This window comes from Mycolicibacterium obuense (assembly GCF_055397605.1).
This window is the reverse complement of record NZ_LC872746.1, coordinates 57328-114998: the sequence shown is the minus strand read 5'-3', so window position 1 is coordinate 114998 and position 57671 is coordinate 57328. Positions and strand designations below refer to the sequence as shown.

The following is a 57671-nucleotide window of genomic DNA, read 5'->3' as shown; positions in this document are numbered from 1 at the left end:
TCTGTTTGATCCGGTTGATCACCTGATGGGCCGGTAGATCGGGGTACTTCGCTCTGATCAGGGCTGCCAGTCCGGAGACGTAGGCCGCCGAAAAGCTGGTGCCACTCATGGGTTTGAGCGAATTGGTTTCCGCATCGTGAGTACCGTTAATCAGGTTGCCTTCTTGGTTGACACCCTCCACGAACAGCCCAGGTGCACCCACACCCACCCACGGCCCGCCCACGCTGATGTCAGTGCCCTGGTCATCGACGGCGGGCTGACCCTCATTGTTGGTGGCGCTGACTGACAGCACGTAGTCGGAGAACCAGGCCGGGGTGCTGATGGTCACTACCGAGTTCCAGTTGCGTGGGTCTTCCACGCTGGTGGCATCAATGTTGGGGTTTTGTGCGCACCCGGGAGTGGACGTATTGCCTGCTGCGGCAATCAGTACGGCATCCTTTTCTACGGCGGCGTAGCGCAGCGCGGCGCCAAGAGTGGTCTGGTCGACGGGCTTGAGCACGGGGATGCACGCCACGATCGACATGTTGATTACGCGAGCGCCGGTGTTGGCCGCGGCGACTACCGCTCTGGCCAAGCTGCTCACCGTGCCCGCCCGGCGGTCCTCCTCCGAGGTCGCAGACGGTGCCACAGGGGTGAACATTTGCGACGACTGCCGGATCGATATGAGCTCGACTTCCGGTGCTACGCCGACTAATCCGTCAGATTCGGACGGGCTGCTGGCGATGATGGCCGCGACCGTCGTACCGTGTGCGTCGCAGTCTTGTAGACCGTCACCGCCATCCATGATGAAGTCGCCGCCGCCGCGCAGTCTGGGCAGCCGAGGATTCGGCCAGACTCCAGTGTCAATGAGCGCTACCGATACTCCTGCTCCCCGGCCGGCGGATTCCCACAGGCGGGGCAGATTCATGAAGGCCTGCGAGCCGGGCACCGCCGCCGGGTCGGTACCGGCTATCAGCCCGGTGGCGATGCAGTCGTACTTGTGCTTCATGGGCTCGTCGGGTCGTGGTGTGCCGTCCGGAACCGCGAGCGGATCAACAACCGGCGGTGTGATGGCTGTTGCCGACGGGGCGCCGACCAGTGGCCAGGCCGCCGCCAACACGGCCACCGTGGCCAGTACCCCCGCGCGTTGGCCGATCATCACATGTTCCTCGCCAGGTAGATCAGGTTCAGAAGCCAGATCGCCATCGGTGGGATGACCACGATCAGCAGGTACTCGATCCATTCGATGACCTTGCGGAAGACAGGTGAGAACACCTTCGCTGGCACGACCGCTGCGGCGATCAAGCCGGCCACACCGAGGCCGAGCACTACTGCCGCCGCGATGTAGACAGTGACTGTGTTTTCGCCGGCGAGAGCGTAGTTCGCGGCCGTGATGAGCACCATCAGTAACCCGGTGGCCACCACAATGATGGATTGCTCTCGGCTGGCGAATGCCCGGCCTCGCATCACCAGAATCGCGGCCAGCACGCCGATGTACACCGTGGCCAGCCACCAGCGTCCCTGCCCGGGTATCACCGCCCAGATCGAGCCGCCCACAAAGAAGACTCCGACCGTTACCAGCAGGGCCGTCAGGTAGATGTTCGCGGCCTCAGCCGAGCGCCGAAGTTGCTCCACGGTCGGTGTGCCCTGATGCTCCGCAGCGACCAACGCCTCGGCGGCAATAGCATCGGCATCGGCGAAGGTGTCTTTGCCGGTGACGGTCGGAAACGGCGGGATCGGGATACCCGCCATCCGTGCCGCCAGCTTGGGCGCGCCGGTGAGGACGAAAAGGTTGACCGCCAGCACCGCGACCGAGAGGTTCTGCAGCGAGACTCCAGTCAGCGCGTAGATCAACGCCAATACCGCTGTGGCGGTGCTGATGAGAACGGTGGCCGATACCACGATCCGTGGGGCAGGACTCAACCGCCATAAGGCCGCCGCCACCGCTGCTGTGACGACCGCCGCCAGCATCAGATGCCACGCCCCGGGATAGCCAGGAGTCACCATCACCGCTGCTGCCGGGCTGGCGATAAGCACACCGGAGAGCCACATTGCCGTCGCGGTCACCGAGTCTTTAGCTCGCCACCACACCAACGATCCGACAACCAGGAGCACCACTGCCAGACCCGCGGCCGCGACACCGGGAATCAGGTTCCAGTCTTGACCGCTGTCCAGGTTGCGCCACCAGGCCAACCCCAACAGGGCGGTCACTGCCGCGACAGCCGCCGCCACCACCACCCCGGCCACGCGGCGTGCAGTCTCAGCGGTCACCACCGAATGCTGCTGCTGATTGAGTACCGCCACTGCGGAGGAGGGCGACTCGAAGATCGGGGTGAACTCGACTTCGGCATCGATGATGTCGAGCACCAGCAGTTCGCCATCACGCACACCTTGCTGCGTCAGGCTCTGGGTACGGTCCAAGGGCTGCCCACTGATCAGCGTCATCCGCACCACACCTGGGCTGATCATGCGCTCGTCATCGGGCCTGCGCATTCCGTCTTCGTTACCCTCACGGGTCAGTAGAACGCGCACCAACGAATCCGCGACAGCGGCTACTGGCGAGCTTGCAGGCAACGTGAGATCGTGCTGACGGCCTTCAAAGAGCACCGCCACCCGTACCTGTTCAGCCAGCCGCACTCGTTCGGCAGCGACCGTTCCGACTGGGTAATTGTCTGTCGCCGCAACGTCAGTTGATGTCATCGCCGCTCCTGCCCATGCTCATGGCCAGGTGTCGGCCACTGGGGCCGATACCCCGGATCTTTATCTGCCGCGCCTGCGAATCCGTCGACAATCGAGGCCGCTGTTTCAATGAAAGCCCGCTGGGTCTGCGGTGCGAGCCGATCGAAGTTGATGGCCGTGGCATCGCTGAGATGCGGGTCGTAGGGAATGTCATGGACTGCCCGCACCGCTCGCTCGAATCCTTCATGCAGATTGCGTACAGCCTTGGTGGGAGTGACCTTATTGACGTTGCTGACGACCATTACCGCCGACCGCACCAGGTGCGGATAACCATGCTGCATAAGCCAATCCAACGTCTCACGGGCGGCTTCGGCCCCGTCGTAGCGCGTGGTGGTGGGAACCACCACAACGTCTGCCATCGACAGCACAGCGGCAATCACATCGTCACGCATCTGATTTCCGCAGTCGAGCAACGCGATCGGGTACTGCCGAGACAGGCGTTGCCATGTCATCGCCAACGCGTGACCGGTGATCACCTCGTCGCCAGGATCACCGGCAAGAACCTCCAAACCGGAGGAACTGTCCTTGCCCAGGTAGTGCCGAAAATCGCTGTAAGAGTGCAGATTCTGATCCATCAACAACCCGCGCCACGTTCCCGTGCTCGGCTCATTGATCCGTTTGGCGAGGTTACCGCTGGCTGGATTGGCATCGATGGCCACTACCTTGTCGTCGCGGTAACGCGCCAGCGCCGCACCGATGCCGACGGTGGTGGTGGTCTTGGACACCCCACCTTTCTGTTGCAGTACCGCGATCGTGTACGTGCCCCGCAGATTGACCGTCAGGCGTCGCCGCAGATCATTCCATTCACGCTCAGCAGGACTGAGCCCCAAGTTGATCCGCGTCGTCTGATACACCTTGCGCCGCCACCCGCGCTCGGGAACCTGCTTGTATGGGGTGACGAAATCGGCTTCTCGGACCTGAGACTGCATGGCGCCCACCGACTCATGGCGCTGTCCGGGCCCACTGAGTGGACCAGGGCGGGCGGCGGGCGGGGGCGGGGGCTGCGGAGCCGGTCCGCCCGGATAACCGGCGGGAGGTCCCGACTGCCAGTCCGGCCGTTCGGTCGGCCCTGGACGCGGCGAACCACCGTGTGGCTCGTAGGGTCCCGGGGGCGGCGGGGTGGGCATGTGCCGCGGAGCTGGGTCCGTGTACCCGCGCTGGGAGCCGCTGTAGGCGCCTGCATGACCGACGTGCTGATAGCTGGGTCCTGGTGGCTGAGCGTGCCGCGCTGTCGACTGGTCACCGGGTTGCCGCGGCGTCGGGTACCCGGCCGGCGGTGGCGCTGCGTGAGGGTCGGGTGGTCGGTGGGTGCTGTTGTATCCGGGGTCGGCTCCCCAGGGCGGCGGGGCGCCCGCCGCCGGGGGCGCGGGGTGTGCGGCTGCCGGGTATCCATTGTCGTATTCAGCGCCAGCTGTCCACGGTGGGGTGCTTGCCTGCGGGTACGCGGCGTGGACACCATCGATTCCGCCCGTTGGCGGTAGCGGTGGTGCTGTGTAGGGGTCCGGTGGTCGGTGGGTGCTGGCGTACCCGAGGTCAGCGGTCTGCGGTGAGGTGCTCGTCGCCGGGGGCGCGGGGTACGCGGCTGCTGGGTTTCCACCATCGAATCCAGCGTCGGGCACGCGCGGTCCCGCAGTGGGCGGTGTGGCCTCTGCCCCGAAGGGATCAGCTTGCGGCACAGCGCTTCCCCCGTTGAGGGGCGGATCGCCGCCGTCACGTGCATCGTCGTTGGACGGCAGCGGAGTCGCCGGGTCGTCCCCGGTGGCGGGCGTACCCGTCGGCTGTAGATACTGGCTGAAAAAGTCCTGATCGCTCACGGGCTCTCGATTCTCCTGCGCCACAAGTGGCCTACCTCCTGGAACTGCTTCATAACAGTACATGATTAATCACTTTTGGTCACCACGTAAACATATGATTTGACTGATTTATGTGGTGACGTTTCGGTGGCACGGCCAGGGCTGAAGGATGGCGCCCTTAACGCCCCGGCTTAGGCGTAGCTGACCAGTCCGCCAGGCCAACCGTAGACATCACCGACTTGAGCGCTGAGAGGATCGCCGCGTCTGACCCCGGCGCGATCAACGTCCACCAGGAGCCACTCTCGCTACGAACAGGCCCGCTGACGACCCTGCCAGCACTGGTATCAGTCACCGTTGCTGCTGTCTTACTGACCTGCATTTGATGGTTACTGCCGTGGGTCACGACAACCATCGACAACTCCATGACCGGATGATCGGCTGCTAGCGTGACGATGCGATGTTGGTTGGCATCCATGCCCAGCCGGCCCAACGCCACCATCGGACTGTGCTCGCCGCGCAACACCTGCGCCAAGCTGCTCAGCAAGTCCGCGGTCGGGACGGTAACCGCGTCGAAGGACGCCGGCGCCACGGCCGGACCGCACAGCGGGAGCACGCGTTGCACCAAGCCCGCGAGCGTCATGCCCGGGCCCAAGCTCTCCACCGTGACGTTCTCCCCGTGCCGCGCGGCGGCGACCGTTACATCACCGCGGCGGGCAATAGCCACCCGTAGATGCTCGCCGCCGCGGTGGATCAGACACGACAGCACCACATCCGGATTGCCGAGTGTTTCCATCCACAACTTCACCTGCGGGTGCACGGCATCGCCATCGAACAGGACGCCTGCCTCGTGGAGCACCGCATAGCCCGGGTGACTCTCCGGCACGCCGCATTCACTCACAAATGGCCGACACACGAGCACTGCGGGCAACGTCTCGACCGCACACAATGCCTGCACCAGCCAGAGCCCCTCGGCGGTGATCTCCAAGCTTGTCGCCGGCTGTGGTCCCGCCGCACGCGGACCCGGACGTCCCACAAATGCTGTCCCGCCCATGGTTCTTCTCCCCGTCGTGAACGATCTTGTTGCACTACTGCTGTCAAGCAGTCGGCCCGGCCTGCCGACAGAATCGCCAGACCGGGCCGAATACCCGTCACAGAAGGTGGGTGGCCACCTACACGTACTGCGCCTTGATCGACGCGTCTTTGGCGACCATTCCGTCCGCACCGGTCAGCAGCGCGGTCTCAGCCTCGTTGAGCTTGCCGCTCAAGGCATCGACCATGGTGATGGCTCGGGTGTAGTTCTCACGGAAGCCGTCGCCGCCGCCGCCCTGGAACGACGTCTCGGTCAGGGCCTTCAACTTGTTCGCCTCGGCGGCGACCTCGGCCGTCAGCGTCTTGCAGGCCGCGATCTGCTGAGCGCAGTCCTGAATCATCGGGACGTTGTATTCGATCAAGCTCATGATGGTGCTCCTCTACGTTAGTTCCTAGATTCGGGGTGTAATGCCCTGGTCAGAGGCTCAGGGCGTCGATGGCACTGAGGCCGGCAGCGGCGTCCTCATCGCCTTCCTGCAGGCTCGTCTTCGACACGCCCATCTTCTGACCGTGCTCTTCCTGCATGAGGGCCTGCTGGTTGCCCATGGTCTGCAGGTCTTCACCGACCCGCATCAACGCAGCCTGGCCAGCACCTTTGAAACCCGGTGCGACGGCTTCGAGTGCCGAGCCGAGCTGCTGCACCATCGACTGCAACCGGTCCTGCTTCTCAAAGAGACCCTGCTGGGTGGTCTCCATGAGCTCCATATCGCCGGCAATCGTCATGTCCTGATAATCCTTTCATTAACGGCGACAGCCGTTTTCGGGTGTGTCGCCTGTATGTATGTCGAGAATGTGTTGTGCCCGCAACTCGCTCAGGGCACCCCCTTGCCCCCGGCGCTGGCAGTCAGCAGACCACCACCTCCGGTAATCACCGGTATCGAGTCGGTGCCGGTGTAGAGGTTCGACGCCGCCGCCATCACAGTGGCGCCGTCGACCTGCTTCTTCTCCGAATCCTGCTGATTGGCGGCCCCTGCCGCGGCGGCCCCGTGGGCCATCGGTCCCATCATTCCGCCGCCGCCCATGCTGGCCGGCATCGTTGTCCCGGATCGCACCTGCTCGATGCGCGAGCCCGTGTCAGCGCTGACTGGGGTCGCCGCGCTTACCGAGGACGCCCAAGAGCCGGGACTGCGCAGCGCTGAGGCGGCCGACATGGCCCCTCCCATCCCGCCGCCCCCGCCAGCGCCGCCGAGCGAGGCCGCGACTGCGCCCCCGGCCTGCGGCGTCTGGGTCACCCAGTCCGCGCCGCCTGCGGAGAAATCGGCTCCCAGATCGTCCGGTGACACATTCAACGATGACGCAAGCGAACTGAGCTGACCGAAGGCTTGCTGCGGCAGCTCCGTGATGCTCTTGAACGGACCGCCGCCACTGAACGCCGACAGTGCCTGCGTCGGCATACTCAGAAGCTGCGGAAACAAGCCAGTCGCGGTCTCCATCATCTGACTGGGGTCGGCGGACTGCGCGGCTGGCTGAGAGCCGCCCCCCGCCGCACCAACGGTGCTCGGCGGTGGTGGCGGGATCGGCGGTATCGCCTGCACCCCGGCCAGTGATGCTGCCTCGTAGGCAGACTTGTTGGCCGCGCCCCGCATCCACATCTCGGTGTACTGGCCACGATTGGCGACGATCAGCGGAGTCAGCATCCCTAGAAAGTTCGCCCCCACCAAGGCCATGTGCTCGCTCTGATTGCCGACGACCTCACCCGGATTGGGGGTCGCTGCCCGCAGCGTCTCGAACGCGTCCCCGGTGGCCATGATGCTGGCCGAGGCGTGGTTGAGCATGGTCGCCACCGTCCCCAGCCACACAAGATGCGGGACATGGGCCAACCTGGCGATCTCGCCTGTGGCGGACGGCCAACTCACGGACATCGCGGCTTCCACGGCCGCATGCCCGCCCAACATGCCGATGATGGCACCGGCCAGCGCTTCGAGTTGCGCAGCCGACGCGAAGAACGAGGCAGCTGACGGTCCAAGCCAAAAGCCTGCCGACGTAGTTTCCGGCGGTTCGGCTTGGTAAGCCCCCGGTGGCATAGTCGCGCTCCCCGTCTTCCCTGCCTGGGTCCTACAGGACCGCGTTCATCAACACGGCGTTGGCGGCATCCTCGAGCGAAGTCACCGTGCCCGCCACCGAGTTCGCCACGCCGTAGAGCGCCTGCATCGCCGACGCCCCGGACAGAACCGCTGACACCTCCGCGCTGTACGCGGCGATCTTCGCCGCGTTGGTCGCCGAAATCTCCTCCAGCCCCGGCGGCACGACCGCCGCGGCGGCGGCCGCCTGCGCCGTATGCCCCGCGGCTTGGGCTGAAAGCCCTGCGGTGGCCGCGGCGGCGGCGGCAAGTCCGACCGGATTGACAACTACTGACGTCATGGACGCCTCCCCTAACTAATCAGGACTCCTGCACGATAACACAGCAATAGTCACTGCGTACACATGAAGTGAACAGTACCCGTGTCTGTTTACTTGTTTGCCAGCCATACATGCGACTGGCCTGCCTCTTTGATACCACCACGATTTGACGACGTTGTCATGTGCGAATTTCCAGCGCTCACCATTCATCGCGATGAGCGATCGGGCTGTAGCCCTCAGGTAGCGGCGGGGTAGCTACCTGGATCACTTGGCGGCCGCTCTTCGGGTAGACCAACTCCCCACGCCCCGGTACGCGGGGAGTCGCACGGATGCCGGCAACAATCGGCCCATCGTCTCGGGCGCCATCAAGGATCAGCACACCAGCCCCGGCAGCGCTCATCCCAGAGATGATCTTGTTGCCGCCCGTGGTGGACATCCAATTCTTCACCGATGAGGCCACCAGGAAGTGGACACCCATCTGGCGGCCGCGGGACACGACGGGCTCTAAAGGGGCCACCACCGACATCGAGCTGTACCCAGGAACATTGAGCAGGGTGAAGTCGTCAATGACAATGAAAAGGCGCGGCCCAGTAAAACGCCACCGAGCCTTCTCCTCGGGACTAGCATCCGCCGGCGGGGTGCGCTTGGCCATGGACTCCTTGGACGCCAGCTTCTTGGCCGCCTCACCGATCTCCTGAGCATCCGAGCTGTAGAACATCAAGTAGGCCGGATCGATGAACGCCCCCAATTCCAGGCCGACGTCGAAGGCAATGATCTTCGCGGCCTCGGGGGTGAAACTCTGCTGGATCGACGTGATGAGGGTCCTAAGCACCGTGGTGCGCCCCGATTTCGCGCTGCCCACGGCGTAAAAGTGCGAGCACTCCGCCAGGTTCACACCCACTGTGGCCAGCGCTTGCTCACCGATCCCAAGTTTCAACATCCCGCGCGGCACATCATCGAGTTCGGCGTATTGCACCTCAGCGGGCAACGTCGGCAACGTCGGGGCAGGGGCAACACCGAGAGCACTCCAGCGCTGCGCAATCAGCGCGCACGTCTGCTGGACCGCATCCTGGCCGTAATCAGAGCCCACCGACGAGAGGACCGTTGACGACACAGGCACCCCCACCAAGAAGTGCAACGTTTTGCCGCCGTCCTTGATGAGTCCCCGGCCTGGCTGATCGGGAACCTTCGCGGCCATCTCACGATCACCGGCCTCGCTCTGAGTGGCTTCCTGCACTCGCATCTCGACGCGTGTGCCGCACTTGTCCTTGAGAGTCAGATTCGCTGTCGCCCACTGGTCATTGGTCACCAGTAAATGAATGCCGTAGTTCAGCGCCGAGCCCGATCCGAGTGCGACGATCCGGCCGTGCAGATCTATGTCCTGTTGTTTGAGCCCGGGGAGATTATCAACGAGCAAGAAAACATCGCCATGCCCGTCGTCGGGGACTTCGCCGGGCTTGCCGGCGAACTTTCGCGCACGAAACTCTTCCAGGTCGCAGCCCGCGATCTCCCAGCTGCGCACCCGATCTCTGAGAATCCGTTCGACCTCACTGACCACGCGGGCGACCTTCTCCGCGTTGCCCTGGCCCGCGATCCCGGCTATGTGCGGCAACCCTGTTAACGCGTCGAGTCTGCCGCCGCCGAAATCGACGCCGTAGAACTGCACCCGTTGCGGGCTGTGCGAAATGGCCAGGGATGTGACGATCGTTTGGAGTGCGGTCGATTTCCCGCTCTGTGGTGCTCCGACCGTCATCACGTTGCCCTGAGCCCTGGACAGGTCCGCCACAACCAAAGCCTGGGTGTGAGCAAACGGGTCATCGGCGCGGCCGTAGGGCACCCGCAAACCGGCGTCCGCGGTGACATCCAGCCAGTCCCGGCCCCAGAACTCCTGAGCCATCTCGTCCAACGGGATTGCTGGGACGTCTTCCAGCGGGGGCAGATACATCCGGTGCATCGGCCGGCAGACACGGCCTGCTTCGGCCAGCCGCCCGACCAAAGTCGAGACCACCGTCGGGGAATCGACGTCGGTTTGCGCCAGGGCCTGCGCCTCGGCCTGCTCTTGAGCTGCGCGATCATCCTCGTCACCGACCAATTCGATGTCGATCGGCAAGGAGTGCACGCCGGCCTCGAAGCGGTGCGCGTCGATGAACTGGCCCTCCTGGCGCCGTCGCTGTGCCTTGCCCACCACTGGCGCAATGAAGGGCGCTGACACGTAGAACGACCGGAACAACTGGTGTTCGTCCTCGTGGACCAAGAAACCGGTGCCCACTGGCGCCCCGATCAAGTCGGTGTACGCCTTCGGTGACCCGATCGCCTGGCGCGATTGCCCGGCGTCCTTGAGCTTCAACCCGATCGAGTAGGTCTGCTGGCTGATCATTCCCGCCATGCGACCCGACTCGACTCGCTGCGACGCGTTGAGAATATGCATCCAGAGCCCGCGACCTTTACGGGCCACCGTGTCGAACGTTCCGGTAAGCGCGGGCCGGATTTTCAGCAGCTCGGAGAACTCGTCCAGCACGATCAACAGAGCGCCCAGCGGCTCCAGCTCCGGACGCGTCGTCGCCCGCGCCCGTTCATAGTTGCGGACATCCTTGTACCCGGCGGCCTTCAAGATGGTCTCACGACGCACCACCTCACCGTTGAGCATGTCCTCCAGGCGATCCAGCCGAGACGAGGATTCTTCGAGGTTGGAAATGACACCCTGAACCTGAGGCAAGTCAGCTAGCGCCATCATCGCCGTCTCACCCTTGAAGTCGCCCAAGATCAACTGCAGGACTTCGGGATTGTGCGTCATGGCCAACGCCAAAATGAACGCCACCAACGTCTCGGACTTCCCCGAGCCGATCTGACCGGTCAACATCCCGTGCGGACCCATGCCGCTTTCATCGGATTCCTTCAGGTCCAGCCACACCGGCTTGCCCGAGGTCGGGTTCTTGCCCAGCGCCGCCCGCAACCTGTTCTGCACAGTCATTTTCGACCACAACGTGTGTGGATCCCACTGCCGAGCATCCGCGATCTCGAAGAAGTCTAAGAAATCCTGGCCCGCCCGAGCATCAGCGGCCCGCTCGGCCAGCAGGCGTGTCGCGGCATCTTCACGCTCGAACCGCGATATCGCCCGAGCGAAAACCTCGAACTCCACCTGGGACATCACGTCCGGCTTTGCGGCGAATTTGAGCCCTTTGGCGTACCGGCTAGACACCTCGGTCATCACAGCACCTCCTCGGCGCGCAACAAGTTGCCCTGGTCATCAAGGACGAACGCTGTTGCCGATGTCGCCAATGCAGAGAACGTATCTCCGGTGGCCTCCAGCACACACAAACCGGCGAACCCCATCGCGTCTACCGGCTCACCGAGGTCACCGTTCTTGAGCACCCCGAGCAGCGGAGCGCAGTTGGCCCCCGGCAAGTCCACCACTACCACCATGTGATCGTCGGGAGGTGGCATCCCCTCCATGCGAGCTGACCACGGACCCTTTGATTGCAGCGCAGCTCCATGCCGATCCATAAATTCACCCACATCGGAATAGATCATCCGCACTGGTCCGGAGGCATCGATGAGAACCGGATCACCCACGTGGGGAAGCCATTTAGCGCCCTGCCACGCCGCCTCGTCATCGCTGATGATCGCCAACCGAACCGCATCCGGACCGTGGAACGCGCATAGCTGGCAGACCATTGCGCGAAGCAAGCCTTGAACGATCGGGCGTTGGTCATCCTCGGCAGTGAAGAACGACCACCCCATCTGGTCGAACAAATGCAGCGGCCGGGCTACGTCGTGGACCACATTCTGTGTCAACAAGAAATCGCGGGCGGCAATCGCCGTGGCCGTCTCCCGAAACTCTGGCGGCGGAACCTTCTGGGGAGGAAGTATTTTCGTTCTCAGACGTGTTACGCCGACGCCGATGCGCACATGCCCGAAGTTCCGGTCATTCGGGGAGCGCTCCCACATTCGGGCTGTGCCGACCAGCGTTAACAGCGCACCCTCAGAGGGGTTGGGGTGGTGGTAGGCGATCTCGCGGGCCTGCGCCCGGGCGCCCTCATGGACATCTTCACGCAACTCATCGAGAGTGCGCGCATAATCCACCCGACTGGCCGCCAATGCCGCCGGCCGTGCTTTCTCATTCTGCCCGCCCCCGCGGTTGCGCATCATCATGAATACCGACATCAGCATGATCGGCAGAATGAACAGGCCGCCCATACCCATCGTGCGCGCTCCGCTACGGATCATGATGACCAACAACGTCACCACGGCGATGACGAACACTAAGATCCACACCCACATGGGCGGCCGAGACTGCGGCGGACGCACCAATTCGGCCAGTTCGGGCAATGTCAGGCTGCGCTCGCCAAGCTCCGGCGAGCGCACCTTCTCCTTGTCGAATCCCTGCTTGGTCATTGCGATCAGTTCCCCTCGCTCTGTAACCGCTGGCCCGGAATGTTGATCACCGTGTCCCGCTCCACGCGCGCCGCCTGCTCCGACAGAAGTGGTCCCGCCGGCAACCATCGGATAACCGTCCACGGAGCGCGCGTCGGCGTCGTGTCCTTCAACCCCAAGGCCTGCTGCGTTGAATTGCCCTGCCCCGCGACATCAATCCCGAACCGGACCCCGGTATCGCCGATCCACCACAACGACTCACGACGCGGCGAGTCTGGCTCCACACCCGTGACCTGAACAAAATTCGCGCTACCGGAGCCCAGATAGACTGCATCGGCAGCATCGTTGGCCTGGCCAGATACCATCCGCATCACCTTGGGCTCCTCACTGACCGGGATAGGTAGCCGACGCCCCGAGACCGTCCTCACGCTGGCCTGAGCCTCGTTGGCGTCCTTGCTCCACACCACGCACGTGACAGGCTCCACAGCCTTGTCCAACAATGTCAGGGGACCCCGGGGATACTTCGAGACGTCGAAGCCGACCGCCTGGGGAGCGTCAGCAACAACGTGAGGCGCCGCTTCAAGCACCCGTCCCTGACCAGATGGGTCGGCATTACTCAACATCAACGCCACCGTTTCGGGAATCAACTGCATGCCGGCCGGCAAGGCCACAAAGAACTGCTGCTGTCCGTCAGCGGACACCGAGCGCACCACCGACCCCGACACGACCGGCAGCTGCGTCGTGGCGTACCCGACAGGCCCCCCGGGATTCGGCACCGCCGGAACCCGCAAGGGCGCAGTAGGAATCAAGGCCTCAAACAGAGCCTTCGACATCGGCGCGGGCCGCACACCACCGGCCTGAATACCCAGTGCCAGCATCACCGGACGATCAGCGAGGTCGATCAACGATCGGTGGCCATCGGTCACCAGATACACCGAGCCGCCATAGTTCATCAACACCGCCTGCGGTGAATGCATCTCGTGTGACCAATCACCCAACTCCAAGTCGCCGGCGAGCACCGTGACCGAGGGCTTACTCTGCGGTCCACCAGAGCCCAGCCTGTCGCACAAACCCCAGCCGGTGGTCTGGGGTGTGCGTGGCGTCAAATCATCGGGGGCACCGATGATCCCGACCATCGGACCCATCGGACGGTCCTCGATCTGTGCCATCGGTACAAGTTTGGGGGAAGCACCTTGCCCCAGGATGAGTCGAGCTGACGCCAAATTGTGCACTGGGTGCATCGTGCCGTCGATATCGACATAGAGCGCTCCACTGGCGCGGTCGGCCACCAGCTTGGAGTCCCCAATCTGGCCTGCGGGCCGCAGCCACGCCAACACAAAACACACCCCGAGCGCCAGCGCCGCGATCACCACACCCACCAGGGTCGAGGCCCCGTAGTTCTTCGACGGATCGTGCACCAGACGCACCGAATGTCGAGCCACCGCGACCGCCATCCGATGCCACAGAAACCGCCATGCGGCGACCTGCTCCAACGAGGCATACGTCAGCCCAGTGCCGCGCCGCCGCGGCGGCCGCTGCTTCTCGGACTCGTTCGATCCCGCCACCTGGCCCTACCTTCCCCCGCCGATCGAGACCGCGTGTACGTGATCCATATGGTTCTGCGTCGCGCTGCCGCGATCACCCATCATCGATGCGCTTCCATCGGGCTGAATCATCTGCTGTCGCCAGATCATGTGGTCCAATCCCAGCTCGGTGCGATTACGGACCAGGAAGTTGACGACCTCATTGCCGAGCTGGCGCCCTTCGGGGGTATCCCAGTTGGGGATCATGATGTCCAAGGCCAACCCGTCGGGATGCCAGTGCAGTGAATCTTGGCGTACCCCACCAATTTCCTTGATCTCAGGGAACGCAGCACTGATAGCCCGGTTCATCAGCTTGGTGTATTTCTGCAGCCCACGCTCATTGGCACGGCCGGGCCCGCTCGTATCCAGCCCGCGATCAGCACCGCCACTAGGCTTGGTCGCCGCTGCTTTGGTGATGGTCTGTCCGGCCGGGGAGGCCAGTCCGCTCAAGGCGCTCAACGGCTGCCCCAGCGCAGACAGGCCGCCCATGCCCGGCATCCCGCCACCCATGCCCGGCATTCCGCCCGGCATCCCGCCGCCCATACCTGGCATGGCGCCGCCGAATCCGGCCAATGGTGACGGGCCGCGCGGCACACCGCCAATATCGTTGTACCCCGCGACATTGGCCGCCGTCGAGGCGGCATGAGTGCCCGCATCAGCGGTCCCCGCCTCGGCGGTGCCGCGGGTCTCTTCCAGCCGTTGCATGATCGCGGTGATCAACGCCCGCTTACCTTCGGGAGTGTTGGTTGCCAAACCCATCGACTGCACATCGACCACTGCCTGCTCGATGATCGCGGTCATCTCCCCCTGATGCAGCCCCGACGATCCCGCTGCCGATTCCACCTCGGAGTGTGCGGTGTTGTCCTGATCAGCAAGGGCGGCAACCTTATTGCTGATCTGCCACCCGCTGTTCTCCTGCCCCTCAGCCGCGCCCCCGCTGCCGGGCGCTTGGGCCGGCGGTGCCGGTGGCGGGGTGGCCGGTAACGGCAGCAGCGCCGAGCCCCCCGAGGCTCCGAATCCGTCGCGCACACCACCCATCACCCCCCCAGCCGACCGCACAAACGTCTCCACAGACATCAGTAGCCACCTCCAGTGGAACGAGGGTTGAACTGAGGCACCTTCGTCACGTTGCTGCCATCGCGGGACACGTCGTAGCGATCCATCACGTAGTTCATGGCGGCGCTGATGTTGGCTACCGGGTCATAAAGGTTGGTTGACGTGCCGGGCTGATGGTAGGCAGCGAACGTCGTCGGAATCGTCTGTAATCCACCCCGCGACGCCTTATTCGGGAAACCATCAGGTCCCGATCCTGTGGACGTCTGAACGTTGTAGTCACTCTTATCGGTATTGACCGCGAGCGGGTTGAAGCTCGACTCCCGCGCGGCCGCGGTCATCAACCCGCGGCTCCAGTTCTCTCGCGCCTGGGGGTCAGTGATGCCCATGACGTCGAGCGCCTCGGCCACATAGCGTTTGTAGGCCTCCCGGCCGACGGCGAACTTCTCACGGTCATACCGAACATCCTTGACAGAAATAGGTCCCGCTGACGACACATTTCGCCCAGAGCCACTACCCGAATCACGGCCTGACGCCGCTGCTCTGGTGATGGTCTGTCCGGCCGGGGAGGCCAGTCCGCTCAAGGCGCTCAACGGCTGCCCCAGCGCAGACAATCCACCCATGCCCGGCATCCCGCCACCACCCATGCCCGGCATCCCGCCGGGCATTCCGCCGCCCATACCTGGCATGGCGCCGCCGAATCCGGCCAGCGGTGACGGGCCGCGCGGCACACCGCCGATATCGTTGTAGCCTGCGACATTCGCCGACGTCGAGGCCGCATGAGTACCCGCGTGGGCAGTGCCGGCATCGGCGGTGCCGCGGGTCTCTTCCAGCCGTTGCATGATCGCGGTGATCAACGCCCGCTTACCTTCGGGAGTGTTGGTTGCCAGCCCCATCGACTGCACATCGACTACTGCCTGATCGATGATCGCGGTCATCTCCCCCTGATGCTCCTCGGAGCATCCCAGGGTGGACTGTAGCTCGGAGTGTGCGGTGTTGTCCTGATCAGCAAGGGCGGCAACCTTATTGCTGATCTGCCACCCGCTGTTCTCCTGCCCCTCAGCCGCGCCCCCGCTGCCGGGCGCTTGGGCCGGCGGTGCCGGTGGCGGGGTGGCCGGAAGCGGCAACAAAGCTGAACCGCCGGACGCGCCGAATCCGTCGCGCACACCACCCATCACCCCCCCAGCCGACCGCACAAACGTCTCCACAGACATGCTCTACACCGCTGCCGGGGTCTTACCTGTCGCGGTGGGGTCGAACCAGCCCAGGAAGTCCGGCCCCGAACTGACGCTCTCCAACGGCTGTTCCTGACCCGAGACCAGCACCTTGCCGTTGCCCAAGGCCATCACCTGGTGGTCCTTCCACATACCGACATCACCGGCCTGCAACTTCGTCGGCGGAATCGGCTCAGTCACCGGGGTCCCCGCAGGAGGCAACGTAATACCTGCCTTCTGATACGACTCAGACACCGACGAACCTGCCAACGCCGCCCGCACCGCCTCAGCACCAACAGGCGACCGCGCCTCGGTCACCTCACCACTCGGCAACGTGATCTCCGTGGACTTCGGAGGCTCCACGACCGGCGGAACAACGCCAGGCTCGCCGCCAGGCGCACCGTTGGCGCCAGCCGGTTGCGTGCCTGCGTCCTCGTCGTCGTTAGTGCCCTCGCCGGAGCCGCCGTCGTCCTTGTGCTCGGTGTCATCGAACTCAGGACCCTCGGAATCCTTATCGGCCGGCTCATCGTCCGGCTCGTCGTTGAAACCCAGGCCTGCCCGCTCTGGATCAGCGAGCCCCGCCAACGACGACGCCAACGGATCAACGAAACCCGCACCTGGTAGCCCGCCGCCTCCACCACCGAACGGAGAACCCCCGCCTCCGAAGCCCGGAATGCCACCACCGAGCCCAGGAATGCCACCCATACCCATGCCGGGCATCCCACCCATACCCAGACCGGGCTGCCCAGCAGCCGCCACAGGCTCACCAGCCGACTTGTCCTCGGCCCCGCTGCCACCAGCCTCTCCACCACCGGCCCCGCCGTCAGCACTACCGTTCCCCTGACCACCGACACCCTCGTACGCGGCGGTGTTCTTGTCGGTGTCCTTGGCCTTATCCTCAGCCTCAGCTGCGGCCTTCTCAATGACCCCACGTGCTTCTTCCAACCGCGTCTTGCTGTAGTCCATCAGGGCCTGCTGCCCCTCCGGGGTGTACAAAGCGCCGCTGGCTTTCAGCTCGGCAATCTTCGCCTGCACATCGGAATTGATCTTCTCCAGCTCCACACGACCGGCCTCCCCGGCCGCAGCGATCTCATCGGCACTGATACCGGCCGAGTCCAAATCGTGAAGAGCCTCCAGCATCATCCCGATCTTGCGAGCATTCTCCTTCGCAGCCTCAGCCGCGGGCCCACCGTCACCACCCTCAGGAACACCTGGAGGAGGCGGGGGCGGCGTCGCCGGCCCCGTCGGTGGAGTCGGGGCCCCGGGCGGACCGGGTGTCGTTGTGGTCGTCGTAGGCGGACCCTCCGGCGCTGGAGGCGGACCCGGAACCGGACCAGGAGGAGCCGGCGCAGGCTCCAACGGAAACGGAACACCCCCAGGCCCGGTGCTCAACGGAACAGCACCCGGCCCCGCGAACGCCTTCAACGCATCCCCCACGACCTGGTTAATCGCCAACCCGAACACGTCCCACGACATAATGCATCGCTCCTTACGCGACTAGAAGTTCAATGCACGCTCGGCAGCGGCAACCGCTTCCAGCGTCGGTAACGTCCCATCAGAAACCCCGTGGTTGGCCAACCATCGATCATGAGCCACCGCCGCCACCGCCCGGCACCGCTTGTTCAGAGTCACCGAATCCCACTGGCGAGCTTCATTGCTCAACGTCACATAGCGCACAAACCCCATCGCATTCACACGTACGACCACCGACCGTCGAGACGACATCGCGGTCGCCGCCACCTGCGACATCAGCTCATCGGTCTGCGAATCCTGACTCAGATGCCTGGTCATCGGTCCCCTTCCAGCCAACGCCGCTACGCCACTCACGCACTGATAGACATATTACACACATTGACTAATCACGTGAACAATCAGTAATCAACGCTGTGTGACAGCGTGCGCCTGTGCAAATTCAAACACCACACCAAGAGCTGACACCAGCCATACGCCTACTTGAACAGCACCTTTGCATCTCGCGCCCCCGGAAGGCCCATGTGGAGCTGCCACATGTAGCACTGCGCTTGCACGGCTCGTGCGGCTTACCTAAAATTGCTGGTAAAGCCGATGCATCGCGGTGCCATCGGAAGTGGACCCCAGGAGTTCCTGCCGGAAGACAGGGCCTGGGGCCGCGTCAGTTCTCTGGGGGGCACTTCCAGCATGGTTACCTTGGACTCAATAATCCCGAAGTGCTCGGGTCGCCGCAGCAAGAATATCGAGAAAAAAACCTGGGTCCGCAGCTTTTGACGTGCTCCCCGGATTCCGGGATTCCCGGCTTACGCCGCTGTTGGGGTGCTTCCTGTTTCAACGCCCACTGCCGCAACGGGTTGCGGTCTTACACGGGCTCCACAGGCGTTTAGTCTCTCTGCCCGCCCGGCAGCGAGAATGACCTTGGCGGCGTTGTGGTCTCGATCGTGAATCACCTCGCACGAGGGGCACGTCCACTGCCGGACCTGTAGTGGGAGTTCGCCGAGCCGATGCCCACACCCAGGTGTAGAGCAGGTTTTGCTCGACGCCAACCACCGCGACACCGTGTGCACGGTGCGCCCGTAGCGGTCGGCTTTCTCGCCGATGATCCGCACGAATTGGCCCCACCCCGCATCGCTGATGGCACGTGCGAGCCGGCGGTTGTGCACCATCCCAGCGATATTGAGGTCCTCGACGTGGATCACTTGATTCTCGCGAACCAACGCCAAAGCCTGCTTGTGGTGGTAGTCCCGCCTAGCACGGGCAACCTCGTTATGCGCGATCGCGATCTTGCGCCGCGTCTTGGCCCTGTTGGCTGATCCTTTCTGCCGGCGGGACTTCTCCCGCTCCAACCGCCGCAACTTGCGTAGTTTGCGGCCTAAATGCTTCGGATTCTCGACATCGATTCGATGGCTGTCGGTGGTGGCCACCGTGGCCAACCGAGCGATCCCGACATCCACGCCAGCCTCCCGGTCGACCACGGGCAGCGGTGTGGCCGAGACGTCGACGACGAAGCTGGCGTAGAAGTGCCCGTCCGGTTCCCGAATGATCGTGACCGACGACGGGGTCGACGGTAGCTCGCGCGACCACCTCACCGCGACCTGTCCGACCTTGGCGACGAAGAGCCGGCCGTTGTCGCGGATCGAGAAGCCGTTGCGGGTGAGCCGAAACGACTGCCGGTGGTCCTTGCGGGATTTGAACCGCGGCCGGCCCACCCTGCGGCCCTTACGCTTCCCGGTGGCCGAGTCGAAGAAATTCCGCCACGCCCGCCGGGAATCGTTGACCGACTGCACCAACGCCACACTGGGTACCTCGCGCAGCCAGGCCCGCTCGGTGGTGGTCTTCGCGATGGTGATGACCCGACGCTGGATCTCACTGTCGGACAGCTTCATCCCGGCCCGGTACGCCTCGTCGCGGACCCGCAGCGCGTCGTTAAACACCACCCGGCAGCAGCCGAACACCCGCGCCAGCATCTCCTGCTGGGCCGGTGTCGGTTCGATGCGGTACCGGTAGCGCATCTGCATACCTTCGACTGTAAAGGCGACCTGTGACAACGCCCTATCGCCGCGTCCGGCACAGCGTGTCGCTGCTGCACGCCCACCTGGTGTTCGTGACGAAATACCGCCGGAAGGTGTTTACCGACGCCCAAGAAACCCGGTCAGATCGAGTTCAACGTTGAGGTAACGATTGGCTTGAAGCCCGCCGCTACGGCGCAGTACACGATATCGGCCAACGCCGGCGAGGCCGGTTGCCGCCAGAAACGGATGAGCTCCGCAATCAACGCTGTTCGATAGAACGCCATGTACAGCAGACGCTGACGCAGCGAGTCCGCCGAATCATCCAGATCCAGCGGCCCATTCATATGCGGACTGGTGGCATTGCCGTCGTGACGCTGCGCGACCTCGGCATCGTAAGAATCCCAGTCCACGGCCACGCCCTGGCTCAGTTGATTCAACAACGACAGGTCGGCTGCCTCAGCAACATGAATCGGACCATCCGCACCACGCACCGGACCATCCGGACCGACCGCCCCGGCCGTGGCCACCGCCGACTCAACCACACTCCGAGTGATCACCGCAGCAACTGATATCGATGCCGGCCCCGTACCCACCGACGCGATCTGCTGAGCCAGCGCCGGATCAATCGTCGCCAACCGATGCTGATGAGCACCATCAAGCACGGGCACAGACCCCGGCGAATGCAAAATCGACCGCATCGTCACCGTCTCGAAATCCGACCACCCCGACGGACGCGGGCCCTCCGCAGTGGTCACCAACGCACTGCGCACAACCCCAGACACCCTGTCGGACAACGCATCCGCATGCGCAGTCAACAAATCCGCCGGCCGCCGCCAACCCAAAAAGCCTGACGCCCAACTCCACGGCAACGCCGGATCAATAGGCGCCAACCGCGCCGTCGTCGGAACGAACACCGAAGCAGGCACATAAACCCCACCACCAGCACTAGAACCAATGACGAGCTGCGATCCAAGCTGTGTACGCACCACGGCCACAGCCCAATTCACAAACCCCGCATCAATCGTGTTCCACGCGGCATCCGTACCTCGAACCAACCCGTCGATTACCTGACGCGCCAACAACAAGTCCGCACTCACCTCAGGCTCAGGCATGCTCGCCGCCGTCGCCGCACCCGACGTGCCTGCCATCACCGGAGCAGCACTGCCCTGCTGACCCGAAGGAGCAGCAGTCGCCGGCGCGGCCGCCGCCGACGCAGGAGCCGTTGGTCCCGCCGCCGTCGGACCTGCCGCCGCCCCACCACCAGGCGGAACAAACGGGGCCAACGGCCCACCACCGGAACCCCCAGCCGCGGGAGGATGCGCCATCATCGGCCCACCGCCGACCATCGGCCCCGCAGCAGGGCCCGCAGAACCGCCACCGGCAGCCGCCACCGACGGTTGCCCCGGACTCGGTGCAGGAGCCGCCACCGCAGGCGCCGCACCCGGATGCTGGGCCATGAACCTCTCCAACGGAGGCGGTGACACCGCACCCGAGGAACCAATACCCGACGCCAACCCCGAATTAAAGCTCGACGCCGCACTCGTCAACGACCCACCACTACCCAACGAATCCGCCGCCGACGCAGGCGACGTAAACGCATCCGACAGCGACTTCCCCCCGCTGCCCAACGGATTGCTAAGCCCAGCGGGCATCTGCGGCGGACGCAAACCACCCATCGCCGAACCCGCCGACGGCATACCCCCGCCAGCTGAACCGCCCCCCACCGGCAACGCAGTCGCCGGCATACCCGTGGCGGGCACTCCCATCTCTGTCCCGACCGGAGATGCCGCTGGCGTGGGTTCAGCGGGACGCAGTATGTCTGTTTGTGTATCGCCAGTCTCGGTTGCTAGGCGTTCCGCATCGTCGGGGTTGGTGGCTGCATCGCCTTTGTCGCCCGATATAGCGTCTTGATCTGATGCATCGCGTACTGGCTCTTTATCTCCGAGGTCTTGCTTCTCCTCGGTGTTGCTTGCAGGTTCTGCGGTGTTCTTATTTGGTGCATCAGGTGTTTCGCCGATCGGGGCTTCGGGGATGGGGAAAACCGCTGGCGTGGCGGCGATGTCTTCGAGTGCGGTGCTGTAGAGGCTGGCAGCTTCGGCTTTGAACGGGGCCATGGCCGACACAGCAGCGGATGTGCCGCCGCTGGATTGGGCGGTATTCCATGCTTCGGCCGCCGCGTCGGCGACGCGACTGAGGTCAGTCTTCAACCCGACGACAATCGCACGAAATGAATCCGCCGCCGTCGCAGTCGATTTGAAATGCCTGGCGCCTCCATCGGCGTGATTGACCATTTTGCGCATCAACTCGACACGGGCTTCGCCTCCCTGACCAACTAGCAGGCTCGCACCCTTAGTCATCTCATTTTGCACCGTATCGGCATACCCGGATACCGATGTCGCCATGGCCCTTTCGTCATCGGCAAGCGACTGCAAATCAGTCTCGCTGATGGACGGCCAATACGGCAGCACAGTTAGTGAGGACGCGCGTCCTGACGGTCGCTGTACATCCCCTGCATTACCGATCACCGCCGCCATTAGAACCCCCTATTTCCTACTAATCGCGCAATCCGCATACGGTCCACACCTGCTCGACCGCCGCGTTCTCTGCGTCCATGTTGTACGGGGGTGGTTCCGCCAGGCCTCGCGTGCGAACGTTCCCATGAGCAGCTACGCGAGCTCGATAGATTGAAGCGAGATCGGTGACTGCTACGCGCACGGGTGCGCTGGCATCGGGATTGTCGGCCAGCGCTACCTGGAGCGCGGTTACGGTCGGTAGAAGATCAGAGCCGGTTTTATCAGGAGTCACCATCGCACTGTTGATGATGGCGTAGCTGGTGCACAGGGAGACGTCTTGAGCGTGTACCTCAGCGGGCGATGGCGCACCACCGCCGGCCACGCCGGCCGGATCCCGCTGAATCTCTACCGGGGCTTCGGTGCCGGTCCCGGAGTCACTTGTACCGCCGCCCCCGAAGACAGCGCCCAGTGTCACGCCAGCAATCAGCGCGACTACTGCTGTGCCGCCGACCACGGCCGGCATCACCCACCGTCGTCGTGCCGGCGAGGGGGGCTGTCCGGGCGCGCCAGGATGAGGTGCTGGTGGCAGCGCACCGTAGTGGCCGGGCGCCGGAGGATGCGGGGCAGCGCTGTACTGCTGAGTGTTGCCCACGTCGTGCATCACTGGGTGGTTCATGGTGTTGCGCCTCCCTGCGGCGATCCCGATAACGGTTGTCTACAGCCTACCAACGTTATGGTCTGCCCGGCTATCATCTTTTCGACTCGGTTGCGGCCGTCGCGTGGTCTACACGCTGATCGTCGTCGGCGTGACAGCGGTTATCTCTGCCGCGTTCTCGGCATCCTGCGCTTCCAACTGCGCTGCGCTGCCGACATCGCCGGAGGCAACCGTGCTTGCCGCCCGGCTCATATCGGCCAAAAATGACGCACGCTGAGCAGGCCATGTGCTGGTAATGGCATTGATCGCCAGCGAAACCCCATCAGGCTGTGCCGCCCCGCTGGCCAGACACCCGACGCCTTCTGCGAGCCCGGCTGCACCATGAGCAGCGACTGTCGCGGCCTCAGCGCCGGTCGTCGCCCCAGAGGCAGGCAGAGCAATCGGATCGACCTTGATGAGGTCTCCCGAACCACCTGACGGTGCTACTGCTGGCATATCGTTACCCCCTCTGTCCGTGCATGGCCGCTGAAAGCTGGTCAGCAACAGGATGTTTGCGAAGCTCCTCCGGGATCAGCTCAGCGCACCGCTGAAACAGTCGCTCCGAGATCGCATCGATTCCCCGGCGGGCGCGTTCAGCGTTGTCGCCCAAGGCCGCATTGATCTGATCGTTGAGTTCGTCCACGGTGAGTTCACGTTGAAGACCTTCACGCACATCGAGGTCAATCAACCGGCCTCGGGAATCGTGAACCACAATCACGTCGTCGTCGTCGTCCCCACTGGACAAGAATTCTTCGGCTTCCTCAATCCAGTCATAGATCAGTCCCAACATCGCATCGTTGGCTTGTAGCGCCGCCGCTGCCGCTGGGTTAGTGGTCGTCGTGGGTGTCGTCACCGGTACTTCCCTCCTGAGTCGCAGCCGCCCTTCGACGGCCTGGACGCTTCCTCAACTGCTCCAACTCACCGAACACTGCCTCGGTATTGGCCGCGTGCCGATGTACCACCCGTCGATCCGGATGGAGGTCCTTATCTCGCTCGCCGGTCTGGCCACCGCCCAAGCCGCCCATCATCGGCGGCATCATCCCGCCCATCGGCATACGTGCACCGGCCCCGCCCGCAGCCGCTGTGCTTGCCGCCGCGGGTGGAGGCGCCGGCATCGCCCCTATGCCGGGGGCCGCCGCGGCGGGCGCCGACACTGACGGAGCAGCAGGGAGACCGCCCCCGCCGCCGCCCCCGCCGCCGGAGCTGGCGGGGCTGGTGCCGAAGGAATCCTCGAAATCGAAATCGTCTTCGTCAGAGCCCAGTTCGGGTGGACTCATCGAGGGCGCTCCACCCAGGCCCGGGATCGACGGCAGCCCTGACAGTGCTGACATCGGTAGGCCACCGCCACCGCTGCCAGGCATCAAACCCGATGCTGCTCCAGCGGATTGACCGACCGTGCCCAGGATCGTGCCCATTACCTCACCGGCGGTGTTGGCGGCGGGATCGACAGCCGACGCCAGCGGCTCGGCCGGGGACTTGACCTCGGCCGGGGGCGGTCCCGGTTCGTCGGTGCCGGTGCTGGACTCCAGGGGCGGCTCCTCGGCGTGGTCGGCGGCCAGCTCCGTGTCCTCCTCCGTGTCCGCTCCCTCGCCATCGCCGCTCTTGAAGGCACCGTCGCGCTTCTTCCCGGCATTGGTCTCGGCTGGCTTGTCAGCCTCCTCACCGCCCGACGGTCCACCCCCGATGATGGGTGGTGGCGCCGGCGGTGGGGCTGGCGCTGTCGTGCTGTCGATGTTGGCCGCGGCCGCATACCGCGTCTGAGCCGCCAGCGCTTCGGCTTTCGCCTCTTGAAGTTTTGTCGTCGCGGTCATCAACGGTTCGGTCACGGTCCCACCGCTGGAGGCGTATGTCTGTTGCGCCTTGCGGTACTGCGCGGTGAGCGCTGTGAACGTTTCCGGAGTCGGCGTTTCGTTTCGAGCCGTCTCCACCGTTGTACTTGCAGCCTCAGCTGCTGCTGCGAGTTGTCGGGCGTAGTCCGCCGCGCTGTTGAGCCACTGCGCGTGGCGACGAATGTTGTCTCCGGCGGGCTGATCACCGTCATCCCACGCGGAGTCGACGCCTGCGCCGGCCCGCTCGGTGTCCCCGGCAACGGAGGCGAGCTTCTGTGCTGTCGTGCGCAGCTGCTGTGCCAACGCCCGCAGCGGCTCTGCACCGGCCCCGCCATGGATTGTGCGGGCCCACACTTCGCCTGTGCTCGGTTCAGGCACCGCTGGCACCGGTGGCGCGACAGGCAACGACGGTGCCGCTACGTTCCCGCGGGGCAGGGGTGGCGCTGCGCTCGGGGCAGGGGTCGTCCCGCCGCTGGCGATGTGCGCGGCGGCTTCCTGATCGCCCTGCTCCAGCGCCGTGCCGGTGAGATCGACTGCGAGACCGCCATTGGCACGCTGTAAGGCTGCCTGACTGATCAGCATGTCCAGCCCGCTCGACCATGCGGTGAACGACGCCGCCACCGCCGTCGAGACGGTATCGGAGGCAGCCGGTTGGCATTGGGAACACTGCGCGCTCGGCGCGTGGTCGGCCAGCGCTCGACCCTGCGAGGTCAGCGCACCAGGATCAGCAGCCACCTTCGCCACTATCGCTCCCCCGCTCCGCTATCCGCTCGCACCGCCGCCACCCCTAACTTCGTGGAGCTAGCCGTTGCCGGTGATCGCCGAGATCTGTCGAGCCACATCGTCATCGTGCTGTTCGAAGCTCACCCTATGGTTGCGCAGTTTGGCCGCGTGTGCGCGCGCTTCGGCGGCCACCCGCTGGTATGCCTGCTGACGGGCCAGATTCTCGCTGGCCTTGGCCTGCACGAAAGGTTCGTAGATCGCCCCGAGTTGTTCGCGCAGCGCCTCGGGCTGCACAGGTGGTTGGCCGCTGGCCTCCACCGCGTCTGCGTACTCCTCCCACTGCGCTGCGAGTTGTGCTTGTGCGTCGGTGTCGAGGGCGATTGATTCGCCGCCGCTGCTGGCCATCTGGGCACCTTCCTGTCACACATGAATGTATAGAACTGTTCACGTACTGACTCATTGTGTACGGTACGTCTGAGTAAGCGCAACCCTTTCCGCGTGTCGCTAACAGTTAGCACCGCTCCGGTCTGAAAGAGTCTGAGGTTATGGCGATTCGCAGCACACACAAGGGCGACCGAGCGCAACTCGGCCCCCGCGTCGATCGGGTTGTCTACGACAAGGTGGCCGCCAACAGCGGCCAGTACGGTGTCGACGGCATACCCATGTCCCAATGGGTTGCCGACCTGCTGGCCGCCATCGTCGGACACCCCGAACTCATGCGCGAACTCGACGGCGAAGACGTCGCCCAGATCCTGACTCGCGCCCTGGAGAATCCAGATCTTCGGCGCATCCATGGCCGACGACGCGAGGAGGGCCTGCCGCTGGCGATGTAACCACACCACCAGCCCTGACAGGAGTCGTGCCTGACAACTAGGGGCTGCCCACACGAACATCTAAATATCGGATCGCGGTAAACCACCGGAAATGACAAAAGCCCCCGAAGGGGCTCTGTCCCGGTTTCAACCGAAGTTAGCGGCTTCGGTTCGGATACCGATATCCATATCCCCTGGAAGGGACTAGTCTTGCCGGACTCGTCTCACGATAGCGCATATCCAGATCTTGTGCCAGACCCGGCCGAGGCTGCGTTGGCAAATCGTGATCTTCGTAAACTCAGCACCACCGGCCAGCTACTTAGCCGCCCTTTGGCCGGTGATGAGCAGCCAGTATGAGCGCTGCGCTACACACCCCTCCCGCAGAGGCACACCCCGCCGATGTATGGGCTGGTCTGGCACCTTTAGCTGCGGCTCCGGGCCGCCACCAGATGCGGCTATGGACCCCCGAAACCGGCAAGTTCTCCCAGACCGCGAAACTCACCGCGAAATGGCCCACCCGGCCAGCGGCCGTCTACCTCTACTCAGCAAACGCAACGACCGTCCTTTTAGCGCTGGATTTCGACACCAGCCGAGGCGACGCCGCAGGCGTTGAACGCGACCTGCGCACCGCAGAAACCTGGCTCACCAGCTGCGGCGCCCGCGTCGTCACCGACTACACCGACGACGGCGGCCGTCACCTGCTCTGCCCCCTCGCAATCGGCACCACCGCCTCACTCCCCGAGATCAGCGCCCTTATGCGCGTACTCGCCGGCCACCTCCCCACCCTCGACATTGCCCCCGCCCTCAACCCCGCCCAAGGCTGCATCAGCCTGCCCGGCACCCTCACCAAACGCGGCGGCTACCGCCATCTCGACGGCACCCTCACCCATGCCCGCGCAGCCTTCATCGAGCGCTCCGCACCAGACATGCTGCCCCGGCTCTACCAGCTCCTCGGCATGCTCAAACCGGCTGCCACCACCGACCCGTCACCACCCGACGAACCACACGACCACCTGTCCGGCTACACCACAGGCGAAGGTGAACACCGCCGCCTGACGCCCGCCTACACCCGCACCGACCCCCTCCCCGACAGCATCGCCGCCTTCGCCACCCACGGCGACACCGCCCCTACCGACCGACCCCACTGGAAAAGCCCAAGCGAAGCGCGCTTCGCCACCGTCGTGGCCGCACTCGACCGCGGCTACACCCCGGCAATACTGCGCGAACTCATCGAACCCGGTGGCCCCTGGCATGACGGCCTCGGAACCGCCTACAAGCGATACGGACACGGCGCCGACCGAGCCCTCTTACGCGATATCGACCGCGCCTTCGACTGGCTCATCGCAAACCCCCTTCAATACCGACGCCCGCAGCACAAGCAGAAGTACACACAGGGGGGTAGTTCACCAACAGCTACTCACAAAAGCGGGTTTACCGGCCCGCCGGATCTACGGCACTGGCTGGCCAACGCCTTCCGATGGGCCGACCTCGAATTTGCCGGTCAGCGCTACCGCTGGACAGTGCACGCAGTTCTGCAAACTCTGGCCGTGCACGCCCTCAAAGCCGGAGACAAGAGCACAGGAACGTGGGTCGTAGGAGTCGGCGGCCGCAGCTTATCCCTGGGTGCTGGGCTACTTAGCCCAGACGCGGTGTGGCGTGTCCTCAGAGACCTCCGGGACCGACAAGGATCACCAGTCGTCCTCGTGCGTAGCCACATGGGTCTAGAAGCCGACTACTACGCACTGACCAGCCAGAACAACCTCATCACCGACCTCAAGCACCACACCGAGCGCATCCGCATCGAAGCAGTCCACGACATATGGCACATCCTCGGCCACCACCTACGCCGAATCTACGAACTCATCGCACACCACGGCCTCACTTATCGCGACGACATCTATGCCGCTGCGGCAGTATCCCGAAGTACCGGGGATGAAGTGGTGCGCCAACTACAGATCCACGGCCTCATTGCAGCGACGGCTCCCAAAATGCTCGGACCCGGGCCAGTCACCCCCACTGTCCTGGCCGAGGCACATCAACTGCCCCACCTACGAGAACAACGCCAACAGACCTACCGCCAACAACGTGCTCAATGGCAACAATGGCTCGATATCCGGGAACGGCTAAAGAACGCAGACACCACTTTCGATGCCGCGAAGGCACCGGCCGGCGACGCCCTATCAACGCCGCCGTATAACGCCTTCGCTGATACCCAGGACTACTTGGAATCCGTTCTGCGCACCGGACCGCCCGAGGACATAGAACGGCTCGAAGACCACGCGATCGGCCTAGTCGAGACGATCATGGGGGCAACGCTGCTAAGTCGCCGTGCAGTACCAGCCAAACCGTCACAGTGACGATACGCGACCATGGGTGTGCCAAGCACCAAGCATGGTGCGCCGCGCCTACTACTACTGTCCGTTCTCATCTGTGCTGTACAGGGGTCAGCACAGATGACCTGTGGTCCATCAGTTTAAATGAGAAGCCTGGTGGGATGGCCGACGTGTTGTAAGGTGCCGCTGTGGGAATTACCAGCGTGGCAGTGATTCGGATCCGGCGCTTCTAGCGGCGGACAGCGACACCTAACTATTTGCGCTCCGCCGCTTTCAGCATTCCAGCTGGGCGGCGTTCTCATGCTGCCCGGGCCACCCCACAAAAGCCCGGAGTCCGTTCCCGATGCCTACTTTCCGTGCTGGCCGCCACGAATTCGGCCAGAACTTCTTGACTGACCAACCGACGATCGACCACATTGTCAAACTCGTCTCGCAAAGCAACGGTCCGATCATCGAAATTGGTTCCGGCGCAGGGGCATTGACGCTTCCAATGCAAACCCTGCTACGGCCTATCACGGCCGTCGAGATAGACCCGCGACAGGTCCAAGCGCTCCGACGCCAGGTGAACTCGCGAACAACCGTTGTGCATGATGACTTCCTACACTTTCGACTACCGCGATCGCCGCACACCATCGTGGGAAACTTGCCATTCCACCAGACCACCGCGATGCTTCGGCGCATCCTGCACTCCGACCACTGGACGACCGCAGTCCTGCTCGTGCAGTGGGAGGTCGCGCGCCGCCGCGCAGCAGTGGGAGGCGCGACTATGATGACGGCGCAAAGCTGGCCGTGGTATACGTTCCAACTGGTTGGCCGCATTCCAGCAGCGGCATTCACACCCCGGCCGGGAGTCGATGCCGGCCTGATGACCATCACCCGGCGCACCGTCCCCCTCGTGAACACCGCCCAGCGCAAGCAATACAGCGCGTTCGTCCACGCCGTCTTCACAAGCAAAGGCAGCGGTCTGCGTCAGATTCTGCCGCGCGTCGCCGACGCCTCGGCGAAAGGTGGGGTCATGACATGGATTACACAGCAGCGACTCTCAAATTCATCTCTGCCTCGTGATCTCACGCCAGAGCAGTGGGCCGAGATCTTCGCCATCGCCACTCGACACGCTGCAGCAGCCACTCCCAAACGTTCGAGGAACGGGCGATGACCCATGGTCCTGCGCTGGATGAACACCCGTGCGCATCCAGCACCCCGCGTGTATCAGACCAAATGAGAATGCTTCAGGCCAGCTGAGAACTGACAACTGCTTCCAGCCCTGCTGCAAAGTCCTGACGGGCGACCGAAGCATACAAGGAGTGGCGGGCGCGATCGACGTAGCTTGTCGGGCCACGCCTGTGCAAGCATTTGGGGTAGCAGTCCTTAGTCCGGGGGGGAGATTTCAAGGTTGGACACCATCGTGATCGCCGTCGGGATGCCGTTTTGTCTCGCGTTTCTGGACCAGCCCGTTGATGAGGTCGTCGCGCTCTGGGAATCGTGGGTCGAATCAGGAGAACTCGTTCGAGCACGTCACGAAGACCCTGCCCGCGATGCCGTAGTACGACTACGCCCCTCCGTGCTGGGGGTAGCTGAATTCATCCCGAATCAACCGGCCGGCCGACTTTATGGGGACCGGATGCTCTGGTCGCTGCCGTCCCTGATTCCGCTGCCTGACGCGGCTGATTCCTCCCCTCAGCATTCCCACTTTTGGACGCTCCAGATGAACGGATTCACGGCCAGGCCAGAAGTATCCGACAATGGGTCGACCGGCTTAATCCTGGGCAGATGGGATTTTGGCCGGCTGTAGTAAGTGCCGAGGAACTCGCCGCGAACGTTTAGAAGTCTTCGTAGTAAGAAGCGCAGCTTAAGGCGTCTACACGGCTACGTCGTCAGTTTGCGTGGCGTTTCTATCCGGATCTATTAGTCATTAACGTCACCGTGACGAATGTGCGCACAGCGAATCCTTGGGCGCCGCATAAGGGCAGGTAGCAGTGCTTCCGGTCGCCATCTAGTAATTCTACATTAGAACGTTAGAACGCTACTTCGTTACATACTTATAGCGATGCCTTATGTAGTGCACTAGCGGTACAACGTTTGATGGTGATACGATTACATCGATTGTTGGTTTGATCGGTACAGCGTTTGATCGGTACAGCGTTTGATCGGTACAGCGTTTGATCGGTACAGCGTTTGATCGGTACAGCGTTTGATCGGTACAGCGTTTGATCGGTACAGCGTTTGATCGGTACAGCGTTTGATCGGTACAGCGTTTGATCGGTACAGCGTTTGATCGGTACAGCGTTTGATCGGTACAGCGTTTGATCGGTACAGCGTTTGATCGGTACAGCGTTTGATCGGTACAGCGTTTGATCGGTACAGCGTTTGATCGGTACAGCGTTTGATCGGTACAGCGTTTGATCGGTACAGCGTTTGATCGGTACAGCGTTTGATCGGTATCTCGATGCTTCGATAGAAAGACACAACAAATGGCGAAGATTCTCGTCACTCACTCACGAAAGGGTGGCGTCGGAAAAAGCACGAGCGCATACGAGGTGGCGTACTCGCTCGATGCCGTCTTGGTGGACCTCGAACACGACATCGCCGGCGTCACGTCGATATGGGGGGACCGGCCGCTGGACCGAACCAGGGTCCCGATCCTGGATGCCCTTGCGACGGGGCGCACTCCGAAACCTCTCAAGGGGTACCGCAAGCCTCGGCTAGTGCCAGGACACCCGCATCTCGACAAGGAAGCGCCTAGCCGCGAGCAGATGTCAGAAGCACTGCTGAAATGGGCTGCCGAGTGGGACACCGAGTGGGTCGTTGTCGACACGCACCCTGGAGCCGGCGAGCACACGCATGGTGCCCTTGCCGTGGCCGATGTTGTCCTGGCGCCCACAACCCTGGATCTGCTCGATCTACGCGGGTTGGAGCAGCTGGTGGACGAAATGGTCGACTACCCGATTGTGGTCTTGCCGACCAAGGTCCGCGCAGTCCCGGCCGCTGTCGGGCTGAAAAAGCTTGAGCAGATCACCGCTGGAACCCCCGTGCAGATCGCACCGCCGATCCCGTTGGTCGCTGACCTGCCCAAACGGACCAAGCGGATTGCTATCACGTCGGAAGATCCGCCGGCTAAGCCCTTCCGGCTCCTGGCTGAGCGCTACAAACTGGTGTGCGAGTTCGTGAAGGAGTACGTGAATGGGTAACGGGATGGACATGCTCAAGGCGCAGCGCGACAAACGCAAGCCAGTGGGCAACGAAATGCCCAAGCCGCTGCACGGCCCGCGCGCTACGCCCGTGAGTATCCCTGCCACCACTGAGGGGGCAGGGGCGCCGGAGCCGTCGTCTGTGCCAGCGGCAACGGACACACGTGCTTCGTCAGTAGCACCGTCGACCCCATCGACTGAGCCTGCCGTGACGCCGAGCACCAAGGCGAAACGGCCAGCAGTAGCAGTACGGGACAAGTCGGACAAGGCTGTAGCGAGTCAACCCGCTAGCGGCAGCTCTGAGCTGTACCCGACAACGGCGTACCTGGAACTGGAAGAGGACAAGTACATACGCCGCGCACTTGAAGCCGGTCGATACGGCAAGCCCAAGGTCACCTCGGCAAGCGCGGTCATCCGCTACGCGGTGCGTCACTTGGCCGAGCACATGACTCCCGAACAGGTTGTCGCCGCGATCCGCGAAGCTGCGCCCGAAACGAGCAACCAGGGGAGAATCCGCCTTTAATCGCTCTACCGTTCTATCGATAGAACGAGCAGGCGTGCCGACACGCCACGATCATCCATTGTGCGATGTTGACCTATATGTATGCCAACAGTGCATGTAAACTCTGCGGCAACGTGGCGGCGTAGTCACTCACCACCACGTCAGTAAGTGACCACCGCACGAGGGGACTGGGAGGCGATCATTACGGCCGTCGTGGACCAGGACCACCCCGGCGACCCCGATGTCGCCCTCCTCGCCCGCCACGTTAAGGCACGCCTACGTCGGCTGGGAATGTCGGTGCTTGCCGCATCCGAGTACGGAATTCTGTCGCGGTCGACGCTGACAGCGATCACTCAGGGTGCCGACCGGGTACCGAGCTACCGAACCCTGGCCAAGCTCGATGACCTGCTGAGCTGGGAGCCTGGATCAGCAGAACGGGCGCTGCATGGCGGTGACCCGGTACCGCGCGAGGATGGCGTCTACGGCAGATTGCCGGCCCCACCGGCCGACGCACCGGAAGAGGATGTCGCCGCGGCGACGGCAGCGCTCAACGATGTCTTCGATACGGCGTTCGAAGATCCTGCAGGCTGGGACTACGACCATCTCCTTCGGTGGATTGATAAGCGCCTGCGCGAGCTCAATATGACGAAATCGAAGTTCGCCGCCATTGGGGGACCGGCCCGCGCGACGCTGGCGACTCTGGGTAAGCGAGGCTTCGGCCCGAGCGCAGAGACCCTCGATCGCATCGACACCTTCTTGCTGTGGGAGCGTGGATCTGCGCTCACTGCGCTGCGCGGCGGTACCCCGGTGCGCAAAGGCCCCAAAGTGGCGCCGAACCCGGCGCTGGTTCCGCTCAACGGCGCCCTGGACACACTCAATGCTGTCAAGGTGCGTCTGACCCGCCAGAGTCAGAGCCTTACTCAGCTACATTCGGATGTAGACGAGGCGCTGGAGCGTGTCAGTGTCGCGATCAGTGAACTTGGTGACAGAGAACGCCTTGACGCGTTGCTGTTGTCGGAGATGGGCGACCCCGAACAGGGTGATGCCGCAGGAACGGGAGAAATCCATGACTAGCGGTATTGCAGTAGGGGAGCGCCGACTATGGCCGACACCGAGGACCAGGGTCTGTTCAGCGTCGAGGAATCGGAGCACAGTCACAGTGACCGAGTGGATGCGCCAAGCCGTCGACCAGGTGTATCACCACCAGATCGGTATACCAGCGCAGTGGTCCCCGGAGCAGACAGAGCTGTTCCTGAGCCTGGTGACCCAGCGGCTGGACGATCAGGCCGCGACGCTGGCACTGGAGCTGGGGGAGCAGGCAGTGCAGAGCTGGACCCAGCAGCACCACGGTCAGCCCGACCACGAGACGACAGTCGGTCTGCACGAGACGGCCTTGCAGAACGCCCGCGAAGCGATCGTGCGGCAGAGCCTGTACGACTTGATTCCGCAGCCACCGGAGGGCCACGACAGCCCGCCAGCACTGGCCGACATTCCCTGGACTCAACGGTGGCGGCACCTGACGTATCGGGCCGAGCCGAGCGAACAGATCGAGGAACTCGCAGACCATCTGTGGCCGGACCGCAGCGCGATGTTCCGGGTCAAGGCGGCATATCTGCTGGCAACCCGGCTGGAAGAAAACCGGGCGATTCCCACCGCCCCGGGCCATCGCCTGACCCACGACCTGGGAGTCGAAGTCGCCGAAGCGATGACGGCCGAGGGGTACCCGCCCGAGTAGCCCGCAAGCGTAAAGCTCAGCCTCTCGCCGAAGATGATCCACAGCTTGCGCTCTTCGCCGAGGACAGCTTTGACCTGCCGACCGATCCTCGCGTCATCGACCCCGGCGGTGCCCCACTGCCGCCGCTCATCCCAGCAGCGCCCGACCATGACAGCGCCCAACCCGACCAGGTGCCCTCGGCGGCTATCGACGCGCTGACCCTCAATCGACCCCTACGCACCGCACCGAGCCGCGACGACCAGGCCCAGACTCCACTGGCCGCAACTACCGACGCCACCGCGCCACCGGCCCCCGTCAGGCCACCGCAGTCGATGCCCGACGCAGATACCAGCGATACCGCCCAGCGTGAGCACGAGACCCCGGGAGTGCCTGCACCGCCGGCCATCGACTACCGTCCCGGAACCACCATCGCGGTCCCGTCCGGGGCGAAGGCCCGGCTCACCGCCAACCTCGCCGCCATCGACACGCTTATCGAGCTCCAAGGCCAAGCCCGCCATGCCACCGCCGCTGAACAAGACATCCTGGCCCGCTGGTCGGGATGGGGCGCGATCCCCGAGGTCTTCGACACCCGCAGCGACACCTACGCGGCCCAGCGTGATTACCTCAAGGAGGCCCTGGGCCCCGACCAATACCAAGCCGCGTCCAGAAGCACACTCAACGCCCACTACACCGACCCCGCCATCGCTGAGCAGATGTGGAAAGCGTTGCAGCACGCCGGTTTTACCGGCGGTCGGGTCCTGGAGCCCGGGTGTGGCGCGGGAACGTTCATTGGCTTGGCTCCCGAGACTGCGCAGATGGTCGGCGTCGAGAAAGACCCCATCAGCGCAGCCATCGCCGCCTACCTCTACCCGACTGCACAAGTTCGGGCCGAAGGATACGAAACAACCAACGTCCCCAACGGTTCCTTTGCCGCGGTGATCGGTAACGTCCCGTTCGGGAACTTCGCGCTACGCGACCCCGCCTACAACCCGCGCAGGCTGTCCATCCACAACCACTTCATCGTCAAGTCGTTGGACCTCACAGCACCCGGCGGCTACCAGATCGTTCTCACCAGCCGCTTCACCATGGACAACGCCGACCCGAAGGCCCGCCGCGAAATCCTGTCCCGCGCCGACCTGCTCGGAGCAATACGCCTGCCCTCCAACGCTTTCCGGCGTGTCGCGGGCACCGCAGTGGTCACCGACATTCTCGTGCTGCGTCGCCGCGAAGCCGACCGGGTTATCGAAGCCGGTGCTGACGACTGGCTACACACTGCATCGCTGACTGTGGCTGTCGATGACGGCACCGACACAGAGATCGACATCAACTCCTACTTCCACGACCATCCCGAGAACATCCTCGGAAGCCCCAGCCTCGGCCACGGAATCCACGGCCACCAGACCCTCAACGTCACTGCCGACGAATCCAGCCCCTTGGCTCTGCAAGTCGGGCACCGCCTGCGCACCATCATCGACGCTGCCCGGGATCGCGGGCAAGGACTCACGGCCACCGCCGCATCGCTGACCGAGGTTACCGATGTGAGCTTCGATCCCGGCCTCATCACTGCTGTCACCACGAGACTCCCGGCCCGCGACACCCTGCGCTTCGATGAAGCATCCGATGAGTTCCAGACCTGGACAGGGGACACCTGGGTTACCGCGAAGGTCTTCAACACCCGCAAGCAGGAAACCATTCACCTGCTCAAACTGCGTGATGTTGCCAATGCGGTCGTGTCATCACAACGGGGCGGCCAGCCCAGCGATGTCCGTGAACAACTGCGCGGTGAACTCAACCGGCTCTACGACACCTACGTCGCCAAACACGGTCCTATCCAACGCTTCAAGTGGAGCAAGCCCTCCATCATCACCCAAGACCGCCACGACAAGACTCTGGCGAAATCCATTGAGCGGTGGCGTCAGAAGAACCCAGAGCAGCACACCGTGCCCGCCGAGCTCCTCGAAGCGTGGGACGAGCAGGCCTGGGAAACTCCCAGCCAGTACAAGATGCGTCCGCACATCGTCACCGCGCTGCGCAACGATCCCGGCTGGACCACAGTGCTGGCGCTGGAGGGCTACGACGAACTCACCGGGCAGACACGCAAGGCACCCATCTTCTCGGTAGATCTGCTGAGCCCACCGCAGGTCCGCGATCGTGCTGAGACCGCCGAAGAGGCCCTCGCCATCAGCCTGGACCACAACGGTGGCGTCGATATTGCGCACATCGCCACACTGCTGAACACCGACCCCGCCGCCGCGCGAGAGAAGATGCGCGGGCTGGTTTTCCCGTCGCTACGCGATCCAGACATTCTCATTCCCGCCGCCCAAGCCCTGTCGGGCAATGTCCGTCAACAGCTACGACAAGCAGAGGCCGCAGCCGAACACGACCCGCGCTACCACGAGTACGCCGCCGCCCTACGCGAAGTCCAGCCAGTCGACCGCGAAGCCAGCCAGATCAGCGCTCGCCCCGGATCGCCCTGGATCGACGCCAAGTACGTCGCGCAGTTCGCCAGCGAGACATTCAAGGCCGCCGATGCCGCGCCAGTGCACGTGAAAGCCGACCATGTGCAAGGGGTTTGGTCGATCGAGTGCCAGAGCCGCAACACCGCTGCCATGACCGAGACCTGGGGCACCCGGTTCCCCAAGCGCGACGCCATCTCGTTGCTGGAAATGGTCTGCAACAACCAAGAAATCGCCATCCGCTACACCAAAGAGGAGACCGAAACCACCGGCCGGACCGGTGTCAACCGCAACGCCACCGTGGCTGCGCAAGCCAAAGCCACCAAGATCAGCGAGGCATTCCAGAACTGGGTGTTCGCCGACGACACCCGCCGCACCGAACTGGTCGCCACCTACAACGAACGCTTCAACAGCCTGCGCGCCCCCAAATACAGCGGCGCCGCGCTGACGCTGCCCGGCCTGTCACACCGGTTCACCCCACACACCCACCAACGCGACGCGGTAGCCCGCATCATCGCAGAACCCAACGTTCTTCTCGATCACGTTGTGGGAGCAGGCAAATCGGGCACCATGTTCATGGCAGCAATGGAACTGCGCCGCCTCGGACTGGCCCGCCAACCCTGGATCGTGGTCCCCAACCACATCATCGAACAGGTCGGAAAAGAAGCCAAGTGGTGGTACCCCGGCGCAGAAATCCTACTCGGCACACCCGGCACAGATCCCGCCGGCCGCCGCCGATTCGTAGCCCAATCAGCCACCTCGGACTGGGACATGGTGATCGCCCCAGAATCGTTGTTCATGGGCATTCCCGTCGGCCAGGACGCCCAGCGCGACTACATCGCCCGAGAATCGAAGATGCTGCGCGAATCACTGGAGAACATCACCGGAGACAACGCCACCGCCGCCACCGTCAAACGGCTCGAGGCAGCACTGCAACGCTACGAATCGAAGCTGGAAAAACTCACCGACCAAGACGGCAAAGACACCGGACTTCTGTTCGAACACACCGGGTGTGACTACCTGATGATTGACGAAGCCCACATGTACAAAAACCGGACCCGCCTGAGCCCCGTCAAGGAACTCGCCTGCCCGGACGGCTCCGACCGCGCCGACGACCTGGCCATGAAAATGGAACTGCTCCGAAGCCGCCGCCGCGAAGACGCTATCGCCGCCGGCCGCACACCCACACCCGCCGACGAGCGAGTCGCCAGCTTCGCGACCGGAACCCCGATCGCCAACTCACTGGGTGAGCTCTACGTCATGCAACGCTATCTGCGCCCCGATCTGCTCGAAGATGCCGGGGTCCTGCATATCAACGACTGGGCGACCACCTTCACCGCCACCGTGAACACCGTCGAAGTCAACGCCACCGGCACACAGCTGCGGCCGGTTACCCGAGTCGGAAAATTCTGCAACCTACAAGAGTTACTCCGCATTTCGTCGGTGTTCACCGATGTCATCACCCGGGATCAGATCGGGTTGAAGCTGCCCGAACTCAGCAACGAGGGCAAGCGCACCATCGTCAGCATCCCGGCCGATCAAACCCTTCGGGACTTCATCACCGACCTCGGCTACCGGGCCGGCGACCTTGACCCGAAAAACCTTGCCCGCGACAACATCCTGAAAATCTCCAACGATGGCCGCGAAGCCAGTCTCGACCCGCGCATGGTCCACCTGCCCGAACCCACCCACTCCCGGACCGCCGCGGTCGCCGAAAACATCATGGCCGTACACCGGCAGTACGCCGACACCATCTACAAAGACCCCCAATACGGCCACGACATGCCCACCCCCGGCGGCCTGCAAATCGTCTTCTGCGACCGCGGCACCCCCAGCAAGGGCAGCAAGAAGAAGAACGATTTCAACATGTACAGCGCGATCCGCGACGACCTGATCGCCCGGGGGATGCCCGCCGAGAAGATCCGCTTCATCCACGACGCCGAGAAAGCCGAAGACAAGCTGCGCCTGTTCGATGAATGCAACCGCGGCCAGGTCTCGGTGCTCATCGGCTCCACCGAGAAAATGGGAACCGGGACGAACGTTCAAACCCGCGCAGTCGCACTACATCACGTCGATGTGCCGTGGCGGCCAGCTGACCTCGAACAGCGCGAAGGCCGCATCATCCGGCAAGGAAACCAGAACGAGACAGTCAGCATCTTCAACTACGTCGTAGAAGGCTCCTACGACGTCGTGATGTGGCAGAAAATCGAAGCCAAATCACTGTTCATCGCACAGGTTAAACGCGCCGACATCAGTGTCGATGAAGTCGATGACATCGGCGGCAACGAGATGACCGTCGCGGCCGCAGAAACGAAGGCGCTGGCCACCGGAGACCCCCGCTACGTCCGCCAGGTCCAGCTCCAAGACGAAATCGAACACCTCACCGCGCTAGAACGGGCCTACCACGACGGCATAGCTGCCCGCGACCGCGATATCCGGCAACGCCAGCGCCAACTGGACATCACCACCGCCCAACTCGACGCCCTCACCCCAACCGTCGAGGCCATCGCATCCCAGCCCGTAGACGCGCCAGCGGACATCGTGGTCGAAGGACGCCGATACCCCGAACGCAAAGACACCGCAGCGCCGTTTGCCGAAGTCTGCCGGCGCGTCTACGGCTCCCTGAGTAACGCAGCGTCCCACGACAGCCGACCACTGAACACCGCCATCAACGGCATCGCTCTACACGCCCGCCGCGACCACGTAGGAGATCGACTCTGGGTCACCCTTGAAGGGCCCTCAGCCGAAATCGCGTTCACTATCCAAGACCTGCACGACAGCGCACCCAAAGTGGGGGAGACCAACGGGGCAAGCAGCGCCAAAGCCCGCGGACTGCTGACCCGAGTGGAAAACCTCTACAAAGACCTTCCTGCCCACCACCAGCGCCTCCAGATCCAGCACGACCACCTCACCCACTCCCTGACCGACCTCACCAACACCGAGGTCGAGCCATTCGACCGTGGCGACGAACTCGCAGCCAAACGCGAAGAACACACCACCTTGACCACGCTGCTGCAACTGGAAGCCCAGTCCGAAGCGGCCAAAGCCAAAGCCGCCGAAGCCGAGCAGAGACTGCTGGCCGCCGGCCGCCAGCCCGGCTGGTCACTGCACCTGAACCCCACCCCATTCCTCATCGAACAATCCGGGCTCGCCACCGCCGACCAATACCGATTCGCGCAAGGCCTCGCCGAACAGGCCCGCGCCAGCGAGTTCCGCGAGACCCAACGCAACCGCGGTGACGACGGGAGGACACTGTGAGCACCCCAGCATCGCCCTCAATCGATCCGTGGTGGAGTTACGCGGTCGGTACCGCCACCGCCCTACGCTCAGGCAAAGAACCCCCCACCGTGGCCGTTCACGGCCCATTCCTGAACACCAACGAGGTCGCGCGACTGAGCAGCCCCGCAACCTACAGCCGCCTGGCCGCCGGCAACGGGCACTACGAACGCGCCCAAGCCCCCTTCATAGTCAACCCGGTTCTGATGGCTGCGGCCATGGCCGGCCAAGGTGTCGTCAACAACCGCCGCCGGAGGGAGGCCGACCGCAGCAGCCAACCCCAATGGACCAACTACCGCGAAGCCGCAGTCCTGACCACCAACCAGCGGCTGATGTGCAGCCGCCCCCAAGGCGGGTGGACATCGTTCTGGTACAGCGAAATGGCCGAGTTCTATCCCGATCCCCACCAACGGGCAGTCACCATGTCCTTCGCCGACGACCACACACCGCCACTACAACTCGCCGGGCCCGCCGCCCCCGCCATCGCGCTGTGGATCGGCCACTCCGTCTACGGCGACCGGTGGCACGAAGACCCCCGCCTGACCGCCCTCCTGCCCAGCCAAGCATCCCAGGACACCACCACGGCCGAGCACGCCACCGCCGAGCACACCGCTGCCGTCAAGGACGGCCTTACCCCCGAACAGCAAGCCTGGTGGGAGCGCAACCGCCCCCGTCACAGCCGCCACCACGGCTCCGAGAACGGGATGGAGCTATGAGCATCCGCACCGTGTCGCCGCTGGTCATCGCCGCCGAGCTTGGTCGCTATGCTCGCTCCCGGCTCGACCACCTCACCGACGGCAGGCCTCTCTACATTCCTGGCTTCGACACCGAAGCTGACCCTGTGGTGGCCACCGGGACCGCCGCGCTCTACCGCCACCCGTACAGCGTCAGCCAGCTGCCGCTGCTCACAGTCCACTTCGACACCATGCTCGACCCCGCACCTGTCACCCCATGGCTTGTCAGCCTGGCCCACCTTGCACACCACGACTGCCCCGCCTGCGTGACTACCTGGATTGAAGCTGAGCGCTGCGCCCAGGAGCTACCTGCCGCCAGCGCTCAGTTCCACGTCGTGGAAACCCCTGCCGCCGTCGTTCTGCTGCACTACGAGGACCACCCCTAGTTAGCGGTTCCCACCACCGGGAGAACACCGGACTTCCCCACAACACCGGAAGGGACCGGAGCCACCGGGGCCCCGGTATCGAGCAGTAATCCCGAGCATATGCCAGACCCAGTACCCGCAGTTAGAACCCTTGGCTCGCAACGGCAAAGGCAGGTCCATGGTCTCCCCAGGCAGTCGCAGGGCGTCGTCTCAGATAGTTAGACAGTTGCTTTGACATATGGACGTTGCTCATCGTTAGCCAGCAAATCCGAGACGCACGTTTAAACGAATGGAACCCCCGAGGACGGTCAGGGACACACTCAGCGGGGTTTGCGCTCTCCCCGGTCTCGGGGTCAATGCGCCCAACCCACCGATTGAGCATCGCATCGCCACATGTTCAGTTCTCGGCCACCGTTGCTTCGATTCGATTGGTTGCGGTGCTTAGGCACCCTGTGTACCCTTCAAGCCTAGGGGAGCAGCAACGTCAATTTGGGTCTCGTGGCAAGCCTCATGACAGTTGTTTCGTTCTGGCCAAGGTGATTTCAGGTCTATCTTCCGATTCACCGCATGGTGCCAGTAACGCCTCCTCGCGCGTCGTAGCGAATCAATCCCGGTGATTAAAAGCCTGTCGGCCTAAAGAATTGGTCGGCTTCAGGCATCTCACTAAACGGGGTGAATGCCGCACCCCACAGAGGGGGCTCTATTGCACAACTTCTCATAATTCGTTGAGGCGCAAATACTTTCGTGCGATCAGTTGGCTGTCGGGGGACAACTGCATTCCCGGCGGCGGTGGCGCTCAAAGCGACCGCCACGCGCTTCTGCGTGCCGCCCCAATACTCATGGGCCACCTCGGAGGTGGCCGCGTGGAATCACTGAACTATCAACAGCACTTTCTTAGGAGAAAGCAATGGGAATTACTCGAACTGAGCGCGTTGTCCGTCCGGTCGTCGTCGTCACGGTCGCCACCCCCGGCGACAAGGACTACGAAGCCGACTTCTTTGCCCCGCTGGCGGATTCGTCGGCGAGGTCTTCGTCGGCGACGCAGCTCTGACGTAGGCGAGACCCGGACATGCGAGGCACGCTGGCTTCATCGGAACGCACAGTCGATGTCAAGACAGCCATCGATGAAGTCCAGCGTGTCCTTCGTGACGCAGGCAAACTGAACTACCGGACCCCTTCAGGCGAATTTCCTCATCAATCGGCCGCGTCCCTCATTGGTAAGAACGGTGTGATTGTCGCCAGCCGCGGAAAGGGTTTGGGGCGGCAGTGCGAAGCAAGCGCCCTCTTTGAGCTGTACGAACACGCGGTCTCGATGGGCGTAGTCGAACGCATTGATAGCAACGCCGAGATATCTACCGCTCAGCTGTACAAGGGCGGGGCGCTCGAACCAGACTTCCTGGGCCGCAACATCCGGAACAGCGGAGTTAGAACCACTCTCGCTACGCCCTTCTACCAGGTCAGCAAGCCCGCAGGCGCGGGCGTGGTGTGGCTGCCCGCCGCGGTATACGACGAAGTGCCCGAAGCTGGCGACGATCCGCATCTGGCGCTGGCTGCACGATACTGGAGCTCCAACGGCTACGCCGCCGGCATGACGGTGGCGGATGCATCGCTGCACGCCCTCAACGAAGTTCTTGAGCGAGACGCCTTCAGCGGGTTCCTGCTCGACGTGTGTTGCAACAGAAGAGTCGGCGCCGAGCTCGCCCTCGCTGAGAGCGATCTTGGACGCCTGCAGCGCAGCATTGAACGGGCCAGCGACTCGTCTGTCACGGTGCGCGTTCTGCCCTCGTTGGCAGCAACAGTCTGCATCGCTTTCAGCAATCGGCACGATTACCACAGGCGGCGTGTCGTGGGTCTCGGATGCTCGGGCATACCCGCCTACGCCGCTGAACGTGCTTTGCTGGAGTACGAACAGGAAATCGCAGTCGAGCACGAATTCGAAGCCGGCCTACTGGACACCAGCGACGACGACCTCGACCCGGAGACCTCATCCGAGGTCGTCCATCACGAATTCCTCCGGCGGGCCTATTTCCTGTCGGAGGTACCACCGGCAGCGCAAGCGAAAGTAGAGCTGTCACAACTACCTAGCTCATCGGGAGACTTCCGGGAGACCGCAAGCAGGGTGATCGCAGCGGGTTACCCCGTGCTGCGGCGCACACTGCACCGCAGACCGCAAGCCGGCGGCTCTGAGGTGGGGCCGACAGTTGTGCAGATAGTCGTTATCGGTGCGGAGAAGTTCCACCTCGTGCGCCTCGGCCTACCCGTCGAACCAATAGGTCGAATGCGGAAACCAGAAATCGTCGCCGCCTGCCAGTCGGGCAGCGGTTCACTACCCGTTCACTACCAAAAGGAGAAACACCATGCTGGAAACCACACGTGACCGCGAATTAGCGCTCATCACAGGGCGCTGGGGAGCGCCCTCCGACCTGCGGTCGGCGGCGCTGACGTGGTTCACCGAAGCCGGCCTTTCGGAGGACAAAGTCATGGACGCCAACATCCATCCACTGCTGCAACACGCCGCTGAGGTCACGCACGGTCAAGAGCACGCCGATGCGGTACCCGACGTTGACCGCGAGCAGCTCGACGAGTACCGGCCACCTACGCAGATCGCGGACCGCCGCCTCGAAGGAACAGATGTTGAGCTACACGACGGTGCGTCCATCATGGTGAGGGTCATCAACAATCGCATCGACCCCAAACGAGTGTTGACGCTCAACAGTGAGCAACGCGCAACCCTCGACCGCGCGATAGAGATCCTCGAGACGACCATCCCGGATCTCTCACGCGACGCACTGAGCTACCTGCAGATGTTCGCTTTGACCGACCGCCCCAACATGGTCGGCGAGACCTGGATGGAGTACCCCGGCCTCGTCTTGTTCGGGCCGGCGGCCTTCGAGACGCCCAAAGTCCTCGCGGAATCCCTGTTCCACGAAGCCCTGCATTCCAAGACAGTGTGGTTGGAGCGAGGAATGAAGACGCTCCTCGAGGAGGCCACCTCAGGCGAGCAAGACGAGGATGACAAGCCGATCCAGGTGCCGTGGCGACGCGAGGAAGATGGCTCGGTCAGCCAATGGTCGACAGTGCGAACCTTCGATGCGTTCTACGTCTACGCGCACCTCACTGTTTCCGCTGCCGCGGTGTGGGAGGCCGAGCGGCTAGATAAAGACCTCGATCAGTGGCGCCGGATTTGCTTCCGCGCCGCCTATCTTTCGAACCAGCTTCGGAACAATCCCAAGTGCGCCGACATTGGCTCCGAGCGGCACCAGGTTGTCGGGTGGCTCGACGACATCCGCGCGCAGCCGTTCGATCTGAGCCCCGCAGGACAAGAACAGCTCACACGCGCGGCATGATCGGCCGTCGCTCTTCCTCCTTTGCAAGAGTTTTCAGCTCCAACGCTGGAGTGACCCGCCCCGGGGAGGTTGGTGCGTGACCACCGGTAGTGCTTCGGCGCTGCGACTCAGGGGTGTCATTCAGCGAGCTCGAACCTGGATGCTCGTCGGCCTGCTGTGGTCCTACTTTGGGACCACCGTGGTCGGCGGTGCCGTACCGGTTCTGGTGGCGCTAGGTCTGCTGCCGCTGCTGTGGCTGCCCTTGATGGCAACGCTGGAGAATGTGCAGGACATGTGCAGCGCCGCTGCGGCCCGGATGCTGCGCAGGTTCGAGGCGGGCAAGATTCTTGTCCGGTGCGAGGTCGCTGATGTCGCACTGACGCTGCTGGCAGGAGCGGCGATCATCGCGGTGGATCAGCGGTGGGCGGCTGTGATCCTCTGCGTCTACACCGCCGCGACGTCCTTTCTGCCGCTGTTCATCGACCTCGCCGAGGAGTTCTATGGCGCCGAGATTGAGAGGAAGGCGCCTGGCTCTGCCGCCGTGTTCAACACCTACTTGTATGCCGCCCTGCCTGCGGTGTCACAGTTCGTGAGCACACCGTTGGGAAGCCTCCTCGCAGGGTGGTCAGTGTTGGCGGTACTGGCTGTCAATGTTGTTGCCTCGCTGCTGGCCGTCGCCGCACGCTACCGCAGTCTCCGGTTGGGACGATCGGTGGGAGTCGGTTCCGCGGCGAACGACAACGAATCGGCCCAACACGCTGACCACGAGGAAACCAACATCACGCTGAGGACCCTCTTAGGAATGAAAGGTCCAGGCTCACCGTTGTTCTCGGCTTCAGTTCCCCTTGCTGCGGGTCTAAGCGCCCTCTATATCGGACAGTGGTGCGCTTCGTTTATCGACAACAAAGGCGGCTTCTTTGCCGTCGCGGCGATCTGCGCGGGTGTCGGGGCATTGGTCGGCCCCTTCCTGGCCCGTGCTGCCACCAGGCGGTTCGGAGCCACGGTAGTGCTGTACACCGGCTGCGTCCTCACCGCGGTCCTCATGGGATCCGCCGCGGTGTACACTTGGGGCAGCGACCCCGGTTCAGGCAGCATCGCTGGGCTGCCAGTAGTAGTCGTCCTGTTCTGGGCCTATGTCGCCCTCACGTCGTCCTTGTTGACGGGAGTGGAAGTCACGCAGGTCACTGCGCGTCAAGAGCTTTTTCGGGGTGATCGGTTCATCCAGGTGATGGGTTGGGGACACTCTTTCGCGGCCGCCGGCGGCTTGCTCGGGGTGTGGGCAGGGCTATTACTGCAGGCCGACCAGCAGCCAGCGTGGGCGCTAGCTGCCGGGGCTGGGCTCCTTGCCTCAACGATTCTGATTCTGCGGCCCAATCCAAACCTCACCTGAACCGCTTATCCGATTGACCTGCAATACATTTTCTTACGGTATCTCTACGAGGTCTAAAGGGTCCCGGCGAAGCCAAGGTAGCGCAGAGAGGACGGGATGCAAGTGAGGATCGGACATGTGACCGTCAAACCGTAGAAGGCAGTTGCGACGCCGGGTCACACGGAGTGTGGCGGCGACTGCCTCGGCAAGGAACTCGGTACCCCACGGCTGACGCTCTGTTGTGGTCTCCGCGACGATCTCCAGGACCGGTTCGTTCGGCACAGGGAAGGCAAACGCGACGGCAACAATCTCACCGTCGTGCCAGACACCGGAACTGGCGTTGGCGTCGATCGCATTGATCTCAGCAGCAGCAACCTCGGTGAGTAGGTCGAGATCGCCGACGGGAGACCACCGCTGATGAATCCACATGTATTGCCGCTCAAAGACTTTGCTGAGTGACTCAGGGTCCTTGTCCTGCAGATTCATCGAATGGCTGCCTGCCTTGTGTCGTCGGCTGGCCCAGCGCATTACGGCAGGATCGTTGGGGTCGATCACGACATTGAGGCAACGCGCGTAAGTCGCGGCGCCCGCCTTCGTTAAGAAGCCCATTGCCGCAGTGTTCGCTGTCCGCACTTTGGTAGACAGCGGTAGATCGTCAGGACGCGCCTGCTTGATGGCATCCAGCAAGGCCGCGCCGAGACCACGGCGTCGGAACCGAGGATGGACATCGATGGCACACGGAAATCGACTGCTATGCAACGTATTCACTGCGATCGATGCGCACCCGAGAAGACGGTTATAGCTGTCGACGGCGACCAGAGTGCGTCGCCAATCCGGGCCGTCCTGGTCGGGCCCGTGGAGGGCGTGAAACTGCTCTATCCACAAGGTGTCTGTGTCAGTATCGAGAAGATCGCGTACACGACGAGCATCATCCTGTCGCCATCTGCGGATCGTGATACCGGTGTCGTCTAGGCACGTCGAGTGGAGATGTCCTAGAGCTGTGTGGGAGTCAAACTGCGGTGTGGCCCCCGGCGTGTGCTGGACCATGCCTGCAGCATAACGCTCGTAATCGTGTTGTGTCACCGACATTTTTGGAGAGGCGACCATACGGTGCTTGGGTTCAGGAACGTCATGAGCGAGTTTCTGTGTGCTTGCTTGAACTGGGCTTACAGGAGGAGGTTAAAGTCCGCCGGATGCGGTGATGGTCTGTCCGGTGACCCAGCGGGCCTGCGGGCTAGCCAGGAACGCTACAACGTCAGCAATGTCTTCTGGTTGTCCCACTCTGCGCATGGGGGTGTCCTCGGCAATCTGCGCTAGCGCAGACGGATCTGCGTTGACTGTCCGCTGCATATCGGTATCGGTGACTCCGGGCCTGACAGCGTTGACGGTGACGCCGCGTGGTCCAAGTTCGATTGCCGCAATCGCGGTCAGCTGCTCTAAAGCGCCCTTCCCTGCCGCATAAGCGGATACGCCTTCGACCGGATGGGTGCTGGCGTTGATGGTGGAGATGTTGATGACCGATGCCCCCGGCCGTAGATAGGGGATCACGTGCTTGATAATCAGGAACGGGGCGGTGGCCGTGATCATCAAGTTGTCGGACCATACGCTGAAAGCGGTGTCCTCGATCAAGGCCACCGGTGGCAGGATCGCGGCGTTGTTGACCACAACATCTAAGTGTGGAACATCCGAATTCGGAATTGCCGCAAGTAGTTTCTCGACCGAAGCAATGTCCGTCAGGTCAGCTTGCACGGGGTAGGCGCTACCGCCTGCTGCATGCACTCTTTCTTTGACCTGAACCGCGGCGGTTTCATTGCTAAGGTAGGTGAAAGCGACGTGATAGCCTGCCGCGGCCAACCGGACGACGATCGCCGCTCCGATTCCGCGCGAACCTCCGGTCACCAGGGCGTACTTGGTTTCTGTCACATCCACCATTGTGGGGCACAGGCTTCACTCAGTGAAGCGAAAGTTGCTCCACCCAAGCAACATGCCGCTGCAAGTGCATGTCGGTGATCAAGTATCTGGCGAATCGCACCTGGCACGTCGGGTACTACCCGTTCCCGCCTTCGGGAAGAAACACCGGATGCGACTCCAGTCCATGCGATTTAGCCAAGGTCAGCACCGCAAGCCAACCTCTCTCAAAACTCCGACGATGTGACAGCACAGCTTCACCGGGCGCCAGGTCGGTAAACCGTCGTCCAATCAGCCCATCCATGTCGGCGCCGACGTACACCGCCCTCGCGCCCCGATGGGCACAGGCTCGAACAGCGGCATCGCTGGTCACATGCCAGTAGTAAGCACCCGGATTGTTCTCTTCCCAGCTCCACTGCCACAGCGCAGGAAGCGACTTGAACCGCTGGCTGTCATAGAGCAATATCCCCGGCATCGTGCGTACAACGTCCCTCAGTGACCACACCGTCACCTCCGACCGCGTAGGAGCGCCCTCGCCCCCTGATGGCAACACCACATCAACGATCTCTCGACGCTGGCGTAGTGCCTCCCCGAGGTAGCCGTACAGGGCCTCGATGTCGGGGCGCGGACCGTAGTCAGATGTCAAACCTACTGCGCTCCGAAATTTGCTCCAGAGCAGAGCAATTCGTCCATCCAGTGCTGCGTCATCGGCAGTGCTGCCGTCGCCAGACTCGGTCTGCTCCTCCTGCTGCACCCACCGCGCCAGCTGGACGTCCGTAGTCGGAAACAGGCCAGGTCCGCGCAGCGCTATCCGATCCAACACATCGAATGCGGACACCTCGGTCGAAAACGCCACATACGCTACGAACAGCGCAGCTAGTGCGGCATCGAGCTCCGAACCTGCCCTTCCATCCGGATATCCGACGGCGTTCAAGATGCTCTCTCGGCGCTGTATTTCGCCAGTGAGTATGTTCGCCAGACGATCCAGTCCGGATGGCGTCTCCGTAACGTTTGAGAGGATGAGGGTGGTGTGAGGCAGGGTGGACGTCGCTGGGAATGTTGAACTGGCCGAGTCGCTTACAATGAGCGGTACCCTGCAGGCCTGGCGCGACTTGGCGTGGCACTGCACAGTTTCCAGAAGCTTGCGCGCCTGTTGCAACGTATCGATCGTTGGCAACGCATCGACAACACCACGATTGAAGATCCCCGCCCGCGGGGTCGTCGAACGCACGTCATCCGCAGCGGCGAACCGTTCCGACCAGCGACGAATAAAGTGGTATCCAGCACCAGACTCCGCGTCTCCCTGGGGGAACGCGTTGACGTCGATGAGCAGCGACTTGCCGGCGTCGAGCAGTCGGTCCTGGAGACCATCGAAACCACCGACGAGAAGCGTGCCAGGCCACTCCATCTCCTCTCCGCTATCGCAATGCAGCGCTAGGTATTCCGGCGGAACTCCGCGTGCACGCGCCCTGTCGAAATACTCTGAGGTGGGAGGTCCGCTACATATCAAGACGCTGCGTAAGAAGCCAGACGGAAGGTCAAGGGATTCATCAAGCTTTCGTAGCGTTGCCTCGGAGGGCGCAAGGTCGTGGCCGTTCTCCAACTCGCCAATGATCTGTCGGCTCGGACCCCCACGTCGATCAACGTCAGCCTGCGCGAAACCCTGCTTCTCGCGCAGGGTTCGGATGAGCCGGCCGAACTCCATCGTCTCGTACATAACCTCACGCTAACACTTGTTTCTACATCTTTCTACACCTGCTGTCGATTCCTGCCGACCAGGGGATGGGCTGGTCACGATGGGGGGTTTACTCCATGCTTCGCCAGTACTCCGGCAGTCGCCACATTCTCCGAAGGGTTGGGCCGTTCAGCATGATGTTCCACTTGTTCTGCAGCATGGGATTGCCCCACGTTTCTGACCGCGCCCGAAGCCACTCAGCCCAGTCATTGCTAATCCCGGCATCATCGAGCCCGGCCAGATAGCTCGCGATCAGTTCATCGCGCTGAGCCTTGTGTACCGCGGTGTTGGGGTCGTGCAGCTCGGTGTAGGGGAGAGAGGTCAGCTCTTCGAGCACCGTTTTGTCGGTATAGGTCCCGGTCAGGCCTGCGACAGTGAATTTCGACATGGCTGTCATTCCCTGCATTTCGAGTAGCGTGACCTGCGTGTGAGCGCTGCGTACCCGTGCTCGCTCGTTGATCCCGAATTGGGCAATGAACCATGCGTTGAGCGCTACCCGCCAAGCGGCCTGGCTGGGTTCCCAAGGCTGGCGCGGCAGCTGCTGGATTTCCATCACCACTGCCCGGTCATCGTCTGTGACCATGTGCGGGTGCAGTCGCTGTTTTGGGAGCACGACACTACTGCGCCACTCCGGATCGAGCGACCCAAACCGGGCCTGCTCCAACACCTTTGCCAACAGATCATCACGCATAGACGCGACATACTGGGCACCAATCTGCTGGTACGCATCTGGTGACCCTGGTGATGACGTCGGCATCACGATTCCCTTCCTTCGTTGTCCATCGTCAACACCACATTGATCGGGGCGCGGGGAACGCTCACGCTTCGCCAGGTAGCGGCCGTCCCGCGATCGTCCACTTCCACGATGCTAGAAATGCACCCTGCCGCGGTTCCAAGCCAGGGATTTGCCTCGATCTGTCGGACGTTGAGCACAGTGTGAATGTCCAGGCTGCGGCCCTGCCGCAGCATGCGATTGAGCGCGGCGAACGCCTCCTCGGCTCCCGCCCGCGTCGCATAGCCTTCCTTCGTTTCAACTGGCGCAAAACCGTCGATCACGTCATCACCGTCGACAATCACGACTACCGCACGGCCGTCGTCTCCGAGGTCCCGGCTTTCACCAGCGCTGTTCCTGCTGTGTAGTTCAGCGAAATCCCTGACACCACACTGCTCTAAGAACCGAGATCGCTCATCTATCAGGCTGTTGATACGTCCAATTCTTCCTCGTGCCGCCAGAACCTCAACCCCACGATGCGGCGGCCTTTCGGCCAACGAGGTTGTCATCAGATCAATCACTCGGCTACGTCCAACGGTGGACGAGCCGATGACCGCCATATGTGGGCCCTCGCCTCCGTGGGCAGCTTCCTCGATGTCAAGCCAGCGCGGGCGACCAGCGGCTACGCCGATGACGACCTGTAAGGCATTCTGGGCGTGGGAAACAGCACGCAACGCCACCGGATACGGTGTGCCCGGGAAACGTCGCTGGTGTGCCCGCGCGGCCCGCTTGCGCGCATTTGAAGATGCCATGGAAATCACGAGTCCCTTCAAAGACATTTGCCCGTAGTCGCCCACATCAACAACGCGCGATCTTTGTTGGGAGCGCGTGACCCGATGAGCCTGGTCCTCGGAAATGATCTTCGGTAGCAGTACCCGATGCGGGCGGGAGCTGCAACGCGACCGAGGGAGTCCGCCTTCGCGCAATGGCGTTGCCCACCAGGATACCTCATCGACTGCCCAATCTGACGCTATGCGGATGGAGCCGCGGAGAGCCCTGTTCTAGTTCGTCGGTGGAGTCGGTGATCTTGTCGCGCCCGTGCCCAGCGCGCCGTCAGTCGACGGTGCCTCGTTCCACAACCCACCGCTGTTCGAAGGGGATTACGCCGGCGGCCGTCTCAAAGTCGGAGTCGTAGTGAATGACGGTGACCTCGTGATGCGCAGCGACCGCCGCAATCAGCAGATCCGCCATACCGACCGACCGATGCTGGCCCGTCCGCGCCAGCGCGCGATGAGCGTCCAGTGCCGCTTGCCACTGTTCGTCACCTGTCGGCAGATACTCATACGCCAACCGCCGATCAGACCAAAGTTGTTTGTACTCTTCGGAGCTACGCGCACTGTATAGCGCTTCGGCGTCCAGCTGCGCAGTCGTTGCGACCAGGCCGGCCTCTATTAATGGCGCCAGCCGAGCACCGACCGGCGCCGACAGCATCCGCGCGGCCGCGCTGGTGTCGATGACGTAGCGCGCGATCAGCGCCATACGTTCGCACGCGCTTCGGGTGTCGCCATGTCTTCGAGCGCGCCTGACTGCAACCACGCGACCTGGCGGGTCCGTGCCGAGGTGGCTGCCGCTTGCTGAAGTGCCATCCGAACAGTGTCGGAAACGCCCGCGGTTTTGAGTTCACGCTGTGCTGCAGCCAGGAGATCATCGTCTAAGTCGATCAGCCGTTTCGTCACCGTACCTCCTGATATATGTTGTCGAGATATTCAGTATATACCCGTTGTGGATAACCCGCGGGCCTACCTTTTTGTCACAGTGACGTATTGAACCGTAATCTGTTGTAGGGCAGTGGTTTTAAGGGCTTCGAGAGCACTGGCCGAGTAATGCTGACACGGGGCTCAGCGCGGACTGGCAACCGCCGTCTTTGGGCCTCTGCGGCAGAACCCTCGGGGCGGCCCTTTTCGCGCCCTTGGGTCCGACCTGCCTCATGGTCTGGCATAGTGCCGGATAATACGGACAGCCAACTCTGGCAATTTCCTAAGCCCAATCTCCTTGCCGCACAAGGCATTTGCCGATAAGCTCCGTTATGTCAACTAGTCGGGCTAGCGCTACTAGCGCGACTAGGCCCAGTTGGTATACGATGCAGATATGTCGACCCCCACCACGGTCACCAGCACTGAGGCCAAGAACCGGCTCAATGCGCTGCTTGCCGAAGTTGAACGCACCGGTGTTGCGATCACCATCACCAGCCACGGCCGACCCGTCGCACGACTTGAGCCTGTGAAACCCGTGCGGCGAACCTTTGGTCAACTGCCTGGGATCGCCGTGGCGGACAACTTTGATGACCCTCTGCCTGAGTCGGAACTCCAGCACTGGGAAGCGGCTGGCAGTTGAAGAAAATCCTCCTCGACACCCATGTGCTCATCTGGCTTGTGACATCGCCTGAGAAGATCAAACCGGCTGCTGTCGAGCACCTTTCAGATCCCATCATCGAACTCCATGTCTCGGCGGCGTCGGCTTGGGAAATCGGTATAAAGACCCGACTTGGCCGTCTCGACGGTGACCCGCTGCTAGGTGCTTGGTCTGAAGTCCTTGCAGACATGAGCATCAGCGAGCTTCCCATCGAGTCCGCGGACGCGATCGTTGCCGCGCGATTGCCATGGGAGCACCGCGATCCGTTCGATCGCATGATTGTTGCCCAAGCGCTACGGCGATCCCTCACGATCGCCACCAGGGACCAGCACGTGCTGGACGCCGCGCTGTCGCCCACCTTCACTGTCTAAACAAACAACCCCGGCGTCAATGGTGGTCTTTGTCGGTCGCAGCCCCGGCTGCGCCGACACCCAGCGTCTGGCACGGGGCAAAGCGGCAAAGCGCACGTGTCGGTGGCTCCTGAGAGGATGAACATATGAAGGCGAAGAAGCCGAGGGTTCGTGATGGCCAGGGCGGGTTCTCGTTGCCGAACATCCACCTCTATAAGGCGTTAACGTGTCTGTTCGGCACGGCGCTTTTCGCGTGGGGTGCATGGTCGTCGGTGGGTGGCCACTGGTTCGCGGGCGAGCCGGGTGTCCTGCGGGCGGCGCTTGGCGTTTTGTGCGGTGCCGTAGCCGTTGGAATGTCGCGGGAGTTACGTACCGAGTGGGGACGCTATCGGGCCAGCCCCGACTAGGAACGTATCGGTAATCCGAAATAGGAGTGCCGACCAACCGAAGGTGATTCGCAGGTGACACCGACAGGCGCAGAGCAGCCCACCCAGCGCACCCTTCCCGTCCGGCCCGTTCATCGACATCACCGCGGGGAGATCCGGGTGCGGCGGCTGGTCTGTGGCTGAGCGTGATGACCTCGGCGGTGGTCAGCGTCCATGCGCATTTGGAGACGTGGACGCTGCGCAACAGCTTCCCGGCCAGCTATCGTAGATGGCGCAGGTGCCAAACCAGCAGATGCGCCAGTGGTATCAGGACACGTAGCAGACTCTCACTGTTGCCAAAGAGCCGACGAGGCAGCTACTTACAGTTGACAAGGACTTGCGAGTATGGCCGCGCGTAGCAGCCGCTTGCGCCTGCGCCCTTACCAGCGCGACGCGGTGACAGCGATCGACGTCGACGAGGAGCGTGCCCTTGTTGTCGCCGCATGTGGCACGGGGAAGACTTTGATGGCCGCCCACGCGGCGGCAAAGCTGCTTCCTGATGGGCCAGCGGCCGTGCTGGTCGTTTTTCCCACCCTCGGCTTGCTGGAGCAGACTTACCGCACTTGGCGGCGTGAGGCGCCGTTTGTGTTCGACGCGCTGGCGGTGTGTTCAGCGCACCTACGCGACACCGAGGACATCCGCAGCGGCGAGCTGTCCATTGCCAGCACGACGTCACCTCATAAGCTCATTGAATGGCGTCACGAGGTGTCTGGTGTCGGGGTGGTGTTTTGTACGTATCAGTCGTTGCCGGTCATCGCTGCGGCCCATGCCGAGGGGATGGCGGCGTGGGAGGTCACCGTGTTCGATTTTTCCTCTCGCGCTAACGCTGTGCGACACGTACGCCAACACGGGGAAATGAGGCTGTGTCACACACCTCGAAGGTACTGTTCACGACACCCGATGAGGGTGACTGAATCTGGACGTGTCAAGGGGGGTGGATGCACTCGGGAACGCTGGAGTACTTCGTCCAGGCCGCGAACCACAAGGACCATTCGCAGAGCTTCTCGATATTCGACGCCGGCACCGCCAAGATCCATGCTCGCAGCGACCGCTGGCTGAGGACCTTTTCCGAAGGGACCCAGCGCACGTACGCCTACCACCTGGTTGATCACCTCCGGTGGCTCAAGGCCGTCAACGCGTCTGAGGAAACAGTGAGCCTCGAGGACCTCCGTCGATATATGGCATTGTGCGGTGCCGAGCAGGCCGGCCCATTGGGATCTCCGTGGCTGGACGGGCCACTCAGCGCGTCGGCGCTGCAAATCCGCGCGGCGGTCCTGAAGGGCTACTACCTCGATGTCACGTCGCGTGAGCCGATCAATGGGGGGTTGAAAAGCCAACTCACTGAGAGCCGGTTGCCAACCCGTTCCTTGAAGGACAAGCAGTTCCTCGCCCACGTCTCTGGACAGGACGTGCAAGCCAATCCGCTTGCGCCGGCGGCACCTTCGCGACGTCACCCTCGGCTCATGCCCGACGGTGTGACGACTGCACTGATGGACTGCGTCAACACGGCCCGCGATCGGATGATCGTGACATGGTTGAACGACTCCGGCATACGAGTTGGCGAACTGTGCGGATTACACCATTCAGATCTGCACTTGCGGGCCAACCATGAGTGCGGTGAAGAGCGGCTCGCTCATTTCCACATCGTCAAGCGTTCAAACCCCAATCGGGCACGGGCCAAACGTGTTCAGCCAGCCCGGCTAGAAGATGGCGTTATCCGCGGCGGCAGCGTCCGCTACGCCAGCCCGGCCATGGTCGAAACCTACTTGGAGTATCTGACCGAAGAATACTTTCAGCTTCGTGGATTAGCGACGAGCAATCTCGTACTGGTGCAGTTGCAGAACGACATTGGCATGCCGCTTTCAACCCACGGGGTGAGGCAGATGTTGGCGAGGGCCGGAAAACGGGCAGGGGCGGGAAAGGTACGCCCGCACTCTTTCCGTCACACGTGGGCGACTTCGTTAACCGAGGCGAGCGGCATGCCCGCGCTGACCGCGAAGGCCGGCGGTTGGGCGAGCGCAAAGACCGTTGAGGAAACCTATCTCCACCTCGCGGCCAGTGATCTCGTCAGCGACTCCTTGGAACGTGTGTGGGGCAGGAACGGCGCATGAGTGCAACCAGCAACCTCGCATACGACGACACGGCACTTATGGCGCCTGCTGCCGAGCGTCTACCGCTCGTCTCTAGTATCGATGCATTCATGAAGCTGTCCCCACTACAGCGATTCGAAGAGCTCACTGCGGCAACGAATTTCCCTAAGTACCTTCGCGCCGAACCAATCAGGTTTGACGGCCGCGATCAGAACTACGGATATCTATGCGACATCCCGGACTGCCAACTCACAGCAGCAAGCAAGGTGTACTGCGACAGACACCGGAGCGAACAGATCACAGCGGAACAGAACGAGATACCAGAACCGCAATGGCGCCAACAAGCCAGCCCTCTCAATGCCCCTGGACACCTAGACACTTCGGGTAGTGGCATTGTTTCTCTTGCAGGCCTGCCGCCACTGGCCGCCGCTGAAATCCGGTACGCACTCTTCGCCAACGCGTCGTCACCACGACCAACAAAATGGCCCCCGAGAGTACTCCGGGCGCTGATTGAAGGCCTTGAAGAAAAATGCGTCGCGTCGATCATGGAAATCGACACCACGAAGCGTCCACCTGGACACGGCAAGAAGAAGCACCAGAAACGCTGGCCGAAGTACGGCCAAGTCTGCGATGTGATGATCGCCGTGATGCAGAGTCACTGCGCACCAGTGCATGTCACCCGTGCGGAGAGCCGTGAGCTGGGTTACATCGATCCAATTCATTGGGGCTTCCGCCTCAAGGACCGCCGGTCACCGTTCGACCTCAGGGTCATTACCCAGGATTGGCTGCGCACACTCACCTGGGATCTGATTGCCTCGATTTTCGACTCCCCGGATCGCCCCCGAACCCAATCGACGTTGGAACAGCTTAGGCGCTGCTCGGTGACCCTCGGCGCCTACTTGGAATGGGCGGTCCCACAGGGTGGCGCGGACGCCACGGAGCTCACTGAAGACATCGGTAGGGCTTTTGTCGCTGATCAAACTCGCCGTGCACAGAACAGCGAGCCGCAACTCGGCCTCTACCTAGTAGATGGTCAGCCGAGTATCGCCACAGAACTCAGCAAGTCATTGACCTTCAACGGACTGAGGCGGCTCATGCGCTTCGCCCTGGACAGCGGTGTGGCAGACTCCATCGGATTGCGTCGGGAGTTCATGCTCGCCTTTCCGGAAGGAAAGCTGCGGCACTCAAAACGGCCCAGGCCGCTGAGCGATGACGTGTTCGAACACCTCATCTCGCCTACCAACATGAAACTGCTTGCCGCTCGAGACCCCAATGACCTGGGTATCGAGGACATCTGGTTTATTCAGATCCGGGTGGGGCGGCGGATCGGTGAAGTCGTCAATCTCCGCTACGACTGCGTGAGTGAGCACCTAGGTCGCAAATACGCGTGGTTCGACATGACGAAGGTAAACCAGCTCGACTACGGCGTTCTGATACCCGATGACGTGTTCTTGGTCATCCGTGAACGCCAGAAGAAGACTGCCGAGAGGTATCGCCTCAAGCACGGTTCCGCTCCCGCCGCGAAGACAGCGCAGAAAATCGCACTATTCCCGACCGCCTCACAGAACCCAAACTTCCTGAACGCGATAGCAATTGCGACCTTCCAGAACCGCTTTAAGAAATGGCTAAGCGATATCGAGCTGCCTGGGCATGTAAGTCATCAAGCCCGGCACACCCTTGCAACACGGCTCGTCGATGCCGGCGCCCCCATGGTCGTGGTCAAGCAGATACTCGGCCATGTATCCGAACGGATGTCAGAGCACTACACGCTCATCTCGTCGTCGAAGATCGAGCCCTACTTGCAGCAAGTGTGGGTGAAGGGCCCGGGCAGCAGCGCACCAGGCGAACTTGTCCGGACGCCGGACCCGATGACCGAAGCCACCATCCACCGCAAGCTGATCGACATCGCCGCACTGCCGACCGAAGGCGGACTCTGCACATTCAAGCCCGTGGTCGGCGGCGCTGACTGCCCAAAGGGACTGCGTTGCAACGATTGCGAGGACTTCGTCCTGACCGGATCAGACTATGCCTACTGGAAGCGCCAGGAGGAACGGTGGGCGACCTACGCAGAGAACGCACCCGATGACTCCTCACGCGCCTACGTATACCAACTATTCCAAAACTCGTCGATGGCGATCGCCGGCCTTGAGAAGGCGCTGTCGACCCTGGGGCTCCTAGAGCAGGCGAAGAACGTCGATTTGCGTAACCCGTACCAGGACTTCTTCGACCCAATCTGGAACCGCGGCTGGCGGGCATCGGACCTCATCGACCTCACCGTACGGGCCACAACCGCTGACCCGTCCGAAATCCCGCAGATCGAATCAGAAGGCGAGGGGGCTGCATGACGCAAAGATCCGGTCCACCACAAGCGGCGATAGCTGTTCGCAAGAAGGATTCTCGGACGAAGGTGGCCAGTGTCGAGCAGGCGTTGAAGCGGCTGCTCAAACAGAAGGTGACTGAGATCGACAAGTCTCATCTCGCCGCCCTGGCGGGCTGTTCGCGAACCTTCCTCTATCAGAACCAGCACGCCCGGAAACTCATCGCGCAGGCAGAGACCCG

50 protein-coding genes and 1 pseudogene (2 of these 51 only partly in view) are annotated in these 57671 nt (G+C 62.9%); 22 read left to right on the top strand and 29 right to left on the bottom strand.

Going from position 1 to position 57671, the window contains the following annotated elements; all coding sequences use genetic code 11:
- From mycP to ACZ50N_RS27720, 16 genes are all read right to left on the bottom strand, one after another.
- Window positions 1-1222: the 5' portion of a type VII secretion-associated serine protease mycosin gene (gene mycP, locus ACZ50N_RS27795; RefSeq protein ID WP_330218438.1), read on the bottom strand. 257 nt of this gene lie to the left of the window's left edge; the window shows 1222 of its 1479 coding nt (coding positions 1-1222); its start codon is at window positions 1220-1222; its stop codon lies off the left edge, out of view.
- Window positions 1138-2616 (bottom strand): type VII secretion integral membrane protein EccD, encoded by a 1479-nt coding sequence (gene eccD, locus ACZ50N_RS27790; protein ID WP_464470844.1) that lies wholly within the window; start codon window positions 2614-2616, stop codon window positions 1138-1140. The genes mycP and eccD overlap by 85 nt, the downstream gene beginning before the upstream one ends.
- A gap of 59 nt (window positions 2617-2675) precedes the next feature.
- Window positions 2676-3647 carry a MinD/ParA family ATP-binding protein gene (locus ACZ50N_RS27785; protein ID WP_046364548.1) on the bottom strand — a complete coding sequence of 324 codons (972 nt, stop codon included), beginning with the start codon at window positions 3645-3647 and terminating at the stop codon, window positions 2676-2678.
- Between the two features lie 1042 nt (window positions 3648-4689).
- Entirely contained in the window at window positions 4690-5496 is an 807-nt protein-coding gene (locus ACZ50N_RS27780; protein ID WP_234788959.1) for an ESX secretion-associated protein EspG, read from the bottom strand.
- Window positions 5497-5680: 184 nt separating this feature from the next.
- Complete coding sequence (locus tag ACZ50N_RS27775; RefSeq protein ID WP_046364546.1) at window positions 5681-5968, bottom strand: hypothetical protein; 288 nt, start codon at window positions 5966-5968, stop codon at window positions 5681-5683.
- A 49-nt stretch (window positions 5969-6017) separates the two neighbouring features.
- On the bottom strand, window positions 6018-6323 hold the full coding sequence (locus ACZ50N_RS27770) for a hypothetical protein (RefSeq protein ID WP_064285345.1): 306 nt from the start codon (window positions 6321-6323) through the stop codon (window positions 6018-6020).
- A gap of 89 nt (window positions 6324-6412) precedes the next feature.
- On the bottom strand, window positions 6413-7624 hold the full coding sequence (locus tag ACZ50N_RS27765; protein WP_275092596.1) for a PPE domain-containing protein: 1212 nt from the start codon (window positions 7622-7624) through the stop codon (window positions 6413-6415).
- Between the two features lie 31 nt (window positions 7625-7655).
- Window positions 7656-7961 (bottom strand): PE domain-containing protein, encoded by a 306-nt coding sequence (locus tag ACZ50N_RS27760; RefSeq protein ID WP_046364543.1) that lies wholly within the window; start codon window positions 7959-7961, stop codon window positions 7656-7658.
- Window positions 7962-8139: 178 nt separating this feature from the next.
- The gene (gene eccCb, locus ACZ50N_RS27755; RefSeq protein ID WP_064284688.1) at window positions 8140-11148 is read right to left on the bottom strand and encodes a type VII secretion protein EccCb; all 3009 of its coding nucleotides are present in this window, start codon (window positions 11146-11148) and stop codon (window positions 8140-8142) included.
- Window positions 11148-12335 (bottom strand): hypothetical protein, encoded by a 1188-nt coding sequence (locus ACZ50N_RS27750; RefSeq protein WP_046364542.1) that lies wholly within the window; start codon window positions 12333-12335, stop codon window positions 11148-11150. Before ACZ50N_RS27750 ends, eccCb begins: the two co-directional genes overlap by 1 nt.
- A gap of 5 nt (window positions 12336-12340) precedes the next feature.
- Window positions 12341-13879 carry a type VII secretion protein EccB gene (eccB, locus tag ACZ50N_RS27745; RefSeq protein WP_046364541.1) on the bottom strand — a complete coding sequence of 513 codons (1539 nt, stop codon included), beginning with the start codon at window positions 13877-13879 and terminating at the stop codon, window positions 12341-12343.
- Window positions 13880-13885: 6 nt separating this feature from the next.
- Window positions 13886-14698 carry a VldE C-terminal domain-containing protein gene (locus tag ACZ50N_RS27740; protein ID WP_052765268.1) on the bottom strand — a complete coding sequence of 271 codons (813 nt, stop codon included), beginning with the start codon at window positions 14696-14698 and terminating at the stop codon, window positions 13886-13888.
- Between the two features lie 275 nt (window positions 14699-14973).
- On the bottom strand, window positions 14974-15888 hold the full coding sequence (locus ACZ50N_RS27735; protein WP_236728613.1) for a transglycosylase SLT domain-containing protein: 915 nt from the start codon (window positions 15886-15888) through the stop codon (window positions 14974-14976).
- A gap of 279 nt (window positions 15889-16167) precedes the next feature.
- On the bottom strand, window positions 16168-17307 hold the full coding sequence (locus tag ACZ50N_RS27730; RefSeq protein WP_432806126.1) for a hypothetical protein: 1140 nt from the start codon (window positions 17305-17307) through the stop codon (window positions 16168-16170).
- Window positions 17308-17661: 354 nt separating this feature from the next.
- Window positions 17662-17955: a hypothetical protein gene (locus ACZ50N_RS27725; protein ID WP_046366374.1), complete on the bottom strand. Its 294-nt coding sequence runs from the start codon at window positions 17953-17955 to the stop codon at window positions 17662-17664.
- Between the two features lie 482 nt (window positions 17956-18437).
- Entirely contained in the window at window positions 18438-19652 is a 1215-nt protein-coding gene (locus ACZ50N_RS27720; RefSeq protein ID WP_046366373.1) for an RNA-guided endonuclease InsQ/TnpB family protein, read from the bottom strand.
- Window positions 19653-19675: 23 nt separating this feature from the next.
- On the opposite strand from ACZ50N_RS27720, the pseudogene ACZ50N_RS27715 reads away from it, so the two are divergent.
- Window positions 19676-19804: pseudogene (locus ACZ50N_RS27715) on the top strand (transposase); the annotation flags it as partial.
- Here the strand turns inward: ACZ50N_RS27715 and ACZ50N_RS27710 are convergent.
- The 6 genes from ACZ50N_RS27710 to ACZ50N_RS27685 all read right to left on the bottom strand — a co-directional run bounded on the left by ACZ50N_RS27710 (window position 19787) and on the right by ACZ50N_RS27685 (window position 25810).
- Window positions 19787-22180: a hypothetical protein gene (locus ACZ50N_RS27710; RefSeq protein WP_131705584.1), complete on the bottom strand. Its 2394-nt coding sequence runs from the start codon at window positions 22178-22180 to the stop codon at window positions 19787-19789. The pseudogene ACZ50N_RS27715 and the gene ACZ50N_RS27710 overlap by 18 nt on opposite strands.
- Before the next feature lie 19 nt (window positions 22181-22199).
- Window positions 22200-22682 carry a hypothetical protein gene (locus tag ACZ50N_RS27705; RefSeq protein WP_064284685.1) on the bottom strand — a complete coding sequence of 161 codons (483 nt, stop codon included), beginning with the start codon at window positions 22680-22682 and terminating at the stop codon, window positions 22200-22202.
- A 261-nt stretch (window positions 22683-22943) separates the two neighbouring features.
- Window positions 22944-23309, bottom strand: coding sequence for a hypothetical protein (locus ACZ50N_RS27700; RefSeq protein ID WP_131705585.1), 366 nt, complete (start codon window positions 23307-23309; stop codon window positions 22944-22946).
- Between the two features lie 4 nt (window positions 23310-23313).
- Window positions 23314-23706, bottom strand: a complete 393-nt coding sequence (locus tag ACZ50N_RS27695; protein ID WP_234788920.1) for a hypothetical protein — start codon at window positions 23704-23706, stop codon at window positions 23314-23316.
- A complete protein-coding gene (locus ACZ50N_RS27690; protein ID WP_234788919.1) occupies window positions 23681-25417 on the bottom strand; it encodes a PPE domain-containing protein in 1737 nt (578 codons plus the stop codon). The genes ACZ50N_RS27695 and ACZ50N_RS27690 overlap by 26 nt, the downstream gene beginning before the upstream one ends.
- Window positions 25418-25483: 66 nt before the next feature.
- Window positions 25484-25810, bottom strand: coding sequence for a type VII secretion target (locus ACZ50N_RS27685; RefSeq protein ID WP_046361758.1), 327 nt, complete (start codon window positions 25808-25810; stop codon window positions 25484-25486).
- Between the two features lie 140 nt (window positions 25811-25950).
- Between ACZ50N_RS27685 and ACZ50N_RS27680 the strand changes: the two genes are divergently transcribed.
- The 15 genes from ACZ50N_RS27680 (at window position 25951) to ACZ50N_RS27610 (ending at window position 45501) form a co-directional block, all read left to right on the top strand.
- Window positions 25951-26238, top strand: coding sequence for a hypothetical protein (locus ACZ50N_RS27680; RefSeq protein WP_064284683.1), 288 nt, complete (start codon window positions 25951-25953; stop codon window positions 26236-26238).
- A gap of 428 nt (window positions 26239-26666) precedes the next feature.
- A complete protein-coding gene (locus tag ACZ50N_RS27675; RefSeq protein WP_052765108.1) occupies window positions 26667-28574 on the top strand; it encodes a hypothetical protein in 1908 nt (635 codons plus the stop codon).
- Between the two features lie 319 nt (window positions 28575-28893).
- Entirely contained in the window at window positions 28894-29706 is an 813-nt protein-coding gene (erm(55), locus tag ACZ50N_RS27670) for a 23S rRNA (adenine(2058)-N(6))-methyltransferase Erm(55) (protein ID WP_046361760.1), read from the top strand.
- A gap of 237 nt (window positions 29707-29943) precedes the next feature.
- On the top strand, window positions 29944-30342 hold the full coding sequence (locus ACZ50N_RS27665) for a hypothetical protein (protein WP_131705472.1): 399 nt from the start codon (window positions 29944-29946) through the stop codon (window positions 30340-30342).
- A gap of 679 nt (window positions 30343-31021) precedes the next feature.
- Window positions 31022-31738: a ParA family protein gene (locus ACZ50N_RS27660; protein WP_046361761.1), complete on the top strand. Its 717-nt coding sequence runs from the start codon at window positions 31022-31024 to the stop codon at window positions 31736-31738.
- Window positions 31731-32261 (top strand): ribbon-helix-helix domain-containing protein, encoded by a 531-nt coding sequence (locus ACZ50N_RS27655; protein WP_131705473.1) that lies wholly within the window; start codon window positions 31731-31733, stop codon window positions 32259-32261. The genes ACZ50N_RS27660 and ACZ50N_RS27655 overlap by 8 nt, the downstream gene beginning before the upstream one ends.
- A 147-nt stretch (window positions 32262-32408) precedes the next feature.
- Window positions 32409-33314 carry a hypothetical protein gene (locus ACZ50N_RS27650; RefSeq protein WP_046361763.1) on the top strand — a complete coding sequence of 302 codons (906 nt, stop codon included), beginning with the start codon at window positions 32409-32411 and terminating at the stop codon, window positions 33312-33314.
- A gap of 85 nt (window positions 33315-33399) precedes the next feature.
- A complete protein-coding gene (locus tag ACZ50N_RS27645) occupies window positions 33400-33975 on the top strand; it encodes a hypothetical protein (protein WP_234788820.1) in 576 nt (191 codons plus the stop codon).
- Window positions 33976-34145: 170 nt separating this feature from the next.
- Entirely contained in the window at window positions 34146-39668 is a 5523-nt protein-coding gene (locus tag ACZ50N_RS27640) for a helicase-like domain-containing protein (RefSeq protein ID WP_234788821.1), read from the top strand.
- An 89-nt stretch (window positions 39669-39757) separates the two neighbouring features.
- Window positions 39758-40402, top strand: coding sequence for a hypothetical protein (locus ACZ50N_RS27635; protein WP_236728409.1), 645 nt, complete (start codon window positions 39758-39760; stop codon window positions 40400-40402).
- Window positions 40399-40806: a hypothetical protein gene (locus tag ACZ50N_RS27630; RefSeq protein WP_046361766.1), complete on the top strand. Its 408-nt coding sequence runs from the start codon at window positions 40399-40401 to the stop codon at window positions 40804-40806. The genes ACZ50N_RS27635 and ACZ50N_RS27630 overlap by 4 nt, the downstream gene beginning before the upstream one ends.
- 886 nt (window positions 40807-41692) lie before the next feature.
- The gene (locus ACZ50N_RS27625) at window positions 41693-41836 is read left to right on the top strand and encodes a hypothetical protein (RefSeq protein ID WP_157863545.1); all 144 of its coding nucleotides are present in this window, start codon (window positions 41693-41695) and stop codon (window positions 41834-41836) included.
- Window positions 41837-41854: 18 nt separating this feature from the next.
- The gene (locus ACZ50N_RS27620; protein WP_064282747.1) at window positions 41855-43162 is read left to right on the top strand and encodes a YcaO-like family protein; all 1308 of its coding nucleotides are present in this window, start codon (window positions 41855-41857) and stop codon (window positions 43160-43162) included.
- Entirely contained in the window at window positions 43143-44132 is a 990-nt protein-coding gene (locus ACZ50N_RS27615; RefSeq protein ID WP_046361768.1) for a hypothetical protein, read from the top strand. The genes ACZ50N_RS27620 and ACZ50N_RS27615 overlap by 20 nt, the downstream gene beginning before the upstream one ends.
- Before the next feature lie 76 nt (window positions 44133-44208).
- A complete protein-coding gene (locus ACZ50N_RS27610; RefSeq protein WP_131809456.1) occupies window positions 44209-45501 on the top strand; it encodes an MFS transporter in 1293 nt (430 codons plus the stop codon).
- Between the two features lie 33 nt (window positions 45502-45534).
- Here ACZ50N_RS27610 and ACZ50N_RS27605 read toward each other — a convergent pair whose 3' ends face one another.
- From ACZ50N_RS27605 to ACZ50N_RS27575, 7 genes are all read right to left on the bottom strand, one after another.
- Complete coding sequence (locus ACZ50N_RS27605) at window positions 45535-46527, bottom strand: GNAT family N-acetyltransferase (RefSeq protein ID WP_157863546.1); 993 nt, start codon at window positions 46525-46527, stop codon at window positions 45535-45537.
- Window positions 46528-46659: 132 nt separating this feature from the next.
- Window positions 46660-47403, bottom strand: a complete 744-nt coding sequence (locus ACZ50N_RS27600; protein ID WP_198529196.1) for an SDR family NAD(P)-dependent oxidoreductase — start codon at window positions 47401-47403, stop codon at window positions 46660-46662.
- A gap of 124 nt (window positions 47404-47527) precedes the next feature.
- Entirely contained in the window at window positions 47528-49105 is a 1578-nt protein-coding gene (locus ACZ50N_RS27595; RefSeq protein WP_046361773.1) for a helix-turn-helix domain-containing protein, read from the bottom strand.
- Between the two features lie 88 nt (window positions 49106-49193).
- A complete protein-coding gene (locus ACZ50N_RS27590; RefSeq protein WP_046361774.1) occupies window positions 49194-49814 on the bottom strand; it encodes a hypothetical protein in 621 nt (206 codons plus the stop codon).
- A 65-nt stretch (window positions 49815-49879) separates the two neighbouring features.
- A complete protein-coding gene (locus tag ACZ50N_RS27585) occupies window positions 49880-50692 on the bottom strand; it encodes a hypothetical protein (protein ID WP_131705475.1) in 813 nt (270 codons plus the stop codon).
- Window positions 50693-50948: 256 nt separating this feature from the next.
- Window positions 50949-51374 carry a PIN domain nuclease gene (locus ACZ50N_RS27580; protein WP_046361776.1) on the bottom strand — a complete coding sequence of 142 codons (426 nt, stop codon included), beginning with the start codon at window positions 51372-51374 and terminating at the stop codon, window positions 50949-50951.
- A complete protein-coding gene (locus ACZ50N_RS27575; RefSeq protein ID WP_046361777.1) occupies window positions 51365-51571 on the bottom strand; it encodes a hypothetical protein in 207 nt (68 codons plus the stop codon). The genes ACZ50N_RS27580 and ACZ50N_RS27575 overlap by 10 nt, the downstream gene beginning before the upstream one ends.
- 412 nt (window positions 51572-51983) lie before the next feature.
- Between ACZ50N_RS27575 and ACZ50N_RS27570 the strand changes: the two genes are divergently transcribed.
- The 6 genes from ACZ50N_RS27570 to ACZ50N_RS27545 all read left to right on the top strand — a co-directional run.
- Window positions 51984-52229 (top strand): type II toxin-antitoxin system Phd/YefM family antitoxin, encoded by a 246-nt coding sequence (locus tag ACZ50N_RS27570; protein WP_046361778.1) that lies wholly within the window; start codon window positions 51984-51986, stop codon window positions 52227-52229.
- Window positions 52226-52618 carry a type II toxin-antitoxin system VapC family toxin gene (locus tag ACZ50N_RS27565; RefSeq protein ID WP_110797893.1) on the top strand — a complete coding sequence of 131 codons (393 nt, stop codon included), beginning with the start codon at window positions 52226-52228 and terminating at the stop codon, window positions 52616-52618. The genes ACZ50N_RS27570 and ACZ50N_RS27565 overlap by 4 nt, the downstream gene beginning before the upstream one ends.
- A gap of 749 nt (window positions 52619-53367) precedes the next feature.
- Entirely contained in the window at window positions 53368-54081 is a 714-nt protein-coding gene (locus ACZ50N_RS27560; RefSeq protein ID WP_275092592.1) for a DEAD/DEAH box helicase family protein, read from the top strand.
- Complete coding sequence (locus ACZ50N_RS27555; RefSeq protein ID WP_234935565.1) at window positions 53976-55133, top strand: tyrosine-type recombinase/integrase; 1158 nt, start codon at window positions 53976-53978, stop codon at window positions 55131-55133. The genes ACZ50N_RS27560 and ACZ50N_RS27555 overlap by 106 nt, the downstream gene beginning before the upstream one ends.
- The gene (locus tag ACZ50N_RS27550) at window positions 55130-57457 is read left to right on the top strand and encodes a tyrosine-type recombinase/integrase (protein ID WP_432806133.1); all 2328 of its coding nucleotides are present in this window, start codon (window positions 55130-55132) and stop codon (window positions 57455-57457) included. The genes ACZ50N_RS27555 and ACZ50N_RS27550 overlap by 4 nt, the downstream gene beginning before the upstream one ends.
- A protein-coding gene (locus ACZ50N_RS27545) for a DUF6262 family protein (RefSeq protein WP_048424522.1) crosses the window boundary here: on the top strand, window positions 57454-57671 show its start. 349 nt of this gene lie beyond the right edge of the window; 218 of the gene's 567 nt are visible here — the first part of the coding sequence; its start codon is at window positions 57454-57456; its stop codon lies beyond the right edge, outside the window. The genes ACZ50N_RS27550 and ACZ50N_RS27545 overlap by 4 nt, the downstream gene beginning before the upstream one ends.

Excerpts from the sequence above, each read along its gene's own strand:
- ACZ50N_RS27760 (WP_046364543.1), bottom strand. The coding sequence starts at position 7,961 with ATGACGTCAGTAGTTGTCAATCCGGTCGGACTTGCCGCCGCCGCCGCG.
- ACZ50N_RS27710 (WP_131705584.1), bottom strand. The coding sequence starts at position 22,180 with ATGGCGGCGGTGATCGGTAATGCAGGGGATGTACAGCGACCGTCAGGA.
- ACZ50N_RS27655 (WP_131705473.1), top strand. The coding sequence starts at position 31,731 with ATGGGTAACGGGATGGACATGCTCAAGGCGCAGCGCGACAAACGCAAG.
- ACZ50N_RS27775 (WP_046364546.1), bottom strand. The coding sequence starts at position 5,968 with ATGAGCTTGATCGAATACAACGTCCCGATGATTCAGGACTGCGCTCAG.
- ACZ50N_RS27675 (WP_052765108.1), top strand. The coding sequence starts at position 26,667 with ATGCGGCTATGGACCCCCGAAACCGGCAAGTTCTCCCAGACCGCGAAA.
- ACZ50N_RS27750 (WP_046364542.1), bottom strand. The coding sequence starts at position 12,335 with ATGACCAAGCAGGGATTCGACAAGGAGAAGGTGCGCTCGCCGGAGCTT.
- eccCb (WP_064284688.1), bottom strand. The coding sequence starts at position 11,148 with ATGACCGAGGTGTCTAGCCGGTACGCCAAAGGGCTCAAATTCGCCGCA.
- ACZ50N_RS27605 (WP_157863546.1), bottom strand. The coding sequence starts at position 46,527 with ATGGTCCAGCACACGCCGGGGGCCACACCGCAGTTTGACTCCCACACA.
- ACZ50N_RS27740 (WP_052765268.1), bottom strand. The coding sequence starts at position 14,698 with ATGACCGCGATCATCGAGCAGGCAGTGGTCGATGTGCAGTCGATGGGT.
- ACZ50N_RS27620 (WP_064282747.1), top strand. The coding sequence starts at position 41,855 with ATGCGAGGCACGCTGGCTTCATCGGAACGCACAGTCGATGTCAAGACA.
- ACZ50N_RS27770 (WP_064285345.1), bottom strand. The coding sequence starts at position 6,323 with ATGACGATTGCCGGCGATATGGAGCTCATGGAGACCACCCAGCAGGGT.
- ACZ50N_RS27700 (WP_131705585.1), bottom strand. The coding sequence starts at position 23,309 with ATGCCAGCAGTAGCACCGTCAGGTGGTTCGGGAGACCTCATCAAGGTC.
- ACZ50N_RS27765 (WP_275092596.1), bottom strand. The coding sequence starts at position 7,624 with ATGCCACCGGGGGCTTACCAAGCCGAACCGCCGGAAACTACGTCGGCA.
- ACZ50N_RS27560 (WP_275092592.1), top strand. The coding sequence starts at position 53,368 with ATGGCCGCGCGTAGCAGCCGCTTGCGCCTGCGCCCTTACCAGCGCGAC.
- ACZ50N_RS27625 (WP_157863545.1), top strand. The coding sequence starts at position 41,693 with ATGGGAATTACTCGAACTGAGCGCGTTGTCCGTCCGGTCGTCGTCGTC.
- ACZ50N_RS27735 (WP_236728613.1), bottom strand. The coding sequence starts at position 15,888 with ATGACCGCGATCATCGATCAGGCAGTAGTCGATGTGCAGTCGATGGGG.
- ACZ50N_RS27590 (WP_046361774.1), bottom strand. The coding sequence starts at position 49,814 with ATGCGTGATGATCTGTTGGCAAAGGTGTTGGAGCAGGCCCGGTTTGGG.
- ACZ50N_RS27680 (WP_064284683.1), top strand. The coding sequence starts at position 25,951 with ATGGCGATTCGCAGCACACACAAGGGCGACCGAGCGCAACTCGGCCCC.
- ACZ50N_RS27725 (WP_046366374.1), bottom strand. The coding sequence starts at position 17,955 with ATGACCAGGCATCTGAGTCAGGATTCGCAGACCGATGAGCTGATGTCG.
- ACZ50N_RS27660 (WP_046361761.1), top strand. The coding sequence starts at position 31,022 with ATGGCGAAGATTCTCGTCACTCACTCACGAAAGGGTGGCGTCGGAAAA.
- ACZ50N_RS27705 (WP_064284685.1), bottom strand. The coding sequence starts at position 22,682 with ATGCCGGCCGTGGTCGGCGGCACAGCAGTAGTCGCGCTGATTGCTGGC.
- ACZ50N_RS27685 (WP_046361758.1), bottom strand. The coding sequence starts at position 25,810 with ATGGCCAGCAGCGGCGGCGAATCAATCGCCCTCGACACCGACGCACAA.
- ACZ50N_RS27615 (WP_046361768.1), top strand. The coding sequence starts at position 43,143 with ATGCTGGAAACCACACGTGACCGCGAATTAGCGCTCATCACAGGGCGC.
- ACZ50N_RS27550 (WP_432806133.1), top strand. The coding sequence starts at position 55,130 with ATGAGTGCAACCAGCAACCTCGCATACGACGACACGGCACTTATGGCG.
- ACZ50N_RS27720 (WP_046366373.1), bottom strand. The coding sequence starts at position 19,652 with ATGCAGATGCGCTACCGGTACCGCATCGAACCGACACCGGCCCAGCAG.
- ACZ50N_RS27570 (WP_046361778.1), top strand. The coding sequence starts at position 51,984 with ATGTCGACCCCCACCACGGTCACCAGCACTGAGGCCAAGAACCGGCTC.
- ACZ50N_RS27630 (WP_046361766.1), top strand. The coding sequence starts at position 40,399 with ATGAGCATCCGCACCGTGTCGCCGCTGGTCATCGCCGCCGAGCTTGGT.
- ACZ50N_RS27730 (WP_432806126.1), bottom strand. The coding sequence starts at position 17,307 with ATGATGCTGGAGGCTCTTCACGATTTGGACTCGGCCGGTATCAGTGCC.
- ACZ50N_RS27785 (WP_046364548.1), bottom strand. The coding sequence starts at position 3,647 with ATGCAGTCTCAGGTCCGAGAAGCCGATTTCGTCACCCCATACAAGCAG.
- ACZ50N_RS27595 (WP_046361773.1), bottom strand. The coding sequence starts at position 49,105 with ATGTACGAGACGATGGAGTTCGGCCGGCTCATCCGAACCCTGCGCGAG.
- ACZ50N_RS27580 (WP_046361776.1), bottom strand. The coding sequence starts at position 51,374 with ATGGCGCTGATCGCGCGCTACGTCATCGACACCAGCGCGGCCGCGCGG.